Raw genomic sequence first — 56000 nt, forward strand, 5'->3', positions numbered from 1 at the left:
GCCTACGACATGTTCCAGAAGAAACGGGACGGCGCGGTCAAGGTGGTCTTGCGTCCCGGTGCCTGAGCCACCGCAGCGAAAGAGCCGAGGAGGAACGACGACCATGGGATGGAAACAGACAGCGTTCGTGATGGGGGCCACCGTGGGGATCGGCGCGGCGGCCCTGCGCCTGGCCCGCCGCCCACAGGACCTGAGGGGGCGCACCGCGCTGGTCACCGGCGGGTCCCGTGGGCTCGGCCTGCTCCTCGCGCGTGAACTCGGCGCGCAGGGGTGCCGCGTCCTGATCTGCGCGCGCGCCACCGACGAACTGGACCGCGCCGTCGCCGACCTGCGGGGTCGGGGCGTCGAGGCGCACGCCCTCACCTGTGACCTGCGCGAGAAGGAGGCCGTCGCGCGGCTGACACAGGAGATCGAGACCCGCTTCGGCGGTCTGGACATCCTGGTCAACAACGCCGGGATCATCCAGGTGGCGCCCTTCGAGGCGATGACCCGGGACGACTTCGTCGAGGCGATGGAGTTGATGTTCTGGGCACCGTTGCGGCTGACGCGGGCGGTGCTGCCCATGCTGCGCCGCCGTCGCGGCCACGTCCTCAACATCACCTCCATCGGCGGCAAGCTGAGCATTCCCCACCTGATGCCCTACTCCTGCGCGAAGTTCGCCCAGGTGGCGCTCTCCGAAGGGCTCGACGCCGAACTCGCCGTCGAGGGGGTGCACGTCACCACCGTGGTCCCGGGCCTCATGCGCACCGGTTCGCACCGCCGCGCCCTGTTCGCCGGGGCTCCGGAACGGGAGTACACCTGGTTCTCCCTGCTGGCCGGGCTTCCGGTCGTGTCGATGGACGCCGAGCGTGCCGCCCGCCGCATGGTCCAGGCGATGCGCATCGGCCGTCACCACCTCGTGCTGACCCCGATGGCCCGGGCCGCGGTGCTCCTGCACGGCGCATGGCCGGGGTTCACCCAGTGGTCGTTGCGCACGATGAACAGGGTCCTGCCCACCTCCACCGACGAGGAGGCGCGTAGCGGGCTGGAGGCCGGCGAGCACGCGGGCAGCGTGGTGCGCGGCCTGACGGCCCTCAACGAGGAGGCGGGCCGCCGTTTCAACCAGTTCCCCGCCGACGGCGCGGCCGCGCGGCGCGGATGACCGGGGGAGATCAGCCGGTCGCCGCGCGACGCCTGCGCGCGTTGCGCCGGCGGCCGGCCACGAACAGCGCGGCGAGCAGCATGGTCAACGCCGCGACGGGCGCCGACGCCGCGGGCACCAGCCGAACCGCGGCCAGGCCGGCCAGCGCCGTGATGAGGGCGGCTCCGCTCAACACCGCGACGACTCCGGGGAACACACGCAGCGCCGCTCCCACGACGCGCAGGCTCCAGTGGGGACGGGGACGGTCGTGAGAGGTCATCGTGTCGTCTTCCCTCCGCTGTGCCTTCGCCGGACTCCGGAAGAACCCGACAACCAACAGGGTGCTTCCCGGAGTGACTGCTGTATTACTCTCCGTTGACCATACAGGTGAACGGCCTGGTCGCGAGGAGGGCGGTGAGGCGTGTTCCGGGGACATCGCACACGTCGCGCGGCCGGACGTTACGGCCGCATCGGACCGGCAGGGTAACCTGGGAGACCGTCGAGCGAATCCACGGACCCGGGAGGTGAGGCCGAACATGAGCCAACCTCCGAGTACCAGGTAGATCCCGCACCAGGTCCGGCGCGCCCCGCATCACCCCGTGTCCGCGCGCCCCAGGTTCCGTTCCGACGATCCGCTCGGGAGTCTCCATGCCCCAGCGCCGCATGCGCGCATGGCTGCCCACGCTCCGCACCCCGGCCTCCTCCCGCCGGTCCCACCCCGCCTCGGGACCCGCGCCGGAGTACTCGATGGACCCTCGCGCCGAGGAGACGCCTCGCAGCGCTCCGGTCGAGGACAGCGTCGTCGACGCCGCGATCTACATCGACGGACGTCGCCAGGAGGGCGTGCCCACCGGCATCACCCAGTTGCACCAAAGGGTGCCGCGCCGGCCCGGCGCCATGGCCTGGATCGGCCTGTTCCAGCCCTCCGAGTCCCAGCTGCTCGCCGCGGCCGAGGAGTTCGGCCTGCACGAGTTGGCCGTCGAGGACGCCATCGTCGCCCACCAGCGGCCCAAGCTGGAGCGTTACGGCGACACGCTCTTCGTGGTCCTGCGCGCGGCACGTTACGTCGACGAGGTGGAGGAGGTCCGTTTCGGTGAGATCCACCTGTTCGTCGGCGCCGACTTCGTCCTGACCGTCCGCCACAGCCAGGCCCCCGACCTGAGCGTGGTACGCCGCCGCCTCGAGAACGCCCCCGAACTGCTCGCCCAGGGGCCCGAGGCCGTGCTGTACGCGGTACTCGACGCGGTCGTCGACGGCTACGCGCCGGTCGTCGCCGGACTGCAGAACGATATCGACGAGATCGAGACCCAGGTGTTCGGCCGCGACCCGGGCGTGTCGCGGCGCATCTACGAACTCTCGCGCGAGGTGATCGAGTTCCAGCGGGCCACCCGTCCGCTGCTGTCGATCCTCGAGGGCCTGGAGGCCGGGTTCGAGAAGTACGGCACCGACGAGGAACTCCAGCGCTACCTGCGCGACGTCGCCGACCACGCCACCACCGTCGCCGAGCGCGTCGACGGTTTCCGGCAGATGCTCGGCAACATCCTCACCGTCAACGCCACCCTCGTCAGCCAGGCCCAGAACGAGGAGATGAAGCACCTCACCGAGGCCAGCTACGCCCAGAGCGAGGAGGTCAAGAAGATCTCCTCCTGGGCGGCCATCCTGTTCGCGCCGACCGTCGTGGGCGGCATCTACGGCATGAACTTCGACGTCATGCCGGAGTTGCACTGGGCGTACGGCTATCCCATGGCGATCGCGCTGATGTTCATGGTGAGCGCGATCCTCTACCTCGTCTTCAAACGCCGCGGCTGGCTCTGAGGTGCCGCCCGGTCGGCCGCGGCCGACCGGGCGGAAGAGGCGAATGGGCACCGGGCCTTTCATGGTGGCGGCCGGAACGGCAGGGGCCGGCCAGGGGCGTGACGGGCGGGGCCGCCTCCTTCGAGGCCGGAGGAGAACGGGGCATCCCTCGCGGGAGGCGCGGAGGAAAGCGGGTCAGCCCTGTTCGGCGAGCCGTACCGACTGCTCGGCCGCCCACGGGCTGATGCTCCACGGCGCCTCGCGGGCCAGGGTCACGAAGGACTCCCAGTCGGCCCAGCGCCACTCCATGACCTCGGCGGGGTCGGGGTCGGGGGTGTCGTCGCTGGTCGCGAGGTAGACGGGACAGAACTCGTTCTCGACCACGCCGCTCGCGTCGGTGGCGCGGTAGGCGTAGTCGGGCAGGGCCGGGCGGAGGTCCCGCACGTCGATGCCCAGCTCCTGGCGGACCCGGCGCCGGATGGCCGTCTCCATCGGCTCACCGGGCGCCGGATGCCCACAGCAGGAGTTCGTCCACACCCCCGGCCAGGCGCGTTTGCCCAGAGCGCGTCGGGTGATGAGCAGCCGGCCGGCGGGGGAGAACACGTAGCAGGAGAACGCCAGGTGCAGGGGGGTGTGCTCGTGGTGCACGGTGGCCTTGGCCGCGCTGCCGATGGGCCTGTGGTCCGTGTCGAGCAGCACGACGAGTTCCTGACCGGTCTCCTCCGCTCCGGACGCTGGTTGCGCGGGGTGGACGCTGTGCACGTGGTCTCCGTTCTCCGTCGACGTTCCGGTGTCGGCTCGTTGGGTAGCCCAGCCTTTCAGGCGGCGTGTTTCGTCGACGGTCGTCTTCCCATGATCGGCGCCGAGGAGCGATGGTGTGTCCAAACGCCCGGCGTGGCGTCCGCGGCAAAGCGTGACACAAGAAGAAGTATCAGTAAGATGTTTAAAAAATAAGAAATATGAAATATGAATTAATGGGGCGGGCCGGCGGACGCCGGGCCCGCCTCGCCCCGCCGGTCCACACGGGACCGGAACACCCCGGGAGGGTCCATGCCAGAGGTTCGGCCAGCAGCGGTCACGCCGCGACCACGCCTCGCCCCTGACCAATCGGAGCCGGAGCGGTCCCTGGACGAGTCCGTCCCCGACGAAATCCACGCCGTTCTCACCGCCTTCCTCGACGGCCGCCGAGATCTCGCCTTCGACGCCGACGAGGGGTTCGCCCGGACCGTGGTCGACAGGTTGCGTTCCTTCATCCTCGACGGCGGGAAACGGATCCGCCCCCTCTTCGCCTGGTGGGGATGGCGGGCCGCGGGCGGAGCCAGGGGAGGTCCCCAGGCCGAGACCATGCTGCGCGCGGCCGGCGCGCTGGAACTCGTCCAGGCCTGCGCGCTCGTCCACGACGACGTGATGGACCGTTCGCCGCTGCGCCGCGGCGCCCCCGCCCTGCACGCGGCCCACGCCCGATCGCACCGGGACAACGCCTGGGAGGGTGACTCCGAGCGCTACGGTGACGCGCTGGCGATCCTCACCGGTGACCTCGCCCTGGTCTGGGCCGACGACATGCTCGACGACGCCGGGCTGAGCCCCGCCCAGCGCGCCGCCGCCCGCCCCGCCTGGCAGGCCATGCGCACCGAGATGATGGCCGGCCAGTTCCTCGACGTGCACGGACAGGCGCGCCGTGACCCCAGCGAATTCGCCGCGCTGCGCATCGCCCGGCTCAAGACCGCCGCCTACAGCGTCGAACGCCCCCTGCACTTCGGCGCCGCGATCGCCGGGGCCGCCCCCGAGGTCGTCGCGGCCCTACGCGGCTACGGCGGCGACGTCGGGACCGCCTTCCAGCTCCGCGACGACCTGCTCGGCGTCTTCGGAGACCCCGCCACCACCGGCAAACCGGCCGGTGAGGACCTGAGCGAGGGCAAACGCACCCTCCTGCTCGCGATCGGCCTGCGCCGCGCCCAAGAGCGCGGTGACACCGACGCGCTGGAGGCGCTCACCTCGGTGACCGGCACCCGGGAACCCGAGCGGATCGAGAGGGCGCGGGCCGCCCTGGACCGCCTCGGTGCGCGCGAGGCCGTCGAGGAGCGCATCGACCACCTCACCGCGCGTGGGATCTCGCGGTTGGCCGAGGCCGTGGTCGAAGACAGTGCCCGCGCCGCGCTGGGCGAGATCGCCGGCCGCATCGCGCGGCGCGGCAACTGACCGGCGGCACCGCCTGATCGACACCACCGTTCACTCCAGGGAGGGCGATTGCGCACCGTCACCGGACCAACCGACCACGTGGTCGTGATCGGGGCCGGCCTGTCCGGCCTCGCCGCGACCCTGCACCTGCTCGGGGCCGGCCGCAGGGTCACCGTCGTCGAACGCGACGACCATCCGGGCGGTCGTGCCGGGCGATTGGACCTCGACGGTTTCCGGATCGACACGGGACCGACCGTCCTGACCATGCCCGACCTGCTCGACGAAGTCCTCGGCGCGGTCGGCGAGACCGTCACCGACCGCCTCGACCTGGTCCCGCTCACCCCCGCCTACCACGCCCGGTTCGCCGACGGCTCGGCCATCGACGTGCACACCGACGCCGACGCCATGGAGGCCGAGGTGCGTCGTGTGGCGGGCCCGCGCGAGGCGGCCGGTTACCTGCGGCTCCGCTCCTGGTTGGAGGAGCTGTACCGGTTGGAGATGCGCCGCTTCATCGACGCCAACTTCGACTCCCCCTTCTCCCTGCTCTCCCCGGAGCTCGCCCGTCTCGCCGCGCTCGGCGGGTTCGGCCGGCTCGCCCCGGCGATCGGCCGCTTCGTCACCGACGAACGGCTGCGCAGGATCTTCTCCTTCCAGTCGTTGTACGCGGGGGTCGCGCCACGGCAGGCCCTGGCCGCCTACGCCGTCATCGCCTACATGGACACCGTCGCCGGCGTCCACTTCCCGCGGGGCGGCATGCGCGCGCTCGGCGAGGCGCTGGCCGGCGCCGCGGAGAAGGCCGGGGCCCAACTGCGCTACGGCGACGCCGTCACCCGGCTGGAACGCCGCGGCGACCGGGTGACCGCCGTGATCACCGAGGGCGGCGAGCGCATCGCCTGTGACGCCGTCGTCCTCACCCCCGACCTCCCGGTCGCCTACCGGCTGCTGGGGCGCACGCCGCGACGGCTGTTCCCCCTGCGGTTCTCGCCCTCGGCGGTCGTCCTGCACGCGGGCACCGACCGTACCTGGGACGAGCTGGGCCACCACACGATCTCCTTCGGGGCCGCCTGGCAGCGCACCTTCACCGAGATCATCGACCGGGGACGGGTCATGAGCGACCCCTCGTTCCTGATCACCCAACCCACCCACACCGATCCGGGGCTCGCACCGCCGGGGCGCCACCTGTTCTACGTGCTGGCGCCCTGCCCGAACCTGCGCGCCGGCCGCATCGACTGGGACCGGTTCGGGCCGAGGTACCGCGACGAGCTCGTCGCCACGCTGGAGCGGCGCGGCCTGACCGGATTCGGCTCCGCCACCGTCACCGAGCGCCTGGTCACCCCGGCCGACTGGGCCCGCACCGGTCACGCCTTCGGCACCCCCTTCGCCACCGCCCACACCTTCGCCCAGACGGGCCCCTTCCGTCCGCGCAACCTCGTCACCGGAACCGCCAACGCCGTGCTGGCCGGTTGCGGCACGACCCCCGGGGTCGGCCTGCCGACCGTGCTCGTGTCGGGAAAACTCGCAGCGGCGCGCGTCACCGGCACGCCGGTCGCCTCCGTGAGGAGGGGCTGAGGTGAGGAGCGAGCTCGACGCCGCGGGGATCGTCGACGCGCGGCTGCGCGCGGACTACGCCCTGTGCCGTGCCCTGCACGCCGACCACGGCCGCACCTACTTCCTCGCCACCCGGGTACTGCCGCCGGCGCGCAGGCCCGCCATCCACGCCCTGTACGGCTTCGCGCGCTGGGTCGACGACGTCGTCGACGACCTCGGCACCCGGACCCGGGGCGTGGAGACGGCGGCCGCGCTCGACGCCCTGGACGGCGAGCTGCGCGCCGGACTGTCCGGTGACGGCTCCACCGAACCCGTCGTTCGCGCCCTGGCGGACACCACCCGCCGCTACGGCATCCCCGCGGAGCTGTTCGCCGCCTTCATGGAGTCCATGCGCATGGACCTCACCGTCACCGACTACGCCACCTACGACGACCTGCGCCGCTACATGTACGGCTCGGCCGCGGTCATCGGACTACAGGTCCTGCCCGTCCTGGGCACCGTGGTGCCGCGCGAGCGCGCCGCCCCCCACGCCGCCGCGCTCGGAGAGGCGTTCCAGCTCACCAACTTCCTCCGCGACGTCGCAGAGGACCTCGACCGCGGCCGGATCTACCTGCCCGCCGACGTGCTGTCGGCCTACGGGGTCGATCGTGGACTGCTCACCCGCTGCCGGCGCGAGGGACGCGGCGACCCCCGCGTGCGGGCCGCGCTGGCCGAACTCGTGGCGCTCAACCGCGCCGACTACGCGCGGGCCCGTCCCGGCCTGGCCATGCTCGATCCGGTGTCGCGCCCGTGCGTCGCCACGGCCTTCACGCTCTACCAGGGCATCCTGGACGAGATCCAGGCGTCGGACTACGACGTGTGGAGCCGCCGCCACGCCGTCCCCGGCCGGCGCCGCGCGCGTGTGGCGCTGCCCGCGCTCGGCCGCGCGGTCATGGCCCGGCTCACCGCGTCCCGCGCCCCGGTACCCACCGCCTGACCACGGAGGACCGCATATGGACACCACCCCCCGCCGTATCCCGCTGCGCCGGATGCCCGCCACGACGTGGGGCGACCAGGCGCCCACCTGGCGCGGCGCCTCGCCCGGCCTGATCTCGGCCGCGCTCAAACGCGCCCAGGCCCGCCCGTCGGGCAACTGGTACGTCCTCGCCGCAAGCCACGAGGTGCGCGCCGACCGCCCCTTCGGACGGGTCGTCGCCGGCACCGAGGTGGTGGCCTGGCGGACCCCCGACGGCGCGCTGCACGCGGCCCCCGGGGCCTGCCCGCACCTGGGCGCCCCGCTGTGCCGCGGCGCCGTCGGCGAGGGGCGGCTGGTGTGCCGTTGGCACGGGCTCTCCCTGGGGCCGGAGGGATTCCCCGGCTGGGAGCCCTACCCCGTCCACGACGACGGTGTGCTGGCCTGGGTCCGTCTGGACGAGGTCGGCGGAGAGGAACCCCTGTCCGAACCCGTCCTGGCGACCCGACCCGACCCGGCCACCACCATCGCGGCCGTGGCGACCATGGCGGGACGCTGCGAACCCGAGGACGTCGTCGCCAACCGGCTCGACCCCTGGCACGGCTCCTGGTTCCACCCCTACTCCTTCGTGGGCCTGCGCGTCATCGAGGCGCCCAGCGAGCCCGACCCCGTTGAGGACCGCTTCGTCGTGGAGGTGGCCTTCAAGGTCGCCGGCCGCTGGGGCGTTCCGGTGCGCGCCGCGTTCACCTGCCCCGAACCGCGCACCGTCGTCATGCACATCGTCGAGGGGGAGGGGAAGGGCAGCGTCGTCGAGACGCACGCGACGCCGCTGGGCACCGACGGGAACGGAGTGCCCCGGACGGCGGTCATCGAGGCGACGATCGCCTCATCGGGCCGGCCGGGTTTTCGCGCGGCCCGCCGTGTCGCGCCGGCCGTGCGCCCGTTCATGCGCCTGGCCGCGCGCCGGCTGTGGCGTGACGACCTCGACTACGCCGAGCGCCGCTACACCCTGCGCACCTCGGGCCGCTGGCCGGGCTAGGTCCCGTTACCGGAAGGCGGAGCGGGCCGTCCGGCGACGCCTCCGACCGGAGCCGGTCTCCGTGCCTCGGCGGGACCCGGGCCCGGCTTCTTCCCCGGTCCCGGCACGGGCCCGTACCGAGCAACGAGGCCGTGGTCGTGAAGCCGTGACCGGCCTCGAACAGGTTCGCGGCGGCAGCACGCTGCTCGCTGGTGCGCGGACTACGCGGATTCGTGCGCATACTCCCCGGAAGCGGAACCGATTTCTCAGCCCGACTTCCGGGGAGCGGCGCAGCAGGGGGCGGGCCCTTTATGGGATCAGATCCCCGGGCCGAGCGGAACGGCCGGCTCCGTCAACGGGGCGATCTCCTCGGCCTCCAGTTCCGGAGCCGTGTCCAGCTCCGCCGGGGGCGGTCCCTGGCAGGTGAGATCGCCGGGGACCACGCCGTCGACCAGGTAGGCCTCCACCGCCTCCCGCACGCAGTCCAGGCCCCCGGGCAGGTAGAAGCCGTGCCCGCCGTCGCCGGCGACCGTGATCAGGGGGCCGTCCAGCAGCTTGGCCATGGCCACGCCCCCCTCGTAGGCGGTGTTGGCGTCGAACTCGCCGGCGATGAGCAGCGGCTCGGAGTAGCCGTCGCGCTCCAGCTCCACCAGGGGCTCGGGCCGCTCAAGGGTGTTGAAGGTGCACGGGTGGGGGAGGGACCAGTAGGCGCCGACCCCGTAGGGGTGCTCCTCGCGGTAGGCGCGCGCGTCCGCGTGGTACCGGCTGATCCGTCCGGGCCACTCGGCCTCGCACAGGACCGCCGTCTGCAGGTCCTGGGTCGTGATGCCGTAGTCCTCCTCCTCGGTCAGGGCCTGCAACTCGGACACGAACTCCGGCGGCAGCGGCTCGTCGCGGACGAAGTAACCGAGGTACTCCGAGGCGATGTCCCAGTGCTGCTGGTCACGGGAGAGCTGGCCGACCTCGAAGTCGAAGAGGTGGTTGTCGTAGAGGATGCCGGGGAAGTCGGTGCGCGGCTCCTCTCGCAACCGGGCCGAGGTGGCGTCGAAGGTCGCGTAGACCTCCTCCCGGGTCGAGCCGAAGCCGAGGACGTCGTCGTGTTCGGCCGCCCAGGCGGTGTAACGGTCCATGTTCGCGCTGTAGGCGGGGGCCTGTCGCAGGAACACGTTGCGCCAGATGCCGTCGGGGTGCACCGGCGAGTCCAAGACGCTGCGGCCCAGCCGTTCGGGGAACAGGCTGCCGTAGACCGCGCCCAGGTAGGTGCCGTAGGAGTAACCGAGGTAGTCGATCTTCTCCTCGCCCAGCGCGGCCCGGATGACGTCCATGTCGCGGGCGGTGTTGGCGGTGGTCATGTGCGGACGGAGGTCGCCCTGGGCGTCCTCGCAGTCGCGCTGGTAGCGGATCGCGGCCCGGGTGGCATCGGAGATCTCGGCGTCGGTCGGGCGCGGATACAGGGGCGACGGCTCGGACCCGCAGTCCATGCGGGGGGAGGAAGCGCCGCTGCCGCGGGGGTCCATGCCGATGACGTCGTACACCTGGCCCACCCGGGTCCCCTCGTACATCCCGGCGAGGGAACGCCCATGGCCCCCGGGTCCTCCGGGGTTGGTGAGCAGGATGCCGCGCCGCTGGGCGGGGTCGTCGGCGCCGGAGCGGCTGATGGCCACGGTGGCGCGTTCGCCGTCGGGCTCGGAGTAGTCCAACGGGACCTGAACGTCGGCGCACTCCAGGCCCTGGAGCGTCTTCTCGGTACAGGGCGACCAGGCGATCTCCTGGTCGTGGAAGTCCGCGAGGGCGGGGTCGTCGGTGGTGGGACGGGGGTCGGCGGCGGCCGGAAGGGCCGTCGCGAGGGATGCGGCCAGGGCCGTCACGAGGACGCCCGCGGTCATGGTGCTGGCGCGTGGTCTGCGCACGGGGGGTTGCCTCCGCGTTCTGGCCCGTTCGGGGGAACGGGGTCGCTTGCGTCGGAGAAGCAACTGTATGAACCGGACGCGGGCTGACAACAATTACAAAAGTCATATTCGGACACGTGTGACCAAATGTGGTCAAGTGTCAGCGGGGGCGGTCCCGGCCCGCGGCCACCCCCGGTCCGCCACCCGGGGCCGGGCCCGCGAACTCCGCGGGCCCGGCCGAAGGCGCCATCCCGCTAGCGCAGCATCCGGGCCACAGCGCGCAGGAGACGGTTGCGCCCCTGGTTGGGCACGCTCCACACCACGTGTCCCGGCCGACCCCAGCCGCGCAGCAGCGTGTTGGCGGCCAGTACGCCGCTGGTCGCCGCCCGCTCCATCAACGCCATCGGCAGGTCCACCCGCACGTGGTCACCGGCCAGCACCAGGTGCGGGTCGGGGGTGGTGATCCGCGGCCGGTCGGGAAAGTCCCCCGGCGGGAAGAGGGGACAGTCGGCCCGCAACTCGTGCCGCTCGTCCACGACCTCCGCGTCGGCCGTCTCCGGGTAGACCTCGTGGAGCTGGGCGAGCAGCCGCGCGCGCTCCTCGCGTTCGTCACAGCCCTCCGCCAGCGCGTAGGCGTGCAGCTCCACCACTGAGCCGCCGGTGCGCGCCGCCCACGAACGCGCCTCGTCCTCGTAGCGTTCCAGGACGCTGACATTGTCCAACGTCGGATAACCGCCGGTCCCCAGGAAAGCCGGCCGCTCCGCGCGCACCGGCCGGTCCAGCCACAGCCGCGACACCAGGAACGGCGGCGCGGACGGCCGGTCGGCGATCCGCTTGCGCCACTCCACCTCCCCCAGCTCCCGGGAGGCCGCCACGATCTCCCGCAACCCGCCCACATCGGTCGCCAGGACCACGGCGTCGGCCTCCTCGACGCCACCGGACGTCCCCACCGCGAAACGGCGCCGTCGCCCGGGGCCGATTCCCGACACCGTGGCGCCGGTGCGCACCTGCGCTCCCAGCCCGCGCAGGTACGCGCCGACCGGGTTCCACAGCGCCTGCGGAAACGGGGCGCTTGGAACGTCGAAGGGCAGCCCCTCCGACGAACCGAGGAAGTACAGGTGGAACATCGAGGCGAGTTCCGCCGCCGACAGCAACCGCGGATCGGCGAAGAAGCTGCGCGAGAACACCTCGAACGCCAGGTGCCGTGCCGTGGCGGGGAAGCGGATCCGCTCCAGCAGCTCCACCGCGTCGACGTGGTCCAGCCGCTCGTAGACGCCGGGCACGTCCACGTCCAACAGGTGCAGCGCCGCCACCACGTTGACCCGGCGCAGTTCGGCCGCAGGGAAGCTGGGACTACGCGCCGCGAGCACCGCGGCGTTCCACGGCGGGGTGAGGGGCAGGCCCCGGAAGCCGTCGGCCCGACCGTCGCGGTGGACCAGGGGGTAGTCCGGCAGCGGCACCAGCATCCCCAGCCCCGGGTCGGCCCGGCGCAACAGCGCCCGCAGGTTGTAGTACTGGCGGAAGAACGCGTGGAACCCGCGGCTCATCGTCACCGGCGTGCCATCACGCAACGTGGTCGGCCAGCCGCCCACCCGTCCACCGAGGTAGCACTCCCGTTCCAGCAGCACCGTCTCCACGCCGCGTTCGGCCAGCGCCACCCCCGCCGCGAGCCCGGCGATCCCGCCGCCCACGACCACCGCCCGCGGTGGCTCACCCGAGGGGCGTGGACCGGGCGGGGCCGGGAGCAGGGCACGAGCCCGCCGGTCACGGCCCGGCCGCCTCATCGCCCCTCCTCCGCCGTGGTGGGGCGGCGGCCCAGGAAGGTGTGGACGATGTCGCGCTGCCACCCCGTCATCGGGGCGGTGCGCACGTCCCGGTAGCCGGCCACGGACATCCGCCGCCGCAGCCGGGCCGCGCCGTCGAACTCCAGGACGCTGCGCCACAGGTAGCGGTACAGGTCGGCGCGGCCGGTGAGCAGCCGGCCGGCCGGGATGATCACGGTCGCGCACACCAGCGTCCACACCGCGCGGGCCAGCGCGGAGTCGGCGACGGAGTACTCGTGCAGCGCCAGCCGGCCGGCCGGGCGCAGCAGACCCGCGATCGTCGCCAGCACCGTGTCGGGGTCGGGGCAGTTGCGCAGCAGGTAGGCGGCCAGCGCCGCGTCGAACGGGCCGCCGAGCTCCTCGACGGTCAACTCCTCGGCGCGGGCGTGCACGAACCGCACCCCCGGTGGCCAGGGCTTGGCCCGGGCCACCGCGAGCATCCCCTCCGAGGCGTCCACCGCGGTGATCGCGGCCTCGGGGTAGACCGCCAGCAGCGCCGCGGTCGAGGCCCCGGTCCCGCAGCCCAGGTCGAGCAGGCGCAGCCCCGCCCCGTGGTCGGGAAGCCGTAGCCGCCGGGCCGACCTGCGCAGGTGGGCGTGGTAACCGGGGTTGACGGTGACGAGGCGGTCGTAGGAGAGGGCGGCGCGGTCGAACTCCTCGGTCACCCGCCGGGGTTTCATGTCCTGCACGGACTCGGGCACGTGGGCTCCTGCCTGGAGACGGAGAGAACGTGGTCGTCGGGACCGAGCGGTCCCTCAGCAGCCCGTGATGCCCACAGTGGTGAGACTCATGCCTGTGACCGGCGTGAGGCAAGGCCCGGGGCGACCTCGGGCCGGCCCGGCCACTAGAGTCCGAGCATGGTCGACGATGCCCACCGCACCGAGTCCGCGGAATCCCTCAGAGCCCAGCAGCGCCACGCCGACGCCGAGCACGCCGAGCTGGTCGCCAGGATCACCCGGGCGCTACGCCGCCGTGAGGAGATCCGGATCCCCGCCTCCGACCAGGACGACCTCGAACGCATCCGCAGGGCCGCCCGGGCGGCGGGAACCCGGGTCGGACGGCGTGTCGCGGCCCGCCGGACCGCCGAGGGCGACATCGTCCTGGGCTGAGGGACCGGCGTCCCGGCCCCGCGGGGAAGCCGGGGACATCCGGGCCGCACCGTGGCCGCGGCGTCCCGTCCCAGGGCGAACCCCGCGCTTCGCCGGTCGGGGCCGTGTGAGGCGGATCCGGACCTCGGGGAGGCGACGCGCGGCTCCCGGGGCGAAGGCCCGCGCCGGCCGCGTGCCTACCGGGCGCGCTCGCCGCGGCGGCGACCTGCCCGGACGGCGAGCGCGACGGTCACCGCCAGCGCCGCCACCAGCGACCACGTTCCCGACAGGAGGAGGGCCTCCTGCGGGGGACCGGCCGAGGCCGCCGCGCCGAACGCGCCGGCCAGCGTGACCGCCGTCTTGGTGAGGCCCGGAGCGCTGCCCGCCGCACCGGCGGGGGCGGCCTGTTGGGCGGCGACCAGGGTGAGCGCCCCGGCCAGGCCCAGCGCCGCGCCACAGCACACCAGCATCCCGGCGAGGACCACCGGACCGGGCGCGGCCGGCAGCGTCGCCACGGCCAGCCCGCCCGCCCCCGTGGCGAACAACAGAGGGGACAGGACGGGCCGGTCGCCCGCCAGCCGGCCCGCGACGGGGCCGGCCAGCGCCATCGCCACGGCCGGCACGGCGAACAGCGTCCCCGCCCAACCGGGCCCCAGCCCCCAGACGCCCTGGAGCAGGGGCGGGACCGCGAACAGCCAGCCCACCGTCGTGGCGTTGGCCGCCGCGCCGGCCAGCAACCCGAGCAGGTAGCCGCGGTCCCGCAGCAGCGCCGCCGGCACCAGCGCGACCGCCGACCGTCGCTCGGCCCGCCACAGCACCGCCGCCGAGAGCAGGGCCACCGCCGCGACCAGGGCCGTCCTCGGCGACGTCCACCCCCACGCCGCGCCGCGCTCGGCGAGCAGCATCACGGCGCCGGCCGCCCCCGCCAGCGCCGCCACCCCGACCGCTCCCGGCCGCGCCCCACCGTCGCCGCGTCCGCCCACCCGCGCGCGCAGCGCGCACAGCAGCGCCAGCGCGAGCGGCGGGGCGTTGACCAGGAACACCCAGCGCCACCCGGCCGCGTCGGCGAGCAGCCCGCCGAGCGGCGGGCCCAGCGCGGTGGCGAGCCCGGCCACGCCCAGGGCCCGCCCCGTGGCCCGGGAACGCTCCCCCTCGGGGTGGGCGAGCGCGACGAGGGCCAGCCCGCACGGCATCACCAGCGCCGCGCCCACCCCCTGGAGCGCCCGCGCGGCGACGAGCGCCCAGCCGGCCGTGCTCGCCCCGCACAGCAGCGACGCGCCGCCGAACAGGGCCAGCCCGGCCGCGAGCGCCCGCCGGTGTCCCACGGTGTCGCCGAGGCGTCCGCCCGCGACCATGAGCGAGCCGCAGGCCAGCAGGTAGACCGCGACGGTCCAGGAGAGGAGCGGGGCGGACAGGTTCAGGTCCGCGCCGATCGTGGGCAGGGCCGGATTGAGCGCGAAGGAGTCGAACTGGACGCAGAAGGCGCCCAGGGCGAACGCGAGTGAGGCGCGTCGGCCGTCACGCGGGGCGCGGCCATTCGCGGGGGTACGGGCGGTGGAGTCGGTGGGCAAAGGGGTCCCCTTCCGAAGGCGCGACGGGCGCGCGGTACCGAACGGATCGGAAGAGGGGAAGGCGTGCGCGTGGACGAGGACGCGCGAGGACTCCGGAGACGGAGGAGGGCGACGGCGATCGGGAGGCGGGACCGCGCGGTCCGCCGGGCGGGAAGGCCGCGACGCGGCGGCGCCGTCGGAGACGATTGTAGGACACGCGCGAGCGAGCGCGGCGGTCCGCGGTTGCCGCTCGGGGAGCGGGAGACCGGCCAGGTCACCGGGTCGGGGTTTCCGGGTGGGGCTTGTCCGGTCGTCCGCTGGCGTGTGGCGGCGCGCCGATGGTGGGTTCGGGGCCTTTGCCTCATCGGTGGATCCGGGGCCGCACCTGTGGGCCGGGGCGGGAGCCGCCGTGCGACGTGTTCGAGAGCCGCTGGGCCGGCCGACCGCGCCGGTCGGATGACGGGAGCCCCGACGAGGCACCCGGGCGGCCCCTCGGCCCCATCGCCGTGATCGGGACGGCGGAGCGCGGGGGAAGCGGCCGACCGGTGAGGGGAGGCCGGCCAGGAGTCCCGGACCGGAGCCTGGGCGTTCCCCCCGGGACGGGAACCGGCCGCACACCGGAGGCCGGCCGGACGCCATGTGCGCCGGGTGGCGCACGGGGCGTCGGAGCACGAGCGCGGCGGGACAGGCCCGGGCGGCTCGAGGGACGTCCGGCCGGTGCGCCACCGGCACTCCTCGCCGCCCGTCGCGTCCCCTCGTGGGACGGCCGTGTCATGCTGGGCGGCATGGTCGATGTCGACGTCGCGATCGTGGGGGCCGGCGCCGCGGGGCTGTCGCTGGCCCATCGGCTGTCCCGGGGAGGAGGACCGGGGGGACGCCCGTTGGAGACCGTGCTGTTGGAGCCCCCCGAGGGGCCGGCCAGGTCCCCGGTGCGTACCTGGTGTTTCTGGGAACGCGAGGCCGGGGAGTGGGACGCCGTCGTCTCGGCCCGCTGGGAACGGCTGTCGGTGATCGGACCCGAGGGCGAGGTGTATGAGGCCCCGGCGGCGCCGCTCGTGTACAAGATGATCCGCTCGCCCGACTACGAGCGGTTCGTGCGCACGGGCCTGGCGGAGACGGTCCGCGAGGTCACCGCGACCGTCACCGAGATCCTCGACGGTCCCCGACGGGCCGTGGTGCGGGGGGTGGACGGCGCGGGACGGGACCTGCAGGTACGCGCCACATGGGTCTTCGACTCCCGTCCACCGCGCCCGCTGCCCCGGGGCACCACCACCCTGCTCCAGCACTTTCGTGGCTGGTTCGTGCGCACCCGCTCCGACGCCTTCGTTCCCGAGGCGGCGAGCCTGATGGACCTGCGCACGCCGCAGCCGCGCAACGGGGTCTCCTTCGGTTACGTGCTGCCGGTGTCAAAGCGCGAGGCGCTGGTGGAGTACACCGAGTTCACCCGCGAGGTCCTCGACGACGCCGGGTACCGGCGCGCGCTGGAGCACTACATCGGAGAGGTCCTGGGCCTGGGGGAGGTCGAGGTGACGGCGGTCGAGCAGGGCGCGATCCCCATGACCGACGCGCGGTTTCCGCGCCGGTCGGGCCGCCGCGTCTTCCGTATCGGCACCGCCGGCGGCGCGACCCGCCCCTCGACGGGCTACACCTTCAGCGGCGTCCAACGCCAGACCGCCGCGGTCGCCCGCGCGCTGGCGAGGGGCCGCACACCGGTGCCTCCCTGTCCGCACCGGCGCCGCCACCTGGAGATGGACGCGGTCATGCTGCGCGCGCTCGACACCGGGCGCGTCGACGGGGCGGACTTCTTCGCCCGGCTGTTCCGCCGTAACCGGCTGGCCGATGTGCTGGGGTTCCTCGACGGAGGGTCGTCCCTGGGGCGGGAGCTGCGTCTGGGGGCGACGACCCCGGTCGCGCCGATGGCGGCGACCGCGGTCGAACGCCTGTGGTTCGCCCTGCGTCCTTCACGGAGCTGAGCGCGGGGCGGGGTCAGGCGGTGCGGGGGGAGAAGGCGCCGAAGGCGCGGCGAAAGTAGAGCAAGGGGCGCTTCGACGGGTCGAGCAGGGTCTCGACGACCCGTCCCACGACCAGCCAGTGGTCGCCCACCAGCAGCCGTTCGTGGGGAACACAGAACAGGTGGGCGACCGCGCCGTCGAGCACGGGAACGCCTTCGGGGCCGGAAGACCAGCGGGTCGGTTCGGCGAAGCGGTCGGCACCCCGCGTGGCGAACCGCGTGGCGAGGTCGTGCTGGTCGTCGGCGAGCAGGGCGACGGCGAAGCCGGTGGCCCGACGCAGCCGGGGCCAGGTGGTGGAGGTCGTGGCGACGCAGAACGACACCAGCGGCGGTTCGGCGCTGACGCCGGTGAACGAGGTGGCGGTCAGCCCGATGGGAACGCCGCCCACCCGCGCGGTGATCGCCGTGACGCCGGCGGCGTGCAGGGCGAGGGCGTGGCGGAACCGTTCGACGTCGATGTGGCCGTCGTGGGGAAGGGCGGGCGGGGGAGGGGTGTCCAGGGTGGTCACGTGCGGACCTCCTCGTTACGCGGAGGGAGCGGTCCCAGGGGTGGTGTCGGGCCCTCTGGATTGTCCGGGGACGGGAGAAGGCGCGGGGCGCGGACGCCCGCGCGCACGGCCGGGGCGACCCGCGCGGCCCACGCGGTGACGATCTCCTCCAGCCGTGGCAGGTCGCCCTGTGAGACGGCCAGGCCGGGGGTGGGGACGGTGGCGCCGAGTTCGACCAGCAGGGGGCGTAGGTGGACCTCGACGGCGAGGGTGTGCGCGGGAGAGCCGGTGAGCAGCAGGGGGAGCGCGACCGTGCCGCGCAGCGCGCCGGTGTCGATCCGGTCGAGGAAGACCTTGAGCAGGCCGGTGTAGGTGGCCTTGTAGGTGGGGCTGGCGACGAGGAGGACGTCGGCGGCGAGGACGCGGTCCACGGCGTCGGCGACCACGGCGGGTGGTCGTGGCGCGAGCAGCAGCGGGGCCAGGCCGGCCAGGTCGACGACGTCGGGCTCGCCGGGGGGCAGGGCGGCCCGGATGACGGCCCGCGCCGCGGAGAGCGCCACCGCGGAGGTTCGGGAGCCCGGACGGGGATTGCCGACGAGGACGGTCAGGCTCATGGAATCATCTTCCGGTCGGGCCGGCGAACGGCGGGCGGTGGTCCCGGGGAGCGGGTCGCGACGCCGGGCCGCCCGGGATGGGGACGGTTCCAGGGTGGGACACTAAACATACTTTGTCAACCGAATTAGTGGGTTATTTGGCTCCTTTGAGGAGCGGGTAGGGAGGAGGGCGAGGCCGCGCGCCGGCGCGGACCCGGCCCCTTCGGGAGGACGCCATGCCCCCCGGCGACCGTGTCGCCCTGGTCCGCCGCCCCGGCCCCCGGCTGGAGGACGGCCTGGTCACCCACGTCCGACGCCGCCCCGTCGACGCCGCGCTCGCCGCGCGGCAGCACGCCGCCTACCGGGACGCGCTCGCCCGATCCGGCCGGCGGATCCACGAGGTCGCCCCCGACGACGCCCTACCCGACGCGGTCTTCGTCGAGGACGCGCTCGTCGTGTGCGACCGGCTCGCGATCCTGACCCGCTCGGGAGCCCCGCGCCGCCGCGCCGAGGTCGCCGGGGTGGAGCGCGCGGTCGCCGCCCTGGGGCTGGAGACCGCCCGCATCGAGGCGCCCGCCACCCTGGACGGCGGCGATGTGCTCCAGGTCGGCGCCACGGTCTACGTCGGCCTGGGCGGGCGCACCGACGGCCGTGGCGCCGCGGCGCTGCGCGCCCTGCTCGAACCGCTCGGCCGCACCGTGGTCCCGGTCCGCACCCACGGCGTCCTCCACCTGAAGTCGGCGGTCACCGCCCTGCCCGATGGGATGCTGATCGGTCGCCCCGACGCCGTGGACACCGCGGTCCTGCCCCCGGTGCGCGCCGTCGCCGAGGAAACCGGCGCCCACGTGCTCCCTCTAGGCGGCGACGAGGTGCTGATCGGCGCGTCGGCGCCGCGGACGGCCGCGGACCTGCGTGGCCTGGGCTACCGGACGCGCGTGGTCGACATCGGGGAGTTCGAGAAGCTGGAGGGGTGTGTCACCTGCCTGTCCGTGCTGGTGGGGGCGTGAGCGGGACGGACGGCGGCCCGCCGCGCGACCTCCCGGGAAACGTCACGGTCCGGTGACAGACTGGAGGGCGTCCCAGCCGAGTGAAAGGGCACCTCATGCTCACCACCGACCTCGTTCCCGGGGCGCCATGCTGGATCAGCCTGGTCGCCGAGGACCACGCCACCGCCGCACGCTTCTACGAGGCCGTGCTCGGCTGGAATCCCAGCCCGGCCGAGCCGGGGCAGACCGAGCCGGGGCTCTTCCGGCTCGGCGACGTGATCGTGGCCGAGATGGAACGCCCCCGTGGCGCGGCGGACCGTCCCGCCTGGCGGATCCACTTCGCGGTCGCCGACCTCGACGCCGCGCTGCGCGCCGTCGAGGACTCGGGCGGCTCGGTGCTGGGCGAGGCCCGGCAGACCGGTGGGAGCTTCCACACGGCCTGGGTCGGCGACCCGCAGGGGGCGGGGTTCGGTCTCCGCGAGCCCGAGGGCGCGCCGGTGCTCGGGGCCGTCGGGCTCCCGGGCACGCTGATGTGGACCGAGCTCTACACCTCCGACGCCGCGGGCGCCAAGGACTTCTACGCCGCGCTCTTCGGCTGGACCTTCTCCGATGTCTCGTTGCCGGGTGGCGGCGGTGCCTACGCGATCGTCACCCCGGCCGGCGACGACCCCGAGCGCGCCCAGGGCGGTGTCATGCAGCTCGACCCCCGCCACCTGGAGGAGACCGGTCCCTACTGGCAACCGGTCTTCCACGTCAGCGACTGCGACGCCAGCGTGGCCCGGGTCGCGGGCAACGGCGGAGGGGTGTACATGGGGCCGGAGGACGCGCCGGGAGTGGGGCGGCTCGCCGTGTGTCACGACTCCGCCGGGGCGAGCTTCGTGCTGCTCACCCCGAAGGAGGGGTGAGCGGCACGAAGCCGGCCACGGGGCGGGACCGCGCGCCGTGGCGTCCCCTCCGCGAGGGGGTCAGCGCGGCGGGACGGCCATGCGGTGGGCCTGGTACCCCAGCGCGAGGGCGACCCGGTCGGCGGCCTCGATGACCGTCCGGGCCAGTTCCGGCTCGCGGCCGGCCAGGTCGATCGCGCTGAGCGGACCCGACACCGACAGGGCCGCCACGATCTCGCCCGATCCGTCGCGGATCGGCGCGGCGATGCAGGCCCGCCCCAGGGCGAGCTCCTCGTTCTCGGTGGCGTAGCCGCGCGTGGCGACCCGTTCCAGGTCGGCGTCGAGCGCCTCGTGGTCGGTGACGGTCGAGACGGTGTAGGCGGGCAGGTCCGCGCCGAGCAGATCGCGGCGTTGCCGTGGCGATAGCGCCAGCAACAGGCACTTGCCCAGTCCGGTCGCGTGCAACGGGTTGCGTCCGCCCATCAGGACGTGCGACTTGGGCGCCAGCTCGCCTTCGAAGTTGCACAGGTAGAACAGTGTGGAATCGTCGCGCACGGCGACGTTGGCCCCCAGCCCCAGCGTCCCGGCGAGCCGCTGGGCCACCGGCCGCGCCTCGCGGTGGACCGGGTGGCCGTTGAGGACCGCCGCGGCCAGTGGGACGTGGCCCAGGCCGAGCCGGAAGAACCCGCTGTCCTCGTCCTTGGCGATCAGCCGAGCCGACTCCAGGGTGGCGAGCAGACGCGAGACGGTGGACTGGCCGATCCCGGTCAGGCGCGCGATGTCGGACACGCGTAGTTCCGTCCTTCCTTCCAGGAAGGCGTTGAGTACGCTGATCGCCCGCTCCACCGACTGGTTGCCGCTCTGTTCGACTCCCACACCGTTCCCATCGCATGAGTGATGCGCTGTGCGCATGAATGATCGAATTCTACGGGGCGTGGTGCCACGGGCACAAAACCGTCAGCCCGCATAGGCCGAAACCGGCAACCCCGCGACACCCGACCGCAGCCGGAACAACGCGCCGGCGGCCGGCTCGGTGCCGGGGGCGAGACCCAGCCGCGAAGTCGTCACGTACAGGTCGCGCAGCCCCGGACCGCCGAACGCGCACGCGCTCACCCGCGACACGGGGAGCTCCACCACGGCCTCGACCCGTCCGGAGGGGGACAGGCGGCATACCCGCCCCCCGCCCCACAGCGCCACCCACACCCCGCCCTCGGCGTCCACGGCGATCCCGTCGGGGACACCCCCCTCCTCGGGGAACTCCGCGAACGGGCGGCGCCGCCGCAACCCGTCCCGCCGCGTGTAGTCGAAGGCGTCGACCCGCCGGGTCGCGCTGTCGACGTAGTAGGCCGTCGAGCCGTCAGGGCTCCAGGCCAGGCCGTTGGAGACCGTCACCCCCTCCAGCACCGGCTCGATCCGCCCCTCGGCGTCGAGCCGGTAGAGCCGGCCGGCGCCGCGGAGCGGTCCACCGGCCAGCGTCCCGCAGTAGAAACGCCCGTCGGGGTCGCAGCCGCCGTCGTTCATCCGCATCCCCGGATCGCTCCACAGCTCGCCGAGGTCGCGCCGGCCCCCGTCCGCGTCGACGAGCAGGAAGCCCCGTTCGGTCGCCACGACCGCGCCCCCGCCGACACGGGGGCGGACGGCCGCCACCAGCCCCGCCACGTGCCTGCGGCGCACCCGACCGGAGCCGGGCTCCACCGCGAGCACGTCGCCGGCGAACATGTCCACCCAGACCAGCCCGCCCCAGGCGGGGAACCACACCGGCCCCTCGCCGTGCTCGGCGATCGGATCGGTGACCTGTTCGACGCCGTCCGACACGGCCGCCCCCTTCCTCGCGTCCCCGGCGGGCAGGCCCGCCGGGGACGTCCTCACTCGTAGATCTCCAGCTCGCGCACCCGCGCGACGTCCACCTCGGACCGCGAGGGGTCGGTGATGACCAGCTGGATCCGGTCGACCTCGGTCGCCGGCACCTCGACCACGCGGGCCTGCTCGGTGTTGTCGGCGATCGTGGCCAGGGTGACCCACGAGCCCCCGGGAAGCCGCCCGCGCACCGAGAAGTCCTTCAACACGGTCGAGGCGGGATCGGGGGTGTAGCCGCTGGCCACCCGTACCCGGGACACCTCGGCCACCCGGCCGGGATCGACCGTGATGGTGGGCCGGGTGTCGCCCTCGGCCGAGATCCAGCGGGAGGCGTCGGAGCAGTCGCCGTCCACGGCCAGTTCCCCGCCGGTGGCGGCGTCGCGGGAGGAGGAGACCGACACCCGTCCGCCCAGGGCGATGTTGCCGCCGGTGGCGGGTTCGCCGGTCAGCTCGGCGGCCAGGTCCGCCCAGGAGGCGCCCGGGGAGGCGGCGGGGCGCGGCAGCGCCAGCCGCGACACCGTCCCGGAGGAGGGGCGCGCGTAGGGGGCGCTGACGTAGAGGAGGTCGGCCCCGGTCGACGTGGTGCGCGCGGCCAGCCGCTGCGAGCGCGGCCGCTCGGTCCCCACCGCGTCGAAGCGCCACGGGCCCTCCCCGGTGCGCTCGGCCCGCACCACCCGGCTGCCCGCGCCGGTGCACGAGGCCCACTCGGCGACGAAGTAGACCCGGGTGAGGCCGCGGGCGGTGGTGACGTCGACCGCCGCCGACGTCTGCACCCCCGAAACACCGGCGGCGGCCACGATCTCGCGCTCCCAGCCCGAACCGGTCCACCGGGCGTGCCGGACGTCGAAGCCGGGGGCTCCGGTCGCCGGCTCCGCCACGCGGAACCGGTAGGCGATCCCCGCCAGCCGGCCCTCCTCGTCCAACGCGAGTTTGGCGCTCTGCAACGACGGCGCCGCGGTGGAGATGTCCTCGCCCTCGGTGTAGGGCTGGTAGACCACCGCGCCGCCGGAGGACGGCGAGGCGGGCAGGGAGACCGGGGCGCCCGCGGCGTCCTCGGCCCGGCCCGTCGCGGGGTCGTAGACGAGGTAGGAGCCCACGTGCCGGAAGGGGTCGGCGGGGAAGGGACCCCACTCCCACAGCACGTGGAGCCGCCCCTCGCCGTCGACCGCCAGGTCGTCTGGGTAGAAGGAGTGGCCCGTCGCCGAACCGACCGTCGCCTCCCGGGCCCAGACGGCGGTGTCGTCGTCCCAGTGGTAGAGGCGTCCCATCCGCCGGCCGCCGGCGTCGTCGGCGGCGCGCACCAGCACGTAGACGTCGCCGGTCGTGTCGTCGCGGGCGGTGACGGGATAGGTGTAGGCGCCGTCGGCGTCGGGCAGGTCGGCGGCCGCCTCGGTCATCGAGCCGATGTCACCGGGGGTCCGTGAGCGGTAGTAGCGCCAGGCGTCGTTGTGCATGGACACGAAGGCGTGGATGCGTCCCGTCCCGTCCACGACGATCGAGGGCTGGTTGTGCCCCAGGTCGTCGGGGTAGGTGACGCACGGCCCGCCGGCCTCGGCGCGCAGGCAGTCCGAACTCCACGCGCCCGACGCGGCGCGTTCGGCGATGTGCACCTCGTGCCGGCCGGCCGCGGAGGCGGGGGCGTTGAAGGCGAAGTAGTCCGAGCCCCCGAAGGAGTCCAGGGGGGTCCACCAGGCGGCCTGGTTGGAGTCGTCCACCGCGTAGGGCAGGACCTCCTCGGTGTCGGCGGCGAGCGCCGGGGCGGCCGGCAGCAGGGACAACGGGAGCGCGACGGCCACGGCGGTCGCGGAGGCGATGAGCGTGCGCGGCTTCGATGGCACGGGTCGTCGGATCCTTTCCAAGGGGTCAGGCGGTGGTACGGGCGGCGGGACCGGCGGTCTCGCGGATGCGCAGCACGGTCCCCAGGGAGATCGCGGCGACGAACATGATGTAGAAGGCGGGGCTGAGCGCGAACCCGGTCGTCGAGACGAGCAGGGTCGCGATGTAGGGCGCGGTCCCGCCGAACAGGGCGACGGCGATGTTGTAGGGGATGGCGATGGCGCCGTTGCGCACCCGCGGCGGGAACAGTTCGGCCATGGCGGCGTTGACCGCGCCGTCGAAGGCCGCGATGAGCACGCCCAGCAGCGCCATGGCGGCCACCGCCAGCAGCGTGCTGCCCAGCGACATCATCCAAAACGCCGGATAGGCCAGTACCAGGAAACCGCCCGCCCCGGCGATCAGCACCGGCTTGCGGCCCACCCGGTCCGACAGGTGCCCCATGAACGGCACCAGGACCGCGACGATGGCCAGGCAGACCGTGGTGACCTCGAACGACTCCAGCGCGTCGAACCCGAGGGTCTCCCGCAGATAGCTCGGCATGAAGGTCTGCAACGTCCAGTGCGCGACCGCCTTGATGACCACCATCCCGGCCAGCACCAGCATGGCGGTGCGCCCGGCCCGGAACGTCTCCTTGATGGGGGAGGAGGCGACCTCGCCCAGGCTCTCCAGGCGGCGGAACTCGGGGGTGTCCTCCAGCTTCATCCTCAGGTACAGCCCGACCAGGCCCAGCGGCAGGGCGAGCAGGAACGGCAGACGCCAGGCCCACTCGGTGATCGCGGCCTCGCCCAGCACGGCGGTCAGCAGCAGGGCCAGGCCGGAGCCGGCGACGAAGGCCAGGAAGCCGAAGGTGTCCACCCAACTGGTGAGGAAGCCGCGCCGGTGCTTTGGCGCGTACTCGAACAGCAGCGTGGTGGCGCTGGCCGACTCGCCACCGGCCGCGAACCCCTGGACCAGGCGGGCCAGCACCAGCAGCAGCGGGGCGAGCGCGCCCACCGTGGCGTAGGTCGGCAGCACGCCGATGAGGAAGGTCGCGCCGGAGGTGATGAGCACGATCAGGGCGAGGACCCTCTTGCGGCCGATCCGGTCGCCGAGCGGTCCCCAGAACAGCCCGCCCAGCGGGCGCACCACGAAGGAGACCGCGAACAGGGCGAAGGTGGACAACAGCGCCGCGGTGGGGTCGCCGGGGGCGAAGAAGTTCGCCGCGATGCTGGTGGCCAGGGTGCCGTAGATGCCCATCTCGAACCACTCCACGAAGTGGCCGATGCCGGTGGCGATGAGCACCCGCCTGGATTCGCGCGCCGTGGGCGGGGTGATCCCGGCGTCGCGCACGCCTGAGGTTCCTTCGGTCATGACTACCTCGCGTCGTCGTGTGGTTCGAGGGCAGGGACGGTGTTCACCAGCCGTTTCGGTACGGCTGTGCAGTGAGCGCCGTATCGGCGATCACATTGCATGGGACATGCAGTGTGTGCAACAGTGATTTAACAAACAGGACATGTCAAGGGTCACTTTGGGAGTTCGATGCTCATTCGTGATGTGGAGACGTTTGTGCTCAAGGTCCGCGGCCCCGCCGCCTACCTCGGAGCGCTTCCCGACGGCACCGAGCTCACCGCCGACGCCGGCTACCGGGTCCGCGAACCCTGGCGCAGCCTGTACTCGGCCTCGTTCGAGACCCTGCTGGTCCGGGTCGAGGCCGAGGACGGCACCGCCGGCTGGGGTGAGGCGCTGGCGCCGGTCGGCCCCGAGATTCCCGCCGAGATCGTCGACCGGCTCCTCGGCCCCCAGCTCATCGGCTCCGACGCCGCCGCGCCCCGGCCCGCCTGGGCCCGCCTGCGCGCCCTGATGCGCGAACGCGGCCACCTTGTCGGCCACCAGGCCGACGCACTGGCCGCCCTGGACATCGCCCTGTGGGACCTCGCCGGGAGGATCAGCGGGCTCAGCGTCGCCCGGCTACTCGGCGGCGCCCACCGCGACCGGGTCCCCGCCTACGTCTCCGGCCTGCCCCGGCCCGACGACGCCGGACGCGCCGAACTCGCCCGCGCCTGGCAGGAGAAGGGCGCCCGCACCGTCAAGCTCCACCTGGGCTACGGCGTGGACACCGACCTCGCCACCGTCGACGCCGTGCGCGCCGCGGCCCCCGACCTCGACGTCGCCGTCGACGCCCACTGGCGCTACGGCCCCGCCCAGGCGGCCCGGCTCGGCCGGGAGCTCGCCGACCGCGGCGTCGTCTTCCTGGAGGCGCCGCTCGCCCCCGAGGACGTCGACGCCCACCGCCGCCTCGCCGACCGGATCGAACTGCCGATCGCCATCGGCGAGACCCTGCGCACCCGCTACGAGTTCGCCCAGTGGCTGGCCGCCGGCGCGATCGGGCTGGCCCAGCCCGACGTCGGACGCACCGGTATCACCGAGGCCACGGCCATCGCCGAACTGTGCGCGGCCCACCACGTCCCCCTCGCCCCCCACCACTCCGTGGCCTTGGGGCCGGCGCTGGCCGCCGGGCTGCACGTCAGCGCCGCGACCGAGGACAGCCCCTTCTTCGAGTACCAGCCCACGACGGTGGAGACCGCCGCCGCCCTCGGCTTCGCGTTCGACGTCGGCCCTGACGGCTTCGGCCTGGACGAGCGTCCCGGCCTGGGCCTCGACGTCGACGAGGACCGGATCCGCGCCACCGCCACGCGCCACCACGCCTGCGCCCGGTGACCCCCGCCAGCACACGACCACGACGAAAGGCCGACATGACCCAGCTCAGCGGGCTCCTGCCCATCCTCGCCACCCCCTTCCGACCCGACGGCTCCCTCGACACCGAGGGGCTGCGCCGGCTGGTCCGCTTCCAGCTCGCCTGTGGGGTCGACGGGCTCGCGGTCTTCGGCATGGCCAGCGAAGGGTTCGCGCTGACCACGGCGGAACGCGCCGAGATCCTCGCCGTCGTCACCGAGGAGACCGCCGGCGCCGTTCCCGTCATCGCCGGGGTCAACGGCACCTCGGCCGAGATCGCCATCGAGCAGGCGCGGGCCGCCGAGGCGGGCGGCGCCGACACCCTCATGGTCCTGCCGCCCTACCTGGTCAAGCCCGGGCCGCGCCAGGTGGTCGACTTCTACGCCCGCGTCGCCGCCGCCACCGGCCTGGACGTGATGGTCCAGGACGCGCCGGGCGCCACCGGGGTCGCCATCGCCCCCGACGTCATCGCCGAGCTGGCCACCCTGCCCGGCGTCACCTCGGTCAAGGTCGAGGCCCCGCCCACCGCGGTGAAGACCGCGGCCGTGCGCGCCGCCCTGGAGGCCCACGGCGCCCAGGCGGTGCTCCTGGGCGGCCAGAACGCCTTCTTCCTGCTGGAGGAGTACGCGGCCGGCGCGGTCGGCACCATGCCGGCCTGCGAGTTCAGCGACGTGCTCGCCGGGGTCCTGCGCCTGTGGGAGGAGGGCCGGCACGCGCAGGCCCGCCGCGCCTACGATCCGCTGCTGCCGCTCATCCGTTTCGGCATGCAGCCGGGGCTGGCCTGGGCCGTGCACAAGGAGGTCCTGGTGGCGCGCGGCGTCATCGAGTCGGCGACGGTCCGCTCTCCCGCCGTCCCGCTGGGCGCGGACTCCGCCAGGGTGCTCGCCGACCTCCTCGCCGACCTCGCCCTGTCCGGCTACGACGAGGTTCTGGCCGGTGCCGCCGCCACCGTCGGGGACGGACGGTGACCGGCCGCAGGGTCCTCGTCGTCGGCGGGTCCTCGCCGATCGGGCGGGCCATCGCACGGGCCTTCGCCGAGCAGGGGGACCGTGTCGTCGGCGTCGCGCTGGAGCCCTTCGAGGATTCCGCGTTCGTCGAGACCCTCGCCGCCGACTGCGCCGACCCCGAGGGCGCGACGGAGGCGGTCGGCCGTGCCCACGGGGTGCTGGGCGGACTGGACGTGGTCGTTCCCGCGGCGGCGGTGATGCCGGTCGCGCCCGCCGCCGAGACCAGCGACGGCCAGTGGCGCGCCGCCATCGACACCACGCTCGGATCGATGTTCTACACCTGCCGCGCCGCCCTGCCCCTGCTCGGGGAGGGGGCCGCGATCACCGCGGTCAGCTCGGTCAACGGGTTCCTCGCCGCACCGGGCCTGCCCGGCTACGCCGCGGCCAAGGCGGGCGTGGACGGGCTGGTACGCCAGCTCGCCCTGGAGTACGGGCCGCGCGGGATCCGGGTGAACGCGGTCGCGCCCGGTCTCATCGGCGGCGGTGACCTTCCCGCCGCCAGCGAGGGCTACCCGCTCCGGCGGACCGGCACCCCCGAGGAGGTCGCCGCGGCGGTGGCGTTCCTATCGGGAGCGCGGGCGTCGTTCGTCACCGGCGTGGTGCTGCCGGTGGACGGCGGGCTGTCCATCGCCTCGCCGGCGGCGTTCCTCCGTCCCGATCTGCGGGCGCGTTTCCTTCCCGGGGACTGAGCCGCGAGGTCCCCGCCCCGGCCGGGGCCGGACCTGGCGGGTGTCTTCGCCCGGCGCTTCGCACGCCTCTGCCCGGACCGACGCGGCGTCGTGGGCGTGCGAGGGGTCGCCCCCGATGAGGTTCCCGCGGATGCCGGCGAGGCCGTTGTCGGAGTTGGCGATCAACGCCGTCCGCGCAACGGCGATCCGGACGGGGCCGACAACCCGGACTTCGGCGGCGACAGGCGCGGACTGTCCGGCGGCATCCGCCCCCAGGTGCTCCGATCCGTCCCCCGGTCCGCAGGTGACCCTGTGGACCGGGTGGGAGGGCGTGGGCCATCCCTGGACGATCCCCGCCGCCGAGGACGGTGTTCCGAAGTCCTACGAGCACGGCGGGTTCTGCGCCTTTGGTGCTCCCCGGTTCACGGCGCCTCAAGGGACGGACACGACCCGTCGCCGCCGGCCCGGGGAAACACATCCGTCCAGGCCGTGGCCCGTCACACGTGGGGAGACCTCGCCGGGGGATCCACCGTCTGGTGGCCTCTCGGCTCTTTCCGGCCTCCGCCTCGGGGATCCGGTGCGGACTCCAGTGGCGCGTGGATATCGGGTGCGCCCCGCCTGACCCCGATGCGATCGGAACGCGCTCTGGTGGCTCCGCGTATCCAGCCGTCGCGTGATGGAGCCCCACGTTCGTCGGGGGGAGGCCTAGCCCCGATCCCACGCGCGGCCCGCCACCGCGCCGGAAGGCGTCAGCGGACGAACGTGGTGGACTCCTCGAAGTCGAGGCGGTGGTCGCCGTCCGTGTCGGCGATCTGGACGATGCTGTTCAGGCTGGTCCTCGCTGACCCGGTCGTCCTTCTTCCGGGCCGTCGTCAACTCGTTGACGGTGATGTAGCCGTCGGCCTCGATCCGCTCGAGATCCCGCTTCTTCTCGGCGGTATCCATAGGAGGTCATCTTCCTCTTCTCGGATTATCGGAACCGTTCCGAAAACCCGCGAGTGGTGATTCTGTAACAGCGGACGGACGGGAGGGGAGCGGTAGAAACGCCGCAGGCCTTTTCCTCGCGGGTTTTCGGAGGCCGGGGGTTTCCGCGGTTTGGGCGAGTGTTCCGTTCACTGCCGGTTGTATGTCTGAAGTGGGAGAGGAGGTATTTTATGGGAGGAAAGGAATTTTTCCGTCATGGATGTGTGGGCGGCCGAGATCGGCGAGGAAAAGTGGAAATGTGCACCTCTCGCTTATAACAGGAGATTGTTGCTTTCCGCTTCGCCGTGGCCACCCGGCGTTGGAGACTGCTGCCGTGCCGCTCCCCGAGAGGTGCGCGGCTATCGTCACGATGTCGAGGAGTCATATGAGCGAGACCGCCTACTTCGAGTTCGACTATCCGCCGGCTCCGGACAAGTTCGTCTTCGAGCTCACCGATCCCGAGAAGATCACGCACGCCCGAAGCGTCCTTTCCGGCGAAGAGAAGGAACGGATCCACGTCCACGGCAGGATCAAGAAGAGCCGCAAGCCCTACAACCCGAACTGGGATTTCCATCTCGACCCCGACACCATCCAGTTCTTCGAGGTCGCCATCGAGGTCTGTGACGCGGGCATCCGCTATGTCGATGATCACCTCGACGAGGCCGGAGGAGCGTTCCTGCCCGGCGGCCACTGGTGCCCCTGGGGATCCCGACTGATCCGCGAGGTCACCGTCTGAGCCGGTCGGGTCCCGCTCCCGTCCCGCCCGTTTCCCAGGGCGGGTGGGACGGGAGCCGTCCAGCCGGTGCGCGGGGAGAGGCTCGGGGCCGCTGACGCGCATGGTGCCCTCCGAGGAGCGGGACCTCGATGGCGAGTACGGTTCGGTCCCGGCGCGCGCCTTCGTGGCCGGGTGGGAAACCGCAGGGCTGTGCGCCTTCCGGCAGCTCCTTTCCGGTGGTCACGCGGGTTCTTCGCGATCGAGGGGGTTGGTCGAGGACCGAAGCCACCGCCTTGAGCGGGCTTTTGGCGATGTGCGCGGTCAAGTCGCGGAAGCCGAGCGCGGAGGTGCCCGAGCTGTCCGTTGATCGCCTCGGTCGGCTCATTGGGGCCGGCGGGGCGGTCGAAGTCGGGCCGGCACGTCGGCCGCGCGCTTCATCGCGGGGTGCGGCCGGGCGTGATGGTCCGGGCGAGTGCTTTCGGCGCGCTCCGGCCGACCGCTTCGACGAGCCCGCCCATCTGTTCGCGGCGGCCCCGGTCGGTCTCATGGCGGGCAGCGATCATCCGCTGACAGAAGCCCAGTGCTTTGATCTCGACGTGGACGTCGGTGTCGAACAGGACGGCGGAGTCGTCCCGGCCGCTCGCCGTGGAGGAAGGGACGTTCTTGCGGCCTCGGTGGTCGAACGCCGATTGCGCGCGGTGACGGCGGCGGTCGGGCACGCCGTGTCGGCCAGACGGACCACGGTGAGCGGAGACGGGACCGTGACCGTATCTGGCGGCAACCGCGACGCCGGCACCACCGGTCGAATCCAGCATCGGGCTCGGTGACCCGGTACCACCTGGTCGGGCTCGACGCACTGATCGGTGGCGACGAGATCGGGTCTGTCCGGTCGGGCCACCCCGGTCAGGTCAGGGCGATCGAATGTCGCGGCCTCCCGCGCGCAAAGCGCCGTGCCGATGGTGCGCTCAGGGGCGTCGAAACCGGTTGCGGAATCCGCGGATTCCGGCGGCGGGGTCGACCTTGTCGAGGTCCGCCATGGCCTGATCGTCCAACTGGACCGCTGCGGTGGTGACGTTCTGCTCGAGGTGATCGACCGACGTTGTGCCGGACATGATCAGGGTGTCCTCCGCCGGCAGCCAGGCCCGGCGGATGGTCAGTCCCCACCGCCACCTCCGTCGCCCCCATCGCCCCCGTCACCGCTGTATCCCGCGCCGCCGCTGCGGTCGATGCCGTGCTTGCGCCGGTACTCACGCCACTCCCGCTGCTGCCGGTTCCATACCTGCTTGCTCATTCCCTGAGGGCGCCGAGGAGTGTTCGGGTCCTCCCAGCTCATGAGGATCATGAACCCGAGCGACACGACGATCGTCACGACTATGACCACCAGGGTCGGCAGACCCTCGAAAATCGCGCTGAACGTGTCAACTATGTCGCCGACCACGTCGCCGACCACCCCCTGAGCGTCTGGATGAGTGATGGCCCCGACCAGGGCCAGGAACACGGACCCGATGGCAGCCCCCAACGCGGCCGTCAGGACCTCGCGGATGCGACTCCAGTGGCGGGCCTGGTCCAGGTAACCGGCCGCCCAGACACACGCGGCGCAGACGAGCGTCTCCACGGCCAGTAGCGCCAGGAGGACCTTCGCGCCGGTGCTCTCCGGCGGCGCGAGCGCGAGCACGAGCAGGGTCATGCACGCGCCGCCGCTGGCGGCCGGCGCCGCCACGTGCGTGAGTACGTCGTTGCGTTTCTTGAGGCGCTTCTCCTCGGAGGAACTAATCATCTTGTGGTAGAAGTCGACCAGGATCCACAGCAGCCAGGTGCACGCGAGGGCGCATCCGGCCACGATCAGCAGCACCAACGGCATAGCGGCCCTCTGCGGTGTGACGGTGGCTTGCTCTTTACCCGGCCCTGACTCGGCCGAAGGCCAACAGCAGTGGCCGGGTCGGGACACCGGACCGCGCTCTCGTCCAGAAAAGAGCTCGAACGCTCGGCGCGGGACTTTGCGCGCCGAGGCGGCCGCTTCGAGGCGGGAAGCCGCCGGCGCACCCCGCCCGCCAGGGCGGTCGGGGCCACGGACGTCACCGTGGGAGCCGGCTCCCAACGGCCCAACGGGACCGCGCACCCCCTCGAAACCGGTCTGGCCGGCTTCCCGGCCGAGACCATCGACCGCGAACCGCGGGGGAGACGCCGGCCGGGACGCTCCGCGGAGCCGCCGTACCCGCGCGGGCGTGCCCTGCCGCTCCCGCCGGGATGTCCCCGGCTCGACCGGTCGCCCGGGGCCGTCCGTCGCTCCGCCGGATCCACCCCCTATCGTGTCCCCATGAACCTGGACGACCCGCAAGAGGTCGGCGCGCGCTTCGCCGCGATGATCCTCGGCGGCACGCTGAGCGAGGAGCCGCCTCCCCCCGACTCGCCCCTCGGCCGGGTCCAGGCGTTCGTCGCCGAGCACGGCGAGGACGCGCTCAGGCCCGAGCACATCCAGGCCGCCCGGGAGGGACGCCCCCTTCTGCCCTGAGTGGGGAGACGCCCCTGTGGCAAGGGGAGGCGGAACCGGGTCCCGCCGTTCTCGCGCGGCTCGGTGCGGACGCGCACCGCCTCCACCGGGCTTCGCGGTCGGACGACCCTACGCGGGGGAAACGGCGGGCGGTCCCGACCAACCCGACCGGCTCCACTCGGGTCTGCGGACCGCACCTCGAGGCGGTGCCCCGGGACGGCGGCGCGGACAGGGACAAGGCGCACAGCGGATAGCAAACACGGACGGCGCAAGCCGGTGATTCCCGGCACAACGGGCGGCCGGAGCCGAGAAAGCGGACGTGAGGGGCGTAAGGTGGCCACTCGTGTTAACCGTGATAGCGCTGCTGGGCGCCGGCGTCCTCGCCGGTCTTGTCGGATCGACCGCGGGCCTGGCGTCGCTGGTCTCCTACCCCGCCCTGCTCGCCGTGGGACTTCCGCCGGTCGCCGCCAACGTCACCAACACCGTCGCCCTCGTCTTCAGCGGAGTCGGCTCGGCCGCCGGATCGCTCCCCGAGCTCACCGGTCAGAGCCATCGCGTGCGCCGCTACGCGCTGCTGGCCGGGCTGGGCGGCGCCCTCGGCGGCGCGCTGGTGCTGGTCAGCTCCCCCGACGCCTTCGCCCGCGTGGTCCCCTTCCTCGTCGGCGGCGCCGCGCTGGCCGTGCTGCTGCGCCCCCGGGTGCCCGAGCGCGGCCGGCTGAACGAGCGGGGGGTGGTCGTGGCGCTGGCGGTGTTCGCCATCGGCATCTACGGCGGCTACTTCGGGGCCGCGGCCGGGGTGCTGCTGCTCGCCCTGTTCCTGGCGCTGTTCAACGACGCGCTGGCCCGCCTCAACGCGCTGAAGAACGTCGTCCTGCTCGCCCCCAACGCGGTCGCCGCGGTCGCCTTCGCCCTGTTCGGTCCGGTCCAATGGGCCGCCGCGGCCCCGCTCGCGGTCGGCTTCCTCATCGGCGGGCGGATCGGTCCCGCGGTGGTCCGCAGGCTGCCCGCAGGACCGCTGCGGATCGCGATCGGTATCGCCGGCCTGGGCCTGGCGGTCAAACTCGGCTGGGACGCCTGGGCCTGACCGGGCCTTTCGCCGCGCCCCGAAGACGCCGCGTCCCCGGCGCGACGGGCGCGCCGGGGACGGGCGTGGGGAAGGAACCGGAAACGGGACGGATCAGTGCGAGGTGGCCTTCTCAGCGCCCGCGCCGGTCAGCGAACGGACCTCCATCTCCGCCTGCTTGGCGTCGTCACGCTCCTTGGACAGCACCGTGCCCAGCCAACCGAGGAAGAACGACAGCGGGATCGAGACCAGGCCCGGGTTCTCCAGCGGGAACCAGTGGAAGTCCACCCCCTTGATCATCGCCTTCTCACTGCCGGAGACGGCGGGGGAGAAGACGATGAGGGTGATCGTCACGATCAGACCGCCGTAGATGCTCCACAGCGCGCCCTGGGTGTTGAACCGCTTCCAAAACAGCGAGTACAGGATGGTCGGCAGGTTCGCCGAGGCCGCCACCGCGAAGGCCAGCGCCACGAGGAACGCGACGTTCTGGTCCTTGGCGAGGATGCCGCCGACGATCGAGACGGCGCCGATCACCAGGGCGGTGATCCGGGCCACCCGAACCTCGCTGTTCTTGTCCTCGATCTTGCCCTTCTTGATGACGTTGACGTAGACGTCGTGGGCGAAGGACGCCGAGGCCGTGATCGTCAGACCGGCCACCACCGCCAGGATCGTCGCGAAGGCGACCGCGGCGATGAACCCGAGCAGCACCGGCCCGCCGAGCGCCTGGGCCAGCAGCGGGGCGGCCGAGTTCGCGCCGCCGGGGGCGGCGTTGATCGCCTCCGGCCCCACCAGGGCGCCCGCGCCGTAGCCCAGCACCAGGGTGAACAGGTAGAACACGCCGATCAGCGCGATCGCCCAGACCACCGAGCGGCGCGCCTCCTTGGCGGTGGGCACGGTGTAGAAACGCATGAGCACGTGCGGCAGGCCCGCGGTGCCCAGCACCAGCGCGATGCCCAGCGACAGGAAGTTCAGCTTGGAGATCTCGTTGACGCCGTACTGGGCGCCCGGGGAGAGCAGGGCCTCGCCCTTGCCGCCCTGCATGGCGACGGCGTCGCCCAGCAGCGCCGACAGGTTGAACCCGTACAGGCCCAGCACCCACACCGTCATCGCGAACGCGCCCGCGATCAGCAGCACGGCCTTGATGATCTGCACCCAGGTGGTGCCCTTCATGCCGCCGATGAGCACGTAGATGATCATGACGGCGCCCACGGCCGCGATCACGGCGGCCTGTCCGGCCGAACTCTGGATGCCCAGCAGCAGGTTGACCAGGCCGCCCGCGCCGGCCATCTGCGCCAGCAGGTAGAAGAACGACACCGCCAGCGTGGAGATGGCCGCCGCCGCGCGCACCGGACGCTGGCGCATCCGGAAGGCCAGCACGTCGCCCATCGTGTACTTGCCGGTGTTGCGCAGCAGCTCGGCGACGAGCAGCAGGGCCACCAGCCAGGCCACCAGGAACCCGATGGAGTAGAGGAAGCCGTCGTAGCCGTTGAGCGCGATCGCGCCGCAGATGCCGAGGAAGGACGCGGCCGACAGGTAGTCGCCGGCGATCGCGACCCCGTTCTGCGGTCCGCTGAACGCCCGGCCCGCCGCGTAGTAGTCGGAGGCCGTCTTGGTGTTGCGGCTGGCGCGGAACACGATGATCAACGTGACCAGGACGAACGCGCCGAAGATCGTGAAGTTCAGGACCGGGTTGATGCCCAGTTCCTGGGACTGGGCGGCCAGAAGGGTCGTCGCGCTCATCGCCCGGCCTCCTCGATCTCGCCGCGGATCTTGTCGGCGATCGGGTCCAGGCGGCGGTTGGCGTAGCGCACGTACAGCCCGGTGATCACGAAGGTCGACACGAACTGCAACAACCCGAAGACCAGGCCGACGTTGATGTTGCCGACCAGCTTGATCGCCATGAACCCGTGCGCGTAGTCGGCCAGCAAGACGTAGAGCAGGTACCAGCCGAGGAAGAACGCGGTCATGGGGAACACGAAGACGCGCAGGCGTCTACGCAGCTCCACGAACTCAGGACTGGCCTGAACCCTCTCCCATGTGCCGTCGGGTGGCAGCCCGTCGGCGTGGTCGTGCTCGGTATCGGTCACCACAAGCCTCCACGGCGTAGCTCTGTCGGAATGTGTTGCGCGACACATTAAAGAGCAGAGGGTGGTCTACGTCACCTTCGTTGGCTCGAACGACGGCTGCAGCGACGAACGGTGGACGAGCGGGGGCGGGGTCACGCCGAACGGTCCGGCCGGTCCTGTTCCTCGTCCAGGTGCAGCCGCAGCATCGCGGTGACAGCCCACGGTGCGGGCCGGCCGCGCAGCGAGACCACGACCATCACGGCGAACGCCAACGGCACCGACCACGGGGCCGGCTGGGTGACGAGCACCCCCGGCCACCCCTCCAGCGGGGGGCCGAACAGCGCGGCGGCGATCGCTCCCGAGGAGGCCACCAGCCCGGTGAGCACCCCGGCCATCGCGCCCGCCGCGGTCAGCCGCGGCCACCAGATCCCCAATACCAGCAGCGGGCAGAAGGTGGACGCGGCCACGGTGAACCCCCAGGTGACCAGGAGACCCGCGTCCAGATGCGCGGCGGGCAGGGCCAGCAGCACCATCAGGGCGGCCGACGCCCCCACGCCGACCCGCAGCCGACGCAGCCCGCCGCCGGGCAGCAGGTCGTGCGCGATCGCGCCGGCGATCGCCAGCAACAGCCCCAGCGACGTGGCGAGGAACGCGGCGAAGGCGCCCGTGCTCAGCAACGCGGTGACCAGGGTTCCGGACCAGCCCGTGTCGACCTGGGCCGGGAGGGCCACCACCACCGTGTCGGTCGCGCCGGACAGGTACAGCTCGGGCACCAGCACCCGGCCCAGCAGTCCGTAGACGCCCGGGAACAGGTAGAACACCCCCAGCAGTGCCACGGTGATCGCCGCGGTCCGGCGGGCGGCGCGGCCGTCGGGGCTGGTGTGGAACCGCATGAGCACGTGCGGCAGCCCCATCGTGCCCAACGCGATGGCGAACACCACCGACCACGTGGCGAGCAACGGGTGGCCGGAGTCGCCCAGGTCCAGCAGGGGACGCCGCCAGTCGCCGTCGCCCGGAGGGGAGTTCCCGCCGACCCCCGGCACCGGCGCCCCTTCGGCGAAGAGCAGGGTGGTGCCGGCCGCGACGGCGTGCTCGCCGGGCCCCAGCACCCGCGTTCCCCCCGCGGGGGAGGACACCGGGGTCGGCTCGGCCACCTCCAGCACCACGTCCACCTGGAACGACACCGGGGTGTCGCGGGCGAAGTGGGTGAACTCCACCGGGTGCACGGCCTCGTGGCGCACGTCGGGGCCGACCTGGACCACCAGCCACACCGCCGGCACGATGAACAGGACCAGCTTCAGGCAGAACTGGAACGCCTGCACGTAGGTCGCGGCGCGCATCCCGCCCAGCGCCAGCGTCGCGCTGACCACCCCGCCGGCGATCACCACCCCCACCCAGTAGGGCGTGGAGCTGACCGCGCCGAGCACCAGTCCGGCGGTGCGGAACTGCGGGACCAGGTAGAGCACGCCGATCACCAGCACCACCATCGCGGTGAGCCGCCGCAACGCGGGGGAGGCCAGCCGCGCCTCGGCGAAGTCGGGCACGGTCAGCGCGCCCGAGCGGCGCATCGGCGCCGCGACGAGGATGAGCATCGCGATGTAGCCGGCGGTGAACCCCACCGGGTACCACAGCGCCCCCACCCCGTCCTTGACCACCAGCCCGGCCACGCCCAGGAACGACGCCGCCGACAGGTACTCGCCCGACACCGCGGCGGAGTTCAGCAGCGGCGACACCCGCCGGGAGGCCACCAGGAAGTCGGAGGTGGTGCGCATCGCCGTGACCCCGAGCAGGCCGACCAGCACCGTGGCCGCGGCCAGCGCGCCCAGCGCCAGCAGCGCCACCATCAGCGCCGCTCCAGGCGCTCGGCCCGGCGCAGCTGCCAGGCGGCCAGCAGCGCCATCGCCGGGTAGGGCGCCGCCGCCAGCAGCAGCCACGACAGCGGGATCCCCAGCAGGCGCACCCGGTCGAGCTCCGGCCACAGGGCGAAGGCCAGCGGCAACCCGAACAGCAGCGCCGAGGTCAGCGCCAGCGCCACCAGCCCTTGGACGCGCTGGGCGCGGTGCAGCGCGGCGGCGCGTTCGGCGTCCTTCGGCTCCAGTCGCGGCATCCGCCAGCGCCCCCGCACCCGGCCCCGCGCGTGGGCGAGTCGGGTCTGTGGGCTGGTCACCGCGATTCTGCGGGCGCGTTGCATCAGCCGGCCCCGGTGGGGCCGAGCTCGCCGCGCCGTGCCGCCTGGAGGAGTCGTTCGCGCAGCTCGCGAGAGTGGCGTCGGCTCACCGGGACGTCACCGAGGTCGGTGTGGGCCAGCAGACCGCCCACCGTGTCGCTGCGCAGTTCGCGGATGGCCGACAGCGCCACCAGGTAGCCGCGGTGGACCCGGGTGAATCCGTGGCCGGCCCAGTACTCCTCCAGCCGGGAGATCGGCATGCGCACCATGTGCGTCCCGGCGGGGGTGTGCAGTCGGACGTAGTCGCCGTTGGCCTCGACGAACTGGACGTCGTCGCGGCGCACGTAGCGGGTGCGCCCCGCGGTCTCCACCGGAAGCGCGGCCAGCGCGTCGGGCAGTGGGGAGGGGGCGGTGGGCGGCCCGCCCGCCGCGGCCATGCGCACCACCTTCGCCAACGCCGTGGACAGCCGGTCGGCGCGCACCGGTTTGAGCAGGTAGTCGATGGCGCCGATGCCGTAGGCGGTGACCGCGTGGCCCTCGTGCGCGGTCACGAACACGATGACCGGCGGCTCGCTTAGCTTGGCGAGCAGGGAGGCCAGCTCGATCCCGTCGAGACCGGGCATGGAGATGTCGAGGAAGACCGCGTCGAACCGGTCGGCCTGGATGGAGCGCAACGCGGAGATGGGATCCCCGGCCGCCACGACCTCAGCGACCTCGGGCGCCTCCTCCAGCAGGCGGCACAGTTCCTCCAGGGCCAGCGGTACGTCGTCCACGGCCAGGACGCGCAGTCCTGCGGGCATCGCGGTCACGACGGCATCACTCCCGGCTGGAATAGGGGGACCCGGACGACCACCCGGGTCCCGGCGTTCACGGCCGTCTCCACCACCAGGCCGTACCAGGGGCCGTAGACGTGGCGTAGCCGGCGATCGACGTTGGACAGGCCGACGCTGTCGGTGCGGCCCCGGCCGGACAACAGGTCGCGCGCCAGTCCCGGATCCATCCCCACCCCGTCGTCCTCGACGGTGATCACGCAGTCGTTGCCCTGGGCCTCGCCGGAGACCTGGACCAGTCCGGCGCCCGAACGCGGCTCGATCCCGTGCCGGATGGCGTTCTCCACCAGCGGCTGCACGACCAGGTAGGGGACTGCCACGCCGAGCACCTCGGGGGCGACCCGCACCTGCACGCGCAGCCGTTCGCCCAGCACCGCGCGTTGCAGGGCCAGGTAGGTCTCGATCGCGTGGAACTCGTCGGAGACGGTCGTGTAGTCGCCGCGCCGGGCCAGGCTGTAACGGGTGTAATCGGCGAAGTCGAGCATCAGCTCGCGGGCCCGGTCGGGCTCGGAGCGCACCAGCGACGCGATCACGGTCAGCGCGTTGTAGACGAAGTGCGGGGAGATCTCCGCCCGTAACGCGCGCAGCTCCGCCTGCGCGGCGCGCTCGGCCGACGCCTCCAGACGTCCGCGTTCCAGCGCGTCGGCGACCCAGGCCGCCGCCTCGTCCAGCGCGCCCCGGCCGGGGGCGTCCACGACCACCAGGACACCGGCCAGTTCGTCGCCGGCGTGCAGGGGAACGGCGCTGGACGCCGACGCCTGCGCGGGGGCCTCGGTCTGTAGAACGCGCTCCACCAGCTCCCCGACGCCCTCCGGCCGTGAGCGGCCCGACCACAGCAACGCTCCGGTCAGGTCGGCCAGCCCCAGGCCGGACGCGCCGAGCAACCGGCGCAGCCGGCGCGCCGCCGAGCGGGCTCCCGGACCGGAGATCCCCTCCTTGAGGTCGCGCACGATGGCGCGGGCGTCACCGAGCGTGTCCATCGGATCCCCGCCCGAACCGTGTCGGCGGTCCCGATCGGGAGACCGGCGGAAGAGACGGCCGGCGGGCGACTGCATGGGCGGTCCAACGTGGATGAGGGGCGGAGGTAAATACTAGAGTGCCGGAGACCGTTCGGGGAGACGCTCATTGGCCGTTCATCCCGTTTGTCCTGCCTTCCGGCGCTTCGAAGGTGCCGGTGGGCGATGCGGACGTGCCCGACACGTCTGTTTGGGCCTACGGTGGGCAGCCAAGGTATCGCGCGTCACACAGGCAGGGAGTTGACATGGGCAACGAGGTGCTGTCGAACCTGATGGGCGGAGGCGAGGTCTTTCCGCCGGACAAGGAGTTCGCGGCGCGTGCGGTGGCCGGCGCGGACCTGTACGACCAGGCCGACGCCGACCGCGAGGCGTTCTGGGCCGAACAGGCCGAGCGGCTGCACTGGGAGACCAAGTGGAGCCAGGTCCTCGACTGGTCGAACGCGCCGTTCGCCAAGTGGTTCGTGGGAGGCCGGCTCAACGTCGCCTACAACTGCGTCGACCGCCACGTCGACGACGGCCACGGCGACCAGGTCGCCATCCACTGGGTCGGCGAGCCGGGCGACAGCCGCGACATCACCTACGCCGAGTTGAAGGCCGAGGTCAGCAAGGCCGCCAACGCGCTGTCCTCCCTCGGCCTGGTGGCCGGCGACCGGGTGGCCATCCAGCTCCCCATGATCCCCGAGGCGATCGTGGCCATGCTCGCCTGCGCGCGGCTGGGCCTGACCCACAGCGTCGTGTTCGGCGGCTTCTCACCCGCCGCGCTGCGCTCCCGGGTCGACGACGCCCAGGCCAAGGTCGTCATCACCTCCGACGGCCAGTACCGCCGCGGTAAGGCCGCGCCGATGAAGGCCAACGTCGACGAGGCCCTGAAGGACGCGGCCAGCGTCGAGAAGGTCGTCGTGGTGCGCCGCACCGGTGCCGAGGTCGACTGGACCGAGGGACGCGACCTGTGGTGGCACGAGCTGGTCGACTCCCAGTCCGACGAGCACAAGCCCGAGGCCTTCGACTCCGAGCACCCGCTCTACATCCTCTACACCTCCGGCACCACCGGCCGGCCCAAGGGCATCCTGCACACCTCGGGCGGCTACCTCACCCAGGCCGCCTACACCCACCGCGTGGTCTTCGACCACCGGCCCGGCGAGGACGTCTACTGGTGCACCGCCGACATCGGCTGGGTCACCGGGCACAGCTACATCGTCTACGGCCCGCTGGCCAACCGCGTCACCCAGGTCGTCTACGAGGGCACGCCCAACACCCCGCACGAGGGCCGGCACTGGGAGATCATCCAGAAGTACAAGGTCTCGATCTACTACACCGCGCCCACCCTCATCCGCACCTTCATGAAGTGGGGCGCCGACATCCCGGCGCGCTACGACCTGTCCTCGCTGCGCGTGCTGGGCAGCGTGGGCGAGCCGATCAACCCCGAGGCGTGGCTGTGGTACCGCGAGAACATCGGCGCGGGCTCCACGCCGATCGTGGACACCTGGTGGCAGACCGAGACCGGCGCGATCATGATCTCGCCGCTGCCCGGCGTCACCGCGGCCAAGCCGGGCTCGGCGCAGCGGGCCCTGCCCGGCATCAGCGCCAAGGTCGTCAACGACTCCGGTGCCGAGGTCCCCCACGGTTCGGGCGGCTACCTGGTGTTGGACAAGCCGTGGCCGTCGATGCTGCGCGGCGTGTGGGGCGACGACGACCGCTTCCGCGACACCTACTGGTCGCGCTTTGCCGACCAGGGCTTCTACTTCGCCGGTGACGGCGCCAAGTACGACGACGACGGCGACATCTGGCTGCTGGGCCGGGTGGACGACGTCATGAACGTCTCCGGCCACCGCATCTCCACCACCGAGGTGGAGTCGGCGCTGGTGTCGCACCCGACGGTGGCCGAGGCCGCGGTCGTGGGCGCCTCCGACCCCACGACCGGCCAGGGCATCGTGGCGTTCGTGATCCTGCGCGGCAGCGCCACCGACGAGGCGTCCGGCGAGGAGGCGATCGCCGAGCTGCGCAACCACGTGGCCAAGGAGATCGGCCCGATCGCCAAGCCGCGCCAGATCATGATCGTGCCCGAGCTGCCCAAGACCCGGTCGGGCAAGATCATGCGCCGCCTGCTGCGCGACGTCGCGGAGAACCGCGAGGTCGGCGACGTCACCACGCTGGCGGACTCCTCGGTGATGGACCTGATCTCCTCGGGGCTGCGCAAGCCGGAGGGCGACTCCGAGTAACGCGACACACGGGTGCCGTGCCGGGGCCGAGGCTCCCGGCGCGGCACCCGTCGTCCTCACGCGAGGGAACCGATCGAGCGAGAGGCGTCTCACAGCACCGAATCGCCGGAAAGGGAATGAAAACCCCGGGGCTCCAGCGTTGGCGTCGGATGTCCCGGAGCGCGGCCCGGGCCCGGCGGACCGGCAGGCCCCGGAGGCGGGGCGCGGCTCCCCCCGCCGACCCTTCGGGAGTCCTCGTGCCCATAGCCCTGCTCGCCCTGGCCGTCGGAGCCTTCGGGATCGGGACGACGGAGTTCGTCGCCATGGGCATCCTGCCCGATGTCGCCGCCTACTACGGCGTGTCGATCCCCACCGCCGGCTACATCATCTCCGGCTACGCGCTCGGAGTGGTGCTGGGCGCCCCGCTCCTGGCCGCGGTCGGCGCCCGCGTCGACCGCAAGCACCTGCTCATCGCGCTGATGGGGCTGTTCACCCTGGGCAACCTCGCCTCGGCGCTCGCCCCGGGGTTCGGCTTCCTGCTCGTCTCGCGCTTCCTGTCCGCGCTGCCCCACGGCACCTTCTTCGGGGTCGGCGCGGTCGTCGCCGCCTCCCTGGTCCCGGCGACGAGGCGGGCCCAGGCGGTCTCGCTGATGATCGCCGGGCTGACCGTCGCCAACATCGTCGGCGTTCCCCTGGCGACACTGGCCGCCCAGCACCTCGGCTGGCGCAGTACCTACTGGATCGTCACCGCCATCGGCGTGATCACCCTCGTCGCCCTGGTCGGGCTCGTCCCCCGGCAGCGGCCGTCGGCCGACGCCTCGGTGCGCTCGGAGCTCGCGGCGCTGGGGCGGGGCCAGGTCTGGCTGGCCCTCCTGGTGGGCGCCGTCGGTTTCGGTGGCATGTTCGCCTCCTACAGCTACATCTCGCCGATGATGACCGAGATCGCCGGGTTCGCCCCGACCGTGGTCACGCTCGTCCTCGCCGTCTACGGCGTCGGCATGACCGTGGGCAACCTCGTCGGCGGGTGGGCCGCCGACCGCGCGCTGATGCCCACCATGTACGCGGGGCTGGCGGGGATCGCGGTGGTGCTGGTCCTGCTCCACCTGCTCGCCCCTTACGGGGCCATCGCCGTGGTGATGGTGTTCCTGCTCGGCTTCGCCGGCAGCGTGCTGGTGCCGTCCCTACAGATGCGGCTGATGGACGCGGCCGCCGACGCACCCTCGCTGGCCGCGGCCCTCAACCACTCCGCCCTCAACTTCGCCAACGCCATGGGGGCCTGGCTGGGTGGCCTGGTCATCGCCGCGGGCTACGGCTATACCGCCCCCAACCTGCTCGGCGCCGGACTGGCGATGATCGGCCTGGTGCTGGCGTTGGCCTCAGGGCTGCTGGAGCGGCGGACCCGCGGTGGCGGTGGCGTTCCGGAGGGGGGTTCGGCCGGGACGACGCCGCGCGACGTGCGGACGGGCGGCCCCGCGCACTAGGGTCACGTCGGACGACCGGACGTCATCTCGACGGTCTTCGCCACGGGCGCGCCGCGCGGGGGCGGCGTCCCTCTGGGCGCTCGGCGCCCGCCGCGGACGATCCGCCGCGGGCGCCCGCCCTCGCCGTCGTCGAGTACCCGCCCCGGGCCCTGGTATCACCCCGCGGGTGTTCGCTGGGCGCGCCGCGCGGGGAGCGAACCCGTTCGGCGCGGCACGGATGTCAGCCGCGGCCGCGACCGGCGGCGACGCCCCTGCCTCGGCGGAGACCGGACCTGGGGCCGAGCCGCCGACAGACGCGACCGGTCCCGCCCGGCCGGCCAGGGCGAGGAGCACGGTGGGACCCGGCAGCGACGACCGACCGGCCACAACCCCCGAAGCCTGCGGTCAGCCGTGGAGGTCCAGGCTGTTGGGGCCGAGCGCTGCCCGGATCCGGCCGAGCCACTCCGTCCCCAGCCGGCGCCCGTCCGGGAGCCGGTCGTCTCGGTCCCAGCGCCACGTCGTGATCATCGCCGGCACGAGGATCCGGCAGGCGCGCAGCAGGTCGTGGTCGACACCCGGATAGCGCCGGCCGACTTCTTCGGGCGCGTGGGCGAGGTCGAATTCGACGGGGCCACGGCAACACGTCTCAAGGTCTATGAACAGCAGCCCGTTCCCCGTGGTGAGCACGTTACCCGGGTGCGGTTCGCCGTGCAGCGGCTGCTCGGCGCCGCCGCGCTCGCCGATCGCCCGTTTCAGGCTTTCCAACGTGCCGCCGAGCAGCTCCCGGTCCGGCTCGGAGAGCGCCGGAGTGCGCTCGTGGTCCGCCACGAGCCGTTGGGCCTGCTCGACCCGGTCCGTGAACCGCGGCGTCGGGACATCGAGCTCGCGCATGCCGGCGTGCAGCCGCTCCAACGCGTCGGCGTAGTCGGCTGGTGAGACCCCTTGGGACGGTACGGGCGGGTAGTAGACCCACAACGTGACCACGAAGCCGGCGCGCTCGTAGACCCGTGGCTCCACTCGGGGATCCAGAGCGGCCACGGGGCACCCGGACTCGGCGAGCCGCTGGGCGAGCTCGACTTCGAACCGCGCGACCTGATGAGCTACGAGCGCCACCCGGGCCAGGACGTCACAGGGCAGCAGACGCAGGGTGAGCCTGTTCGAGTCATGAAGGACGATCGCGTCGTCGACCGCCAGGCCGAGTGACGAGGCGATCGACATGGCCGCGGCCACCGCACGCGAAACCTCTGACGCCTGCATCGTCGGCCGGCCCCTCCACTCGGGCACCGCCGTGGCTCCCCGGGCGGCGCGCTCCACGCACCGTACCAAGCCGTCGGCGCAGGCCGCGGTGGCGTGGCCGAACCGGGGGCCCGCCGCTCCGGCTGCTCGGCCGGTTCCGTCGAACAACGCGGACGGCCCGGTGGTGGGCGAATTCCGGGGGCGTTGCAACACCGCTGCCGGTTGCTGTGTGTCCAGGAGCTTGGCGAGGCGCTCGGCCGAGGTTTCCCGGCCGAGCGCCTCGCGTGGCCGTGAGTTGGGTTCGGCGGCTACGGTCTCCAGGTTCTCGCGTGAGTGCACCGACAGGTCGCTGCCCTTGAGGAAGGACCGGCGCAGCAACCCGTTCGTGTTCTCGTTCGAGCCGCGCTGCCAGGGGCCCGCCGGATCGCGGAAGAACACCGGGATGGCGCTGGCCAGGGTGAACGCCGTGTGGGCGGCCATCTCCGGGTCCTGATCCCAGGTCGGCGAGCGCTTCAGTCGGGTCGGCAGCGTCTTCGCGGTGTCCACCAGGGCATCGCGCACGGCCGCGGCGCTGTGACCGGAAGGTGGACCGGTATCACGTACCGGCGGCGCGCTCGGCCAGGGGCCGATGGCCGGGCGGGAGCCGGTGCCCGCGATCAGGTCGCCCTCCCAGTGGCCGGCACCGCTGCCGCCCGTGGCCACGAAGCCGGTTCGACCGTCGAAGCGGACGAAGCGCTCATTAGCGGGGCCGGTGGCTGGTGCGGCCGGGGACCTGCGCCGCCGCGCCGGGGTGCCCTTCCGGTAGACGACGTGCGGGGCGGCCGCCGAGACGGGGCACGTGTCCGTGACCTTCTGGGCCGGATGGCGCTCTTCCCGTCATCGGCAGGTCGGGCGCCCCGCCCACGCGCCCTCCGCCCGGGCGCGGCCCCGTAGCCGACGATGCCGTCAGAACGGGGCCGAGCGGGCGGCATCCCTCGTTGCCCGTTCTTACGACTCGCCGCGGCGACCGGGGCGATCGCCGGCCGCGGGCCACCCCGCCCCCCACGGCCCCTTCCCGGTCGAGCGCCATCGCGCACCGCGCCCCGTGGGGAGGGGCGCGGTGACGCGGATCAGTGCGCCCGGCCGGTCAGCTTGTCGCGCAGTCGGTCGATCATGCCCGCGCCCGGATCGAGGATCCGGTTCGCCGGGGGCTGGTCGGGGGCCGAGGGGTGTGGCCGGGTGGGCGCGCTCTCCTTGGCTCGCAGCACCTTCTCGCCGAGGTCGCGCAGCTCCTCGGCGGAGCAGGCGCTCTGCAACCGCGGCAGCAGGTCCCTCTCCTCGTCGGCGATGTGGTGCCGGATGTCGGCCATCAGCTCGCCCAGCAGCTCGTCGAAGCGGGCGTCACCGGGGGCCAGCCCGTCCAGCTCCTTCATCACCCGTTCGGCCTCGGCGTGCTCCTGGAGTTCGTGATCGGCGATCTCGTCCCCGTCGGGCAGCGCCTTGCGCGCCGCGGGGTACATGTACTGCTCCTCGGCCACGGAGTGCCGCACCAGCTCGGTGATGACGTGCTCCACCAGCCGCTTTCGGTGCTCGGGCGAGCCCGTCCCGCTCTCCAGTTCGGTGAACACCCGCTCCACCTCGCGGTGGTCGGAGATGATCACGCTCACCAGGTCGTGTTCGCTCTGTGCGGTGGTCATCGGTTCTCCTCCACGTTCTCGTGTCCGTCCGTTGTCACCCCTCCCCTGCCCGATCCGGGCGCAAGACAACGACCGGTGTCGCGGCAACCTGGTCCGCGGCCGCTCCGGTTTGCTGCCCCGCAGCGCCGGGTAGGCGCCCGGACCAGCGCCGAGACGACCGTGGGACGACGAGGAAGGAGAGATCCGATGGCCGAGGTGAACAGGACCGACCTGGTGATCCCGGACTACGAGCACCTGCCGCTCGGCACGTTGCAGCACCGCGTCCGCTCGCTGACCCAGGAGCAGATGCGCGACCTCATCGCCTACGAGGAGGCGCATGGCGCGCGCACCCCGGTGCTGGAGATGCTCAGGCAGCGCCTGTCCTCCCTGGAGGAGGGGGCCGTTCCATCACAGGGGGACCAGCAGAACCTGCCCGAGGCCCCGCCCGCGCCCAGTGGGGGTTCGGCCGTCGGCGAGGCGAGTGACCGTCCACCGGCGGCCGCGCCGCCGCACGGCGTGCCCGCGCAGCCGGCACGTCCCAAGGGGGACCGGCGGGGCTGAGACGCACCGGGCGCACCGACGGGGGCCGGAGCGGCCGAGGCCGCTCCGGCCCCCGTCCGGTCTACGCCAGGGACGAGGCCCGGTACGGGCCCCTCTCACAGCGTGGCGAGCAGCTCCCGGCAGGCGCGCTCGCAACGTCGGCACGCCTGCGCGCACACGCGACAGTGCTCGTGGTGGGAGGCGTGCCGCTCGCACTCCTCGGCGCAGGAGGCGCACGCCTGCGCGCACGCCTCCAGCACGGCGCGGACCAGCCTGGTGTCACCGCCGGTCCGGCGGGTCAGGATGCGGCCGGTGGCCGCGCACTGGTCGGCGCAGTCCAGGTCGGTGCGGACGCACTCCCGAAGCCGGTCCAGTTCCTCCTCGCCCAGGCAGGCGTCGGCGCACGCGGTACACGCCTGCGCGCACGCCAGGCACGCCTCGACGCACTCCAGCACCCTGTCCCGGTTCGCCTCGTCCCGCTCGTCGGGGTGGCTGCGTAGCATCTGTTCCGCGACGCTCATGGCCGCTCCTCTCCTCGTTGCGAGATCCCTCCTTTTCGGCGTCGGCTATCCGGGCCGTCCGGACGCAAACCGGGCGCCCCGTCCGTTCCGGGCCGCGAGACGAGATCGGGAAAAGCCCGCGGAGGGGCGGGCCGGCGTGGCATCATCGACCGGCCGGCCAGCCGACGGAGGGAACATAGCACCACCCGGAGGGCAGAGCAGCGCCCGACGCGGGCGCCACGCGAGCGTCGTCGGCGCCCACCTGCTGCTATTCGACCGCCACGGGCGCGTCCTGCTGGTCCGCCGCCGGGCCACCGGCTACTGCGACGGGATGCTGCACGCCTCGGCGGCCGGCCATCTCGAAGCCGGGGAGACCCTGCCGGAGTGCGCCGTCCGCGAGGCCGCCGAGGAACTCGGCATCGTGGTCGATCCGCGTCACCTGGAGTTCGCCCACCTGTGCCACAGCGGAGAGGACGGCGGCCGTCTCCAGGTCTTCTTCGCCTGCCGGACCTGGCAGGGCGAACCCCGCAACGCCGAGCCCGCCAAGCACGGCGAACCGGTGTGGCTGCCGGCCCACCGCCTCCCCGGCGACGTCGTCCCCTATTGCGCCCAGGCGATCCGGGCCTACCTCGACGGACGCCCCTTCGGTCTGCACGCCTGGCCGGGCAGGGACACGCCCCCGCCGGGCACGTCCGCGGACGCGGGCGTCCTCGGCGACGCGGGCGTCCCGGGTGCTTTGGCAGCCGTTCTGGCCGATGTGGCGGCCGAGCGCCGCGCTCAGCAGCGTCTGTGGGGCGTTCAGCACGGGCTACAGGACGGTACCGGTGCCGCCGCTCCGGTGCTGGCCGCCGTGCGCGCGGTTTTTGACCGGGACCCCACCACCTGGGCGGGTCTGCTCGCCGAGGAGACGGCGGAGGCGCTCGCCGAACGCGATCCGCGCGCGCTGCGCGCCGAGCTCGTCCAGGTCGCCGCCGTCGCGGTGCAGTGGATTCAGGCCCTGGACTCTCGAACGGGCTGCCACCCGGCGCGGTGATCCGCCGGCGAGGCGCGCGGTGCCCGGTGTGCCGGGATTCCCGTGACGGTCCGCACTGCGTATCGTCGGGGCCGCGCCCAGCACGGGCGCGGGTCCGCCGCCCGGACGCGGCGGGCCGTGGGAAGGGGAGGAACCCATGGACGAACGCGCCTACGACGTGGTGGTCGTCGGAGCCGGGCCGACCGGAGAGAACGTCGCCGACCGCGTGAAACGCGGTGGGCTGAGCGTGGCCGTGGTCGAGAAGGAACTCGTCGGCGGCGAATGCTCCTACTGGGCCTGCATCCCCAGCAAGGCGCTGCTGCGCCCGGCCGCGGCCCTCGACGCCGCCCGTGGCGTCGCCGGCGCGCGTCAGGCCGTCACCGGGGTCCTCGACGCCGGGGAGGTGCTGCGCCGCCGCGACGGGTTCGTCTCGGGGCGCGTCGACACCGGGCAGGTGGACTGGCTGCGGGGCGCGGGAATCGACCTGGTGCGCGGACGGGGACGCCTGACCGGGCCGCGCAGGGTCGAGGTCGAGGACCCCACCGGAGCCCGTACCGTCCTGACCGCCCGGCACGCCGTCGCGCTGTGCACCGGATCGGTGCCGGTGCTGCCCGACATCGCCGGCCTCGCCGAGACGCGGCCCTGGACCAGCCGCGAGGCCACCGAGGCGGAGAAGGTCCCCGAGAGCCTGGTCGTCATCGGTGGAGGCGTCGTCGCCTGCGAGCTCGCCTGGGCCTGGCGCTCCCTGGGCGCGCGGGTGCGTCTGCTGGTCCGCGGCGAGCGTCTGCTGGCCCGCAACGAACCGTTCGCCGGCGAGCACGTGCGGCGCGCCATGGAGGAGGCCGGGCTCGACGTCGTCACCCGCGCCGAGGTGCGAGAGGCCGTCCGGGACGACGCCGGACAGGTCACCGTCGGCTACACCACCCCCGAGGGCGAGGCCAGCGTCACCGCGGCGCAGCTGCTCGTCGCCACGGGGCGGCGTCCCGCCACCGGCGGGGTCGGCTTGGAGACGGTCGGCCTGGATCCCTCCGCGCCCATCGAGGTCGGCGACGACTGCCGGGTGGACGGAGTGGAGGGCGGCTGGCTCTACGCCGTCGGCGACGTCAACGGCCGCGCCCTGCTCACCCACATGGGCAAGTACCAGGCGCGGGCCTGCGGTGACGCGATCGCCGCGCGCGCCCGGGGCGAGGCCGCGGACCCCGCGCCGTGGAGCCGCTGGTCGGCCACCGCCGACCACCGGGCGGTGCCCCAGGTCGTGTTCACCGAGCCCGAGGTGGCCGCGGTGGGCCTCACCGAGGAGGCCGCCCGCGCCGCCGGCATGGACGTCCGCGCCGTCGACTACGACCTCGGCTCGGTCGCCGGGGCGACGCTGTACGCCGACGGTTACCGCGGGCACGCCCGCATGGTCGTGGACGAGCGCAGGCGCGTCGTCGTCGGCTGCACGCTGGTGGGCCCGGGCGTGGGGGAGCTCATCCACGCGGCGACCGTCGCCGTCGTCGGCGAGGTTCCCTTGGAACGGCTGTGGCACGCGGTGCCGTCCTTCCCGACCGTCAGCGAGGTGTGGCTGCGCCTGCTGGAGACCTACGGGCTGTGACCCGCGGGCCCGGGTTTGGCGCGTGGAGGGCCCGGGTAGCCGAAAGCGAACGGCGTCCGCCGAAGCGGCCGGTCCAACGGCGCGCGCGGCGGGCCTGCCACAACCCGCGAAGGAGGGCGACCGTAGTGCCGACCGACCTGGCCGACCTGGTGGACTTCCTGCTACGCCGCCTGGCCGAGGACGAACGGGCCGCCCAGCAGCAGATGGTTCCCATCCCCGGTGACCACGACCTCGCCGTGCCGCCCCAGGACTGGCCCCGCGCCCCGGGACGGGGAGCCGACGTCCGCGCGCTGCGCGACGTCGAGGCCAAACGGCGCATCGTGGAGATGTACGCCGAGGCCGTCGCCGAGGAGACGGGTCTGCACGAGGCCCCCGAGGAGGAGGAGACGCTGGAGACCGTGGTGCGGCTGCTCTCCCTGACCTACGAGGACCACCCGGACTACGACCGCTCCTGGCGGCCCTGACCGGCGGGTGGCGCCCGTCCCGGGGTCCGGAGCGCCGGACCCCGGGGCCCTCCGTAAACGATGCGCCGCCGCCCGGCGCGCTCGGCGGCCAGGGCGGCTCCGTTCAGCGCGGCCGTCCGCGAACCCGGACCGGTTCGTTCGGCGGTGCACCGGTTGCTCGCCTGTCCATCCGACGTCGCCGCGCGGGATGGTGACCGCGTCCATACATACGGCTCGGTCCCGATCGTCGGCCGAGCGGGGTGCTCGGCCCGCGACCGGCGCCGCGTGTCCCCGCCGTGTGCGGCGGAGCCGCGCGGGCGTGCCGGTGAGACCGTCGACCTGACGGGCCGCGCCGGGACCCGGGCGCGCCTCCTCGCCGGCGCGGCGTGGTCCCGCCCGGCCTGATGTGCCTCGGGAACAAGCGCGGCCGGCCTTTGGCGCCCCGACCGGCTGGAGGAACCCCTCGACAGGGGGACCCTCGTCGGATCTCCTCGAACGTGCCGGCGGCAGCCCGGATCTCCCTCACGTCCGGGCGCGGCCACGGGCGGCGCACCACTCGAGGGGAGCGGGACAGGGGCCGTGCCTGGGGCCGTCACGGCCGGCCGGGCACGCCCTCGGCCGTTCTGCCGGCCGCCGGTCCCACGGGGCGGCTCCGGCGCGCCCCCTCATCGAAGCCCTGATCGAGACGGCGGCTTCCGCCGAACGCGACGTCGCGGTCTTCACCGATCGAACGGGCGCGTTTCGAGTGGCGAGAACCAGACGCCCTTCCGGCCGGTCACCCCCTCCCGGCCGGCCCCGAGGACTCCTCCCACTCCGATCGCGTCAGGGCGTATTCGACGTCGCCGTGTTCGGCACCGTCGATGGGGTCGGGCCAGTCCTCGAAGACGACGCGGACCTGCCGCAACCCCGTCTTCTCCAGCACCCGGCGGGACCGGGTGTTGACGACCATCGTCGACGCCGTCACCCCGCGCACCCGCAAGTCGGTGAAACCCGCGCGCACCGGTGACCTGGCCCCTTCGGTGGCCAGGCCGCGTCCCCACGCCGACCTACGTAGCCGGTAGCCCAGTTCCACCACGGTCGGATCGGCGTCGTCGAGCGGATGGAACTCGAACCAGCCGAGGAACGCGCCGGTGCGCCGGTCCTCGGCGGCCCCGTAGCCCGGAAGCCCGGTACGGGGGTGGCGGCGCAACAGCCGTGGCAGAACCTCCTCGCACACCGCCGATCGGGAGGTGGGGCGTCCCCCATTGACGAAACGCATGACCTCGGGGTCGCCGTCGAGGGCGACGAGGGAGTCCACGTCGTTCTCGGTGAAGGCGCGCAGTGTCCTCCGCGGTGTGCGCAGAAGCGTCGCCATGGCGTCGTTCTCCGTCCCGCCGGGGGCGGGACGCGCGGGCGTGCCGGGAGGGAGGCATCCGGGCCGGTGTCCGCCCGGTGGCCCTCACCCGGCGGCCGTCCGCTCCGGCGTGGGAGGCCGGCCGTCGTGGCGGTAGGGGAACGTCGGTGCCCGCCGCTCCAGAAACGCCCGGACCCCCTCCGCGGCCTCACCGCTGGTGGCGGCCAGCCGCTGCCAGTGGCGTGCGCGTCCGTCAAGCCCCTCCCCGCGCCGCGCCATGTCGACGAGTTCCTTCGAGGCGGCGACGCTCAGGGCGGAGCGGCTCGCCATGGTCGCGGCGAGGGAGGCGACCCGCGCGTGGGCGTCCTCGGTGATCTCGTCGACCAGGCGCATGTGGTGGGCGCGCTCGGCGTCGAGGATCTCGCCGGAGAAGAGCAGCAGTTTGGCCGCGGACGGGCCGACGATCTCGACGAGCCGCTGGATGCTGGAAGGCGGGTAGACCAGGCCGAGCTTCGCCGGGGTGATGCCGAACCGGGCCGAGGGCGTGGCGATCCTGATGTCGCAGGCCGCGGCGAGCTGGCAGCCGCCGCCGACGCAGTGGCCCTCGATCAGCGCGATCGTGGGGAGGGGGCAGTCCAGCAGCGCGGTTTCGGCGCGTACCGGCAGATTCTGACCTGGATCGTCGGTGACGGTGGGCCCGATGGCTTGGAGGTCGGAGATGTCGGCTCCCGCGCAGAAGGTTCCGCCGGCTCCGGCGAGGACGACGACGCGGACTCGTTCGTCGGCCTCGATCGCGGTCAGCGCCTCGGGGACCTGTCGCCACATGTGGGCGTCCATGGCGTTGCGCTTGCGCGGGTTGTCGATGGTGATCCAGGCGGTGTCGCCGAGGATGTCCCACTGGATCCGCCCCTGCGCGGGACCGTCGCCCATCATCCGCCTCCGTAGTTCTGCCTCCGGACACCAGGAACGCCGACGATGGGGGGGTGTTCCACCTTCACACGCCGGCGCGGCCCAGGGGAGGGAGGATACCGCCAGGCCCCCCGCCCTGGGCGTCCGGGATCGATCGATACGGCCGCCGCCCCGGGCGGGGTTCTGGAGACCACCGCGCGGATCGGGAGCCGGGAACCGCTGACCTGGGCATGGCGGGTCTCCGACGACCCGCCGGCGCGGACCGGTCTCTACGGCGGCCCGCCGATGCCCGTCGTGGTCTTCGTGGGGGACCCTCGGCCGGGATCTGTCCGAACGGCAGCGCTGAATCCGTCCCTGAGGAGGGGCCTTCGGGCCGGTCCTTCCGAGGCCCGCCGTCGGGGAAGCGGAAATCCCCGGCGCGGGGTCCACCCCGCGCCGGGGAGCACTCGTGCGTCCCGAGGTCATGGCCCCCGTCAGTGCCCGGCCGGCATCCCCTCGGTGCTGCCGGACGGCCGCCTGACCAGGAACGACGCCGCCGCGGCCACGAGGGCGAGTCCGGCGCCCCACAGGAACGCGGTGTGGATGCCCGAGGCCTGCGCCGCCACCTGATCGAGGCCGGCGGTGAGGCCGGCGGCGGTACCGGTGGTCATGATGGTGATGAACAGCGCCGTGCCGGCGGCTCCGGCGAGCTGCTGGAGCGTGTTGACGATCGCGCTGCCGTGGGAGTACAGCGACCTTTCGAGCGAGCCGAGCGCCGACGTCATCAACGGGGTCATGACGAACCCCAGACCGATGTTCAGCGACACGTGGATCGTCAGCACCAGGGCGATCGGCGAGGACTCGTCCAGGAGGGTCATCAACCCCAGCGCTCCGGCGACGACGAACGTCCCGGGGATGACGAGCGGGCGGGGACCCACCCGGTCGAACAGGCGCCCGATCACCGGGGCGATCAACCCCATGGTCAGACCGCCGGGCAGGAGCATGAGCCCGGTCTGCAACGTGGTCAGACCCAGGACGTTTTGCAGGTAGATCGGCAGCAGGACCAGGGTGCCGAAGAGGGCGCCCATCGACACCAGCAGCACGACGACACCGAGGACGAACGCCCGCGAGCGGAACGGGCGCAGATCGAGCAGGGCCGCATCGTCACGCTGGAGCCGCAGCTGCCGCAGCACGAAGAGCGCCAGCGCGGCGACGCCGACGCCGATGGGGATGAGCGGGGGGATCGGGGCGTGCCCCTGCGTGGACTCCCCGATGCTGCTCAGACCGTAGATCAGCCCGCCGAAGGCCAGCGCGGACAGCACGATGGAGAGCACGTCGAAGCGGACCCGCTTGGGGACGGTGATGTTCTTCACCAGCGCCGCGCCGAGGGCCAGGCTCAACAGCGCGATGGGCAGGACGACCAGGAAGAGCCACCGCCAGCTGAGGGCGGACAGGATGAGACCGGAGAAGGTGGGCCCCACGGCCGGGGCCACGGCGATGACGACCGTGATCAGGCCCATGGTCCGACCGCGACGCGAGGCCGGGACGAAGTTGAGGACCATGGTCGTCATCAACGGCAGCATCACGGCGGTGCCGCTCGCCTGGATGACCCGCCCCGCCAGGAGGACGCCGAAACCCGGTGCGAGCGCGGCGAGCAGGGTGCCCACGGTGAACAGGGACATCGCGGTGATGAACACCGAGCGCGTGGTGAAGCGCTGGAGGATCAACCCGGTTGTCGGGATGACGACCGCCATGGTGAGCAGGAACCCGGTGGTCAGCCACTGGGCGGTCGCGGCCGTGATCTCCAACTCGACCATCAGGCGCGGCAGGGCCACGCTCATGATGGTCTCGTTGAGGATCACGACGAAGGAGGCCACGAGGAGCAGGCCGAGGACGACCTTCACCTGACGTGGCAGCGCATCGTCGGATGCGGGCCCTCGTCCGGTCGCGGCCTGGTCCGCGGGACGTTGGTCGACGGTCATTCGACGCCTTTCCGAGGAGAACGTGGGAGGGGGCGTACGCGCGCTGGTGCGCACTGTCCCGGGGGCGTCGCACCTGGTGGCGCGTACTACAGGACATGCCGGGACACCTCCAGCAGGGTACGACATATCTGTCAGTCACTGTCAAAACAGTCGGTTGCTAACATGACCGATATGGCCAATACGAACGGGCTACGAGAGGTGTCACGGCGTGCCGTGCGATCGAAGATCGCCCAGGCCGCCGAGGAGCTCTTCGCGGTCAAGGGGTTCGACGCCACGACCGTGGACGACATCGCCGAGTCCGTCGGCATGTCGCAGCGCACCTTCTTCCGCTACTTCGCCTCGAAGGAGGACGCCGCGCTCGACAGCTTCGAGCGGCAGAGCGACGACTTCCTCGCCCGCCTCGCCGGCCGCCCCTCGGAAGAGGCGCCGTGGGATTCGCTGCGGCGCGTGTTCGACGTCGTGGTCGAACAGTGCGCGGACGCCGGCCACCGCGAACGGGTCGCGGCGGTCCACCGGTTCATCGAGGCCAGCCCGACCCTCCTGGCCGCCTATCTGCAGAAGATGGACTGTCTCCAGCAGCGTCTCCTCGAAGCGCTGGTCGCCCGCTCCTCGGCGAACGGGAGGACGGCCGACGAACCCGTGCTGCGCGCCGTGGTCGGGGCCGCCTTCGCCTGCCTGCAGGCCGCCCTCGCCCGGACCGCGGACTCGCTGGAGGGCGAGGACATCGCCACGTGCCTCGACAGGGTCATGGCCGCGTTGCGGCCCTCCTGCTGCGGTTGAGCGGTCGCGGCGCACCGCGCTGAAGCGCGCAACCGTCGGCCGCGAGCCACGGCCCCGTCACGGGCAGGGCCGCCGGGCTACCGGCCCGCTCCCCGCCGCTCAGGTCCCGATACCGGTGATGCCCACCATGATCGGCAGGAGGAGCAGGATGAGGATCCCGCCGATCACGTCGAAGGACACCCCCGAACGGATCATCCGGGTGATGGGAACCAGGCCCGAACCGTAGACGACCGCGTTCTGCGGGGTGGAGACCGGCAGCATGAACCCGAAGGAGGCCGCGAACGTCGCGGCCAACGCGGGCAGGAGCGGATCGACGCCCGCCGCCGTCGCGATCGGGATGATGATCGGCACGACGACCGCCGCCGCGGCGGTGTTGCTCGTCGTCTCGGAGATCACGATGGCCAGCACGATCGCGAACGCGGTGATCGCCATGGCGCTGCCCAGTCCCAGGGCCGCGGCGGAGGACGCGCCGATGGTGCCGGCCAGCCCGGTCGCGTCCAGCAGCGAGCCGAAGATGATGCCGGTGCCGAACAGCAGGACCGTGCCCCAGTCGATGCGCGCGGCCTCGCTCCAGGTCAGCGTGAACTCCCGGTCCCTCCACCGTACCGGGAGCAGGAACAGCAGGGAGGCGCCCAGGACGGCCACGATCCCCTCGTCCAGCCGGTCGCTGACCGTGGCGTACAGCGTGGAATCGGTGCCGAAGGCCAGGGCGACCACGCCCGGCAGGATCCACAGGGTGACGGTGACCGCGAACGCCACGAGGGTGTTCTTCTCGGCCCGTGACATCGGCCCCATCGCCGCCCGCTCGGCCTGCACGTACTCCTGCACACCCTCCAGCCGTCTGATCTCGGGCCGGTTGATCAGCAGCAGGATCACCGCGAGGGCCAGGAACATCGTCAGGCAGATCGGCGCCGCGGTCGCCACCCACTGGGCGAAGGAGATGCGCTCGCCGGTGGCCTCCTCGATCAGGCCCCGCCCGATGAGGTTGGGCGGGGTGCCCACGGGCGTCAGCAGCCCGCCGACGCTCGCGCCGTAGGCCAGCATCAACATCAGCGCGGTCCCCACG

53 protein-coding genes and 1 pseudogene (2 of these 54 only partly in view) are annotated in these 56000 nt (G+C 73.1%); 24 read left to right on the top strand and 30 right to left on the bottom strand.

Annotation, left to right across the window (positions count from 1 at the left end):
* Together ACYVHU_RS19620 and ACYVHU_RS19625 are read left to right on the top strand one after the other, a co-directional pair.
* A protein-coding gene (locus ACYVHU_RS19620; protein WP_078759601.1) for a zinc-dependent alcohol dehydrogenase crosses the window boundary here: on the top strand, nucleotides 1–66 show its 3' portion. It extends 1122 nt beyond the left edge of the window; only the last 66 of its 1188 coding nucleotides appear in the window; its start codon lies beyond the left edge, outside the window; the stop codon is at nucleotides 64–66.
* A gap of 37 nt (nucleotides 67–103) precedes the next feature.
* A complete protein-coding gene (locus ACYVHU_RS19625) occupies nucleotides 104–1141 on the top strand; it encodes an SDR family NAD(P)-dependent oxidoreductase (protein WP_078759600.1) in 1038 nt (345 codons plus the stop codon).
* A gap of 10 nt (nucleotides 1142–1151) precedes the next feature.
* Here the strand turns inward: ACYVHU_RS19625 and ACYVHU_RS19630 are convergent, their stop codons facing one another.
* Entirely contained in the window at nucleotides 1152–1400 is a 249-nt protein-coding gene (locus ACYVHU_RS19630; protein WP_078759599.1) for a hypothetical protein, read from the bottom strand.
* Nucleotides 1401–1768: 368 nt separating this feature from the next.
* Between ACYVHU_RS19630 and ACYVHU_RS19635 the strand changes: the two genes are divergently transcribed.
* A complete protein-coding gene (locus ACYVHU_RS19635) occupies nucleotides 1769–2935 on the top strand; it encodes a magnesium and cobalt transport protein CorA (RefSeq protein ID WP_078759598.1) in 1167 nt (388 codons plus the stop codon).
* A gap of 174 nt (nucleotides 2936–3109) precedes the next feature.
* Here the strand turns inward: ACYVHU_RS19635 and idi are convergent, their stop codons facing one another.
* Nucleotides 3110–3676 (bottom strand): isopentenyl-diphosphate Delta-isomerase, encoded by a 567-nt coding sequence (gene idi / locus ACYVHU_RS19640; protein ID WP_078759597.1) that lies wholly within the window; start codon nucleotides 3674–3676, stop codon nucleotides 3110–3112.
* Nucleotides 3677–3964: 288 nt separating this feature from the next.
* Here idi and ACYVHU_RS19645 point away from each other — a divergent pair, with 288 nt between their 5' ends.
* The 4 genes from ACYVHU_RS19645 to ACYVHU_RS19660 all read left to right on the top strand — a co-directional run bounded on the left by ACYVHU_RS19645 (nucleotide 3965) and on the right by ACYVHU_RS19660 (nucleotide 8631).
* Nucleotides 3965–5113, top strand: coding sequence for a polyprenyl synthetase family protein (locus ACYVHU_RS19645; protein WP_078759596.1), 1149 nt, complete (start codon nucleotides 3965–3967; stop codon nucleotides 5111–5113).
* 78 nt (nucleotides 5114–5191) lie between these two features.
* Nucleotides 5192–6661, top strand: coding sequence for a phytoene desaturase family protein (gene crtI / locus ACYVHU_RS19650; RefSeq protein WP_200813491.1), 1470 nt, complete (start codon nucleotides 5192–5194; stop codon nucleotides 6659–6661).
* Nucleotide 6662: 1 nt separating this feature from the next.
* Complete coding sequence (locus ACYVHU_RS19655) at nucleotides 6663–7616, top strand: phytoene/squalene synthase family protein (RefSeq protein WP_078759594.1); 954 nt, start codon at nucleotides 6663–6665, stop codon at nucleotides 7614–7616.
* 16 nt (nucleotides 7617–7632) lie between these two features.
* Nucleotides 7633–8631: a Rieske (2Fe-2S) protein gene (locus tag ACYVHU_RS19660; protein WP_078759593.1), complete on the top strand. Its 999-nt coding sequence runs from the start codon at nucleotides 7633–7635 to the stop codon at nucleotides 8629–8631.
* Between the two features lie 296 nt (nucleotides 8632–8927).
* Here the strand turns inward: ACYVHU_RS19660 and ACYVHU_RS19665 are convergent, their stop codons facing one another.
* The 3 genes from ACYVHU_RS19665 to ACYVHU_RS19675 form a co-directional block, all read right to left on the bottom strand.
* Nucleotides 8928–10520 (bottom strand): alpha/beta hydrolase family protein, encoded by a 1593-nt coding sequence (locus ACYVHU_RS19665; RefSeq protein WP_498949201.1) that lies wholly within the window; start codon nucleotides 10518–10520, stop codon nucleotides 8928–8930.
* Nucleotides 10521–10753: 233 nt separating this feature from the next.
* Complete coding sequence (locus tag ACYVHU_RS19670) at nucleotides 10754–12283, bottom strand: NAD(P)/FAD-dependent oxidoreductase (protein ID WP_498949202.1); 1530 nt, start codon at nucleotides 12281–12283, stop codon at nucleotides 10754–10756.
* Nucleotides 12280–13002, bottom strand: coding sequence for a class I SAM-dependent methyltransferase (locus ACYVHU_RS19675; RefSeq protein ID WP_498949281.1), 723 nt, complete (start codon nucleotides 13000–13002; stop codon nucleotides 12280–12282). The genes ACYVHU_RS19670 and ACYVHU_RS19675 overlap by 4 nt, the downstream gene beginning before the upstream one ends.
* Nucleotides 13003–13179: 177 nt before the next feature.
* Between ACYVHU_RS19675 and ACYVHU_RS19680 the strand changes: the two genes are divergently transcribed.
* Nucleotides 13180–13431: a hypothetical protein gene (locus tag ACYVHU_RS19680; protein WP_078759590.1), complete on the top strand. Its 252-nt coding sequence runs from the start codon at nucleotides 13180–13182 to the stop codon at nucleotides 13429–13431.
* 176 nt (nucleotides 13432–13607) lie between these two features.
* Here the strand turns inward: ACYVHU_RS19680 and ACYVHU_RS19685 are convergent, their stop codons facing one another.
* Nucleotides 13608–14981, bottom strand: a complete 1374-nt coding sequence (locus ACYVHU_RS19685) for an MFS transporter (RefSeq protein WP_159457182.1) — start codon at nucleotides 14979–14981, stop codon at nucleotides 13608–13610.
* Nucleotides 14982–15745: 764 nt separating this feature from the next.
* Here ACYVHU_RS19685 and ACYVHU_RS19690 point away from each other — a divergent pair.
* On the top strand, nucleotides 15746–16933 hold the full coding sequence (locus ACYVHU_RS19690; RefSeq protein ID WP_078760002.1) for a lycopene cyclase family protein: 1188 nt from the start codon (nucleotides 15746–15748) through the stop codon (nucleotides 16931–16933).
* Between the two features lie 13 nt (nucleotides 16934–16946).
* Here the strand turns inward: ACYVHU_RS19690 and ACYVHU_RS19695 are convergent, their stop codons facing one another.
* Nucleotides 16947–17480, bottom strand: coding sequence for a flavin reductase family protein (locus tag ACYVHU_RS19695; RefSeq protein ID WP_394330018.1), 534 nt, complete (start codon nucleotides 17478–17480; stop codon nucleotides 16947–16949).
* A complete protein-coding gene (locus tag ACYVHU_RS19700) occupies nucleotides 17477–18073 on the bottom strand; it encodes an NADPH-dependent FMN reductase (protein ID WP_078759588.1) in 597 nt (198 codons plus the stop codon). Before ACYVHU_RS19700 ends, ACYVHU_RS19695 begins: the two co-directional genes overlap by 4 nt.
* 215 nt (nucleotides 18074–18288) lie before the next feature.
* Between ACYVHU_RS19700 and ddaH the strand changes: the two genes are divergently transcribed.
* A complete protein-coding gene (gene ddaH, locus ACYVHU_RS19705) occupies nucleotides 18289–19059 on the top strand; it encodes a dimethylarginine dimethylaminohydrolase family protein (protein WP_498949204.1) in 771 nt (256 codons plus the stop codon).
* 95 nt (nucleotides 19060–19154) lie between these two features.
* Nucleotides 19155–19943 (top strand): VOC family protein, encoded by a 789-nt coding sequence (locus ACYVHU_RS19710; protein WP_078759586.1) that lies wholly within the window; start codon nucleotides 19155–19157, stop codon nucleotides 19941–19943.
* A gap of 60 nt (nucleotides 19944–20003) precedes the next feature.
* Here ACYVHU_RS19710 and ACYVHU_RS19715 read toward each other — a convergent pair whose 3' ends face one another.
* The 4 genes from ACYVHU_RS19715 to ACYVHU_RS19730 all read right to left on the bottom strand — a co-directional run bounded on the left by ACYVHU_RS19715 (nucleotide 20004) and on the right by ACYVHU_RS19730 (nucleotide 24965).
* A complete protein-coding gene (locus ACYVHU_RS19715; protein WP_432941167.1) occupies nucleotides 20004–20798 on the bottom strand; it encodes an IclR family transcriptional regulator in 795 nt (264 codons plus the stop codon).
* A gap of 81 nt (nucleotides 20799–20879) precedes the next feature.
* The gene (locus ACYVHU_RS19720; RefSeq protein WP_078759584.1) at nucleotides 20880–21737 is read right to left on the bottom strand and encodes an SMP-30/gluconolactonase/LRE family protein; all 858 of its coding nucleotides are present in this window, start codon (nucleotides 21735–21737) and stop codon (nucleotides 20880–20882) included.
* Between the two features lie 50 nt (nucleotides 21738–21787).
* Nucleotides 21788–23617 carry a BNR-4 repeat-containing protein gene (locus tag ACYVHU_RS19725; RefSeq protein WP_200813466.1) on the bottom strand — a complete coding sequence of 610 codons (1830 nt, stop codon included), beginning with the start codon at nucleotides 23615–23617 and terminating at the stop codon, nucleotides 21788–21790.
* Nucleotides 23618–23642: 25 nt separating this feature from the next.
* On the bottom strand, nucleotides 23643–24965 hold the full coding sequence (locus tag ACYVHU_RS19730; protein WP_078759582.1) for an MFS transporter: 1323 nt from the start codon (nucleotides 24963–24965) through the stop codon (nucleotides 23643–23645).
* A gap of 168 nt (nucleotides 24966–25133) precedes the next feature.
* On the opposite strand from ACYVHU_RS19730, the gene ACYVHU_RS19735 reads away from it, so the two are divergent.
* Genes ACYVHU_RS19735 through ACYVHU_RS19745 form a run of 3 tightly spaced genes read left to right on the top strand, consistent with a single transcriptional unit; the run spans nucleotide 25134 to nucleotide 28023 of the window.
* A complete protein-coding gene (locus ACYVHU_RS19735; RefSeq protein ID WP_078759581.1) occupies nucleotides 25134–26312 on the top strand; it encodes a mandelate racemase/muconate lactonizing enzyme family protein in 1179 nt (392 codons plus the stop codon).
* A gap of 35 nt (nucleotides 26313–26347) precedes the next feature.
* Nucleotides 26348–27295, top strand: coding sequence for a dihydrodipicolinate synthase family protein (locus ACYVHU_RS19740; protein ID WP_498949206.1), 948 nt, complete (start codon nucleotides 26348–26350; stop codon nucleotides 27293–27295).
* Entirely contained in the window at nucleotides 27292–28023 is a 732-nt protein-coding gene (locus ACYVHU_RS19745; RefSeq protein WP_078759579.1) for an SDR family NAD(P)-dependent oxidoreductase, read from the top strand. The genes ACYVHU_RS19740 and ACYVHU_RS19745 overlap by 4 nt, the downstream gene beginning before the upstream one ends.
* Nucleotides 28024–28707: 684 nt before the next feature.
* Here ACYVHU_RS19745 and ACYVHU_RS19750 read toward each other — a convergent pair.
* On the bottom strand, nucleotides 28708–28947 hold the full coding sequence (locus ACYVHU_RS19750) for a hypothetical protein (RefSeq protein WP_144290641.1): 240 nt from the start codon (nucleotides 28945–28947) through the stop codon (nucleotides 28708–28710).
* A 403-nt stretch (nucleotides 28948–29350) separates the two neighbouring features.
* On the opposite strand from ACYVHU_RS19750, the gene ACYVHU_RS19755 reads away from it, so the two are divergent.
* On the top strand, nucleotides 29351–29701 hold the full coding sequence (locus ACYVHU_RS19755) for a BP74-related protein (RefSeq protein WP_078759578.1): 351 nt from the start codon (nucleotides 29351–29353) through the stop codon (nucleotides 29699–29701).
* A 413-nt stretch (nucleotides 29702–30114) separates the two neighbouring features.
* On the opposite strand, the gene ACYVHU_RS19760 is transcribed toward ACYVHU_RS19755, so the two are convergent.
* The 3 genes from ACYVHU_RS19760 to ACYVHU_RS19770 all read right to left on the bottom strand — a co-directional run bounded on the left by ACYVHU_RS19760 (nucleotide 30115) and on the right by ACYVHU_RS19770 (nucleotide 31541).
* Nucleotides 30115–30399: a hypothetical protein gene (locus tag ACYVHU_RS19760; protein ID WP_498949208.1), complete on the bottom strand. Its 285-nt coding sequence runs from the start codon at nucleotides 30397–30399 to the stop codon at nucleotides 30115–30117.
* Between the two features lie 246 nt (nucleotides 30400–30645).
* Entirely contained in the window at nucleotides 30646–30792 is a 147-nt protein-coding gene (locus ACYVHU_RS19765) for a hypothetical protein (protein WP_159457181.1), read from the bottom strand.
* A gap of 41 nt (nucleotides 30793–30833) precedes the next feature.
* The gene (locus ACYVHU_RS19770) at nucleotides 30834–31541 is read right to left on the bottom strand and encodes a hypothetical protein (RefSeq protein ID WP_078759576.1); all 708 of its coding nucleotides are present in this window, start codon (nucleotides 31539–31541) and stop codon (nucleotides 30834–30836) included.
* A 456-nt stretch (nucleotides 31542–31997) separates the two neighbouring features.
* Here ACYVHU_RS19770 and ACYVHU_RS19775 point away from each other — a divergent pair, with 456 nt between their 5' ends.
* Both ACYVHU_RS19775 and ACYVHU_RS19780 read left to right on the top strand, forming a co-directional pair.
* Complete coding sequence (locus ACYVHU_RS19775; protein WP_078760000.1) at nucleotides 31998–32192, top strand: hypothetical protein; 195 nt, start codon at nucleotides 31998–32000, stop codon at nucleotides 32190–32192.
* 322 nt (nucleotides 32193–32514) lie between these two features.
* Complete coding sequence (locus ACYVHU_RS19780) at nucleotides 32515–33255, top strand: sulfite exporter TauE/SafE family protein (RefSeq protein ID WP_432941157.1); 741 nt, start codon at nucleotides 32515–32517, stop codon at nucleotides 33253–33255.
* Between the two features lie 93 nt (nucleotides 33256–33348).
* Here the strand turns inward: ACYVHU_RS19780 and ACYVHU_RS19785 are convergent, their stop codons facing one another.
* The 6 genes from ACYVHU_RS19785 to ACYVHU_RS19810 all read right to left on the bottom strand — a co-directional run bounded on the left by ACYVHU_RS19785 (nucleotide 33349) and on the right by ACYVHU_RS19810 (nucleotide 39277).
* On the bottom strand, nucleotides 33349–34974 hold the full coding sequence (locus tag ACYVHU_RS19785; protein ID WP_078759574.1) for a monocarboxylic acid transporter: 1626 nt from the start codon (nucleotides 34972–34974) through the stop codon (nucleotides 33349–33351).
* Entirely contained in the window at nucleotides 34971–35321 is a 351-nt protein-coding gene (locus tag ACYVHU_RS19790) for a DUF485 domain-containing protein (protein ID WP_235000594.1), read from the bottom strand. The genes ACYVHU_RS19785 and ACYVHU_RS19790 overlap by 4 nt, the downstream gene beginning before the upstream one ends.
* A gap of 131 nt (nucleotides 35322–35452) precedes the next feature.
* Nucleotides 35453–37144, bottom strand: a complete 1692-nt coding sequence (locus ACYVHU_RS19795; RefSeq protein WP_432941151.1) for a sodium/solute symporter — start codon at nucleotides 37142–37144, stop codon at nucleotides 35453–35455.
* Complete coding sequence (locus ACYVHU_RS19800; protein WP_235000593.1) at nucleotides 37144–37467, bottom strand: hypothetical protein; 324 nt, start codon at nucleotides 37465–37467, stop codon at nucleotides 37144–37146. The genes ACYVHU_RS19795 and ACYVHU_RS19800 overlap by 1 nt, the downstream gene beginning before the upstream one ends.
* Nucleotides 37468–37490: 23 nt before the next feature.
* Nucleotides 37491–38267 (bottom strand): LytR/AlgR family response regulator transcription factor, encoded by a 777-nt coding sequence (locus ACYVHU_RS19805; protein WP_078759999.1) that lies wholly within the window; start codon nucleotides 38265–38267, stop codon nucleotides 37491–37493.
* Between the two features lie 5 nt (nucleotides 38268–38272).
* Nucleotides 38273–39277, bottom strand: coding sequence for a sensor histidine kinase (locus ACYVHU_RS19810; protein ID WP_200813465.1), 1005 nt, complete (start codon nucleotides 39275–39277; stop codon nucleotides 38273–38275).
* A 281-nt stretch (nucleotides 39278–39558) separates the two neighbouring features.
* Here ACYVHU_RS19810 and acs point away from each other — a divergent pair, with 281 nt between their 5' ends.
* Both acs and ACYVHU_RS19820 read left to right on the top strand, forming a co-directional pair.
* A complete protein-coding gene (acs, locus tag ACYVHU_RS19815) occupies nucleotides 39559–41532 on the top strand; it encodes an acetate--CoA ligase (RefSeq protein WP_498949210.1) in 1974 nt (657 codons plus the stop codon).
* A gap of 236 nt (nucleotides 41533–41768) precedes the next feature.
* A complete protein-coding gene (locus tag ACYVHU_RS19820; RefSeq protein ID WP_498949211.1) occupies nucleotides 41769–42992 on the top strand; it encodes an MFS transporter in 1224 nt (407 codons plus the stop codon).
* 384 nt (nucleotides 42993–43376) lie between these two features.
* On the opposite strand, the gene ACYVHU_RS19825 is transcribed toward ACYVHU_RS19820, so the two are convergent.
* The 3 genes and pseudogenes from ACYVHU_RS19825 to ACYVHU_RS19835 all read right to left on the bottom strand — a co-directional run bounded on the left by ACYVHU_RS19825 (nucleotide 43377) and on the right by ACYVHU_RS19835 (nucleotide 45883).
* Entirely contained in the window at nucleotides 43377–44228 is an 852-nt protein-coding gene (locus tag ACYVHU_RS19825; RefSeq protein ID WP_498949282.1) for a phosphotransferase enzyme family protein, read from the bottom strand.
* Between the two features lie 213 nt (nucleotides 44229–44441).
* Nucleotides 44442–44885 (bottom strand): annotated as a pseudogene (locus tag ACYVHU_RS19830) (IS30 family transposase); the annotation flags it as partial.
* Nucleotides 44886–45316: 431 nt separating this feature from the next.
* Nucleotides 45317–45883, bottom strand: coding sequence for a hemerythrin domain-containing protein (locus ACYVHU_RS19835; protein ID WP_078759567.1), 567 nt, complete (start codon nucleotides 45881–45883; stop codon nucleotides 45317–45319).
* Between the two features lie 186 nt (nucleotides 45884–46069).
* On the opposite strand from ACYVHU_RS19835, the gene ACYVHU_RS19840 reads away from it, so the two are divergent.
* Entirely contained in the window at nucleotides 46070–46423 is a 354-nt protein-coding gene (locus ACYVHU_RS19840) for a DUF8129 domain-containing protein (protein ID WP_078759566.1), read from the top strand.
* A 95-nt stretch (nucleotides 46424–46518) separates the two neighbouring features.
* On the opposite strand, the gene ACYVHU_RS19845 is transcribed toward ACYVHU_RS19840, so the two are convergent.
* Entirely contained in the window at nucleotides 46519–46923 is a 405-nt protein-coding gene (locus tag ACYVHU_RS19845; protein WP_078759565.1) for a four-helix bundle copper-binding protein, read from the bottom strand.
* Between the two features lie 136 nt (nucleotides 46924–47059).
* Between ACYVHU_RS19845 and ACYVHU_RS19850 the strand changes: the two genes are divergently transcribed.
* The 3 genes from ACYVHU_RS19850 (at nucleotide 47060) to ACYVHU_RS19860 (ending at nucleotide 49972) form a co-directional block, all read left to right on the top strand.
* A complete protein-coding gene (locus ACYVHU_RS19850; protein ID WP_498949212.1) occupies nucleotides 47060–47935 on the top strand; it encodes an NUDIX hydrolase in 876 nt (291 codons plus the stop codon).
* A 136-nt stretch (nucleotides 47936–48071) separates the two neighbouring features.
* Nucleotides 48072–49508, top strand: a complete 1437-nt coding sequence (locus ACYVHU_RS19855; protein WP_078759563.1) for a dihydrolipoyl dehydrogenase family protein — start codon at nucleotides 48072–48074, stop codon at nucleotides 49506–49508.
* 125 nt (nucleotides 49509–49633) lie between these two features.
* A complete protein-coding gene (locus tag ACYVHU_RS19860) occupies nucleotides 49634–49972 on the top strand; it encodes a DUF6221 family protein (RefSeq protein ID WP_078759562.1) in 339 nt (112 codons plus the stop codon).
* Nucleotides 49973–50726: 754 nt separating this feature from the next.
* Here ACYVHU_RS19860 and ACYVHU_RS19865 read toward each other — a convergent pair.
* The 3 genes from ACYVHU_RS19865 to ACYVHU_RS19875 all read right to left on the bottom strand — a co-directional run bounded on the left by ACYVHU_RS19865 (nucleotide 50727) and on the right by ACYVHU_RS19875 (nucleotide 54154).
* Nucleotides 50727–51305, bottom strand: a complete 579-nt coding sequence (locus ACYVHU_RS19865) for a GNAT family N-acetyltransferase (protein WP_432941142.1) — start codon at nucleotides 51303–51305, stop codon at nucleotides 50727–50729.
* An 84-nt stretch (nucleotides 51306–51389) separates the two neighbouring features.
* A complete protein-coding gene (locus ACYVHU_RS19870; protein WP_235000592.1) occupies nucleotides 51390–52217 on the bottom strand; it encodes an enoyl-CoA hydratase/isomerase family protein in 828 nt (275 codons plus the stop codon).
* 449 nt (nucleotides 52218–52666) lie between these two features.
* The gene (locus tag ACYVHU_RS19875) at nucleotides 52667–54154 is read right to left on the bottom strand and encodes an MDR family MFS transporter (RefSeq protein WP_078759560.1); all 1488 of its coding nucleotides are present in this window, start codon (nucleotides 54152–54154) and stop codon (nucleotides 52667–52669) included.
* A gap of 171 nt (nucleotides 54155–54325) precedes the next feature.
* Between ACYVHU_RS19875 and ACYVHU_RS19880 the strand changes: the two genes are divergently transcribed.
* The gene (locus tag ACYVHU_RS19880; protein ID WP_159457180.1) at nucleotides 54326–54934 is read left to right on the top strand and encodes a TetR family transcriptional regulator; all 609 of its coding nucleotides are present in this window, start codon (nucleotides 54326–54328) and stop codon (nucleotides 54932–54934) included.
* Nucleotides 54935–55033: 99 nt separating this feature from the next.
* Here the strand turns inward: ACYVHU_RS19880 and ACYVHU_RS19885 are convergent, their stop codons facing one another.
* Nucleotides 55034–56000: the 3' portion of an SLC13 family permease gene (locus tag ACYVHU_RS19885; RefSeq protein WP_432941137.1), read on the bottom strand. Its footprint extends 653 nt past the window's final position; 967 of the gene's 1620 nt are visible here — the last part of the coding sequence; its start codon lies off the right edge, out of view; its stop codon occupies nucleotides 55034–55036.

It is taken from the genome of Marinactinospora endophytica, from assembly GCF_054780875.1.

Coding starts and splice junctions, on each gene's coding strand:
- ACYVHU_RS19770 (WP_078759576.1), bottom strand. CDS start 31,541: ATGCCGTTGGTGCTGCTGATCGTGGCCGGATGCGCCCTCGCGTGCACC.
- ACYVHU_RS19740 (WP_498949206.1), top strand. CDS start 26,348: ATGACCCAGCTCAGCGGGCTCCTGCCCATCCTCGCCACCCCCTTCCGA.
- ACYVHU_RS19855 (WP_078759563.1), top strand. CDS start 48,072: ATGGACGAACGCGCCTACGACGTGGTGGTCGTCGGAGCCGGGCCGACC.
- ACYVHU_RS19775 (WP_078760000.1), top strand. CDS start 31,998: ATGAACCTGGACGACCCGCAAGAGGTCGGCGCGCGCTTCGCCGCGATG.
- ACYVHU_RS19870 (WP_235000592.1), bottom strand. CDS start 52,217: ATGATGGGCGACGGTCCCGCGCAGGGGCGGATCCAGTGGGACATCCTC.
- ACYVHU_RS19755 (WP_078759578.1), top strand. CDS start 29,351: ATGAGCGAGACCGCCTACTTCGAGTTCGACTATCCGCCGGCTCCGGAC.
- ACYVHU_RS19765 (WP_159457181.1), bottom strand. CDS start 30,792: ATGTCCGGCACAACGTCGGTCGATCACCTCGAGCAGAACGTCACCACC.
- ACYVHU_RS19680 (WP_078759590.1), top strand. CDS start 13,180: ATGGTCGACGATGCCCACCGCACCGAGTCCGCGGAATCCCTCAGAGCC.
- ACYVHU_RS19865 (WP_432941142.1), bottom strand. CDS start 51,305: ATGGCGACGCTTCTGCGCACACCGCGGAGGACACTGCGCGCCTTCACC.
- ACYVHU_RS19675 (WP_498949281.1), bottom strand. CDS start 13,002: ATGAAACCCCGGCGGGTGACCGAGGAGTTCGACCGCGCCGCCCTCTCC.
- ACYVHU_RS19670 (WP_498949202.1), bottom strand. CDS start 12,283: ATGAGGCGGCCGGGCCGTGACCGGCGGGCTCGTGCCCTGCTCCCGGCC.
- ACYVHU_RS19795 (WP_432941151.1), bottom strand. CDS start 37,144: ATGGTGGCGCTGCTGGCGCTGGGCGCGCTGGCCGCGGCCACGGTGCTG.
- ACYVHU_RS19810 (WP_200813465.1), bottom strand. CDS start 39,277: ATGGACACGCTCGGTGACGCCCGCGCCATCGTGCGCGACCTCAAGGAG.
- ACYVHU_RS19805 (WP_078759999.1), bottom strand. CDS start 38,267: ATGCCCGCAGGACTGCGCGTCCTGGCCGTGGACGACGTACCGCTGGCC.
- ACYVHU_RS19785 (WP_078759574.1), bottom strand. CDS start 34,974: ATGAGCGCGACGACCCTTCTGGCCGCCCAGTCCCAGGAACTGGGCATC.
- ACYVHU_RS19635 (WP_078759598.1), top strand. CDS start 1,769: ATGCCCCAGCGCCGCATGCGCGCATGGCTGCCCACGCTCCGCACCCCG.
- ACYVHU_RS19825 (WP_498949282.1), bottom strand. CDS start 44,228: ATGCAGGCGTCAGAGGTTTCGCGTGCGGTGGCCGCGGCCATGTCGATC.
- ACYVHU_RS19660 (WP_078759593.1), top strand. CDS start 7,633: ATGGACACCACCCCCCGCCGTATCCCGCTGCGCCGGATGCCCGCCACG.
- ACYVHU_RS19730 (WP_078759582.1), bottom strand. CDS start 24,965: ATGACCGAAGGAACCTCAGGCGTGCGCGACGCCGGGATCACCCCGCCC.
- ACYVHU_RS19880 (WP_159457180.1), top strand. CDS start 54,326: ATGGCCAATACGAACGGGCTACGAGAGGTGTCACGGCGTGCCGTGCGA.
- ACYVHU_RS19700 (WP_078759588.1), bottom strand. CDS start 18,073: ATGAGCCTGACCGTCCTCGTCGGCAATCCCCGTCCGGGCTCCCGAACC.
- ddaH (WP_498949204.1), top strand. CDS start 18,289: ATGCCCCCCGGCGACCGTGTCGCCCTGGTCCGCCGCCCCGGCCCCCGG.
- ACYVHU_RS19625 (WP_078759600.1), top strand. CDS start 104: ATGGGATGGAAACAGACAGCGTTCGTGATGGGGGCCACCGTGGGGATC.
- ACYVHU_RS19750 (WP_144290641.1), bottom strand. CDS start 28,947: ATGGATACCGCCGAGAAGAAGCGGGATCTCGAGCGGATCGAGGCCGAC.
- ACYVHU_RS19690 (WP_078760002.1), top strand. CDS start 15,746: ATGGTCGATGTCGACGTCGCGATCGTGGGGGCCGGCGCCGCGGGGCTG.
- ACYVHU_RS19735 (WP_078759581.1), top strand. CDS start 25,134: ATGCTCATTCGTGATGTGGAGACGTTTGTGCTCAAGGTCCGCGGCCCC.
- ACYVHU_RS19630 (WP_078759599.1), bottom strand. CDS start 1,400: ATGACCTCTCACGACCGTCCCCGTCCCCACTGGAGCCTGCGCGTCGTG.
- ACYVHU_RS19845 (WP_078759565.1), bottom strand. CDS start 46,923: ATGAGCGTCGCGGAACAGATGCTACGCAGCCACCCCGACGAGCGGGAC.
- ACYVHU_RS19840 (WP_078759566.1), top strand. CDS start 46,070: ATGGCCGAGGTGAACAGGACCGACCTGGTGATCCCGGACTACGAGCAC.
- ACYVHU_RS19835 (WP_078759567.1), bottom strand. CDS start 45,883: ATGACCACCGCACAGAGCGAACACGACCTGGTGAGCGTGATCATCTCC.
- ACYVHU_RS19875 (WP_078759560.1), bottom strand. CDS start 54,154: ATGACCGTCGACCAACGTCCCGCGGACCAGGCCGCGACCGGACGAGGG.
- ACYVHU_RS19645 (WP_078759596.1), top strand. CDS start 3,965: ATGCCAGAGGTTCGGCCAGCAGCGGTCACGCCGCGACCACGCCTCGCC.
- acs (WP_498949210.1), top strand. CDS start 39,559: ATGGGCAACGAGGTGCTGTCGAACCTGATGGGCGGAGGCGAGGTCTTT.
- ACYVHU_RS19710 (WP_078759586.1), top strand. CDS start 19,155: ATGCTCACCACCGACCTCGTTCCCGGGGCGCCATGCTGGATCAGCCTG.